Origin of the sequence: uncultured Dechloromonas sp., from assembly GCF_945957265.1 — a bacterium.
Lineage (GTDB): Bacteria > Pseudomonadota > Gammaproteobacteria > Burkholderiales > Rhodocyclaceae > Azonexus.
This window is the reverse complement of the sequence record NZ_CAMFKO010000007.1, coordinates 1-55,243: the sequence shown is the minus strand read 5'-3', so window position 1 is coordinate 55,243 and position 55,243 is coordinate 1. Positions and strand designations below refer to the sequence as shown.

The 55,243-nt window shown below is 66.9% G+C and carries 56 protein-coding genes and 3 riboswitches (1 of these 59 cut by a window edge); of the genes, 36 read left to right on the top strand and 20 right to left on the bottom strand.

The genetic code is table 11. The features are described from left to right. From Q0P59_RS05815 to Q0P59_RS05760, 12 genes are all read left to right on the top strand, one after another. On the top strand, positions 1-20 hold the final stretch of the coding sequence (locus tag Q0P59_RS05815) for an AI-2E family transporter (protein ID WP_295004523.1). It extends 1,036 nt beyond the left edge of the window; the window shows 20 of its 1,056 coding nt (coding positions 1,037-1,056); its start codon lies beyond the left edge, outside the window; it ends in the stop codon at positions 18-20. Beyond that, entirely contained in the window at positions 17-1,078 is a 1,062-nt protein-coding gene (ruvB, locus tag Q0P59_RS05810; RefSeq protein ID WP_295004521.1) for a Holliday junction branch migration DNA helicase RuvB, read from the top strand. The genes Q0P59_RS05815 and ruvB overlap by 4 nt, the downstream gene beginning before the upstream one ends. A gap of 128 nt (positions 1,079-1,206) precedes the next feature. Further along, a complete protein-coding gene (ybgC, locus tag Q0P59_RS05805; protein ID WP_295004519.1) occupies positions 1,207-1,629 on the top strand; it encodes a tol-pal system-associated acyl-CoA thioesterase in 423 nt (140 codons plus the stop codon). After that, positions 1,626-2,303, top strand: coding sequence for a protein TolQ (gene tolQ / locus Q0P59_RS05800; RefSeq protein ID WP_295004518.1), 678 nt, complete (start codon positions 1,626-1,628; stop codon positions 2,301-2,303). Before ybgC ends, tolQ begins: the two co-directional genes overlap by 4 nt. Positions 2,304-2,309: 6 nt before the next feature. Continuing rightward, a complete protein-coding gene (locus Q0P59_RS05795) occupies positions 2,310-2,714 on the top strand; it encodes an ExbD/TolR family protein (RefSeq protein ID WP_295004516.1) in 405 nt (134 codons plus the stop codon). 3 nt (positions 2,715-2,717) lie between these two features. Then, complete coding sequence (locus Q0P59_RS05790) at positions 2,718-3,527, top strand: energy transducer TonB (protein WP_295004514.1); 810 nt, start codon at positions 2,718-2,720, stop codon at positions 3,525-3,527. Between the two features lie 21 nt (positions 3,528-3,548). Next, entirely contained in the window at positions 3,549-4,829 is a 1,281-nt protein-coding gene (tolB, locus tag Q0P59_RS05785; protein ID WP_295004512.1) for a Tol-Pal system beta propeller repeat protein TolB, read from the top strand. Positions 4,830-4,847: 18 nt separating this feature from the next. Then, positions 4,848-5,399 carry a peptidoglycan-associated lipoprotein Pal gene (pal, locus tag Q0P59_RS05780; RefSeq protein ID WP_295004510.1) on the top strand — a complete coding sequence of 184 codons (552 nt, stop codon included), beginning with the start codon at positions 4,848-4,850 and terminating at the stop codon, positions 5,397-5,399. A 3-nt stretch (positions 5,400-5,402) separates the two neighbouring features. Then, on the top strand, positions 5,403-6,143 hold the full coding sequence (gene ybgF, locus Q0P59_RS05775) for a tol-pal system protein YbgF (protein ID WP_295004508.1): 741 nt from the start codon (positions 5,403-5,405) through the stop codon (positions 6,141-6,143). Continuing rightward, positions 6,144-6,782, top strand: coding sequence for a 7-carboxy-7-deazaguanine synthase QueE (gene queE, locus Q0P59_RS05770; protein WP_295004507.1), 639 nt, complete (start codon positions 6,144-6,146; stop codon positions 6,780-6,782). A gap of 17 nt (positions 6,783-6,799) precedes the next feature. Continuing rightward, positions 6,800-7,162: a PilZ domain-containing protein gene (locus Q0P59_RS05765; protein ID WP_295004505.1), complete on the top strand. Its 363-nt coding sequence runs from the start codon at positions 6,800-6,802 to the stop codon at positions 7,160-7,162. Between the two features lie 216 nt (positions 7,163-7,378). Further along, positions 7,379-9,586, top strand: coding sequence for an EAL domain-containing protein (locus Q0P59_RS05760; protein WP_295004503.1), 2,208 nt, complete (start codon positions 7,379-7,381; stop codon positions 9,584-9,586). A 3-nt stretch (positions 9,587-9,589) separates the two neighbouring features. Here Q0P59_RS05760 and Q0P59_RS05755 read toward each other — a convergent pair whose 3' ends face one another. The 4 genes from Q0P59_RS05755 to Q0P59_RS05740 are packed head-to-tail and all read right to left on the bottom strand — an operon-like array spanning position 9,590 to position 12,977. Continuing rightward, on the bottom strand, positions 9,590-10,300 hold the full coding sequence (locus Q0P59_RS05755) for an ABC transporter ATP-binding protein (RefSeq protein WP_295004501.1): 711 nt from the start codon (positions 10,298-10,300) through the stop codon (positions 9,590-9,592). Beyond that, positions 10,297-11,052, bottom strand: a complete 756-nt coding sequence (locus Q0P59_RS05750; RefSeq protein ID WP_295004499.1) for an ABC transporter ATP-binding protein — start codon at positions 11,050-11,052, stop codon at positions 10,297-10,299. The genes Q0P59_RS05755 and Q0P59_RS05750 overlap by 4 nt, the downstream gene beginning before the upstream one ends. Continuing rightward, positions 11,045-12,004 (bottom strand): branched-chain amino acid ABC transporter permease, encoded by a 960-nt coding sequence (locus Q0P59_RS05745; RefSeq protein WP_295004497.1) that lies wholly within the window; start codon positions 12,002-12,004, stop codon positions 11,045-11,047. Before Q0P59_RS05745 ends, Q0P59_RS05750 begins: the two co-directional genes overlap by 8 nt. Positions 12,005-12,062: 58 nt before the next feature. Next, the gene (locus Q0P59_RS05740; RefSeq protein ID WP_295004496.1) at positions 12,063-12,977 is read right to left on the bottom strand and encodes a branched-chain amino acid ABC transporter permease; all 915 of its coding nucleotides are present in this window, start codon (positions 12,975-12,977) and stop codon (positions 12,063-12,065) included. A 231-nt stretch (positions 12,978-13,208) separates the two neighbouring features. Between Q0P59_RS05740 and Q0P59_RS05735 the strand changes: the two genes are divergently transcribed. Both Q0P59_RS05735 and Q0P59_RS05730 read left to right on the top strand, forming a co-directional pair. Continuing rightward, entirely contained in the window at positions 13,209-15,221 is a 2,013-nt protein-coding gene (locus tag Q0P59_RS05735) for a TonB-dependent receptor (protein ID WP_295004494.1), read from the top strand. A 10-nt stretch (positions 15,222-15,231) separates the two neighbouring features. Beyond that, a complete protein-coding gene (locus Q0P59_RS05730; protein WP_295004492.1) occupies positions 15,232-15,759 on the top strand; it encodes a YfiR family protein in 528 nt (175 codons plus the stop codon). A 33-nt stretch (positions 15,760-15,792) separates the two neighbouring features. On the opposite strand, the gene Q0P59_RS05725 is transcribed toward Q0P59_RS05730, so the two are convergent. Continuing rightward, on the bottom strand, positions 15,793-16,956 hold the full coding sequence (locus Q0P59_RS05725) for an ABC transporter substrate-binding protein (protein WP_295004490.1): 1,164 nt from the start codon (positions 16,954-16,956) through the stop codon (positions 15,793-15,795). 102 nt (positions 16,957-17,058) lie between these two features. Here Q0P59_RS05725 and queC point away from each other — a divergent pair, with 102 nt between their 5' ends. Then, the gene (gene queC, locus Q0P59_RS05720; RefSeq protein ID WP_295004488.1) at positions 17,059-17,736 is read left to right on the top strand and encodes a 7-cyano-7-deazaguanine synthase QueC; all 678 of its coding nucleotides are present in this window, start codon (positions 17,059-17,061) and stop codon (positions 17,734-17,736) included. Between the two features lie 2 nt (positions 17,737-17,738). Continuing rightward, positions 17,739-18,839, top strand: a complete 1,101-nt coding sequence (locus Q0P59_RS05715; RefSeq protein WP_295004486.1) for a YeeE/YedE family protein — start codon at positions 17,739-17,741, stop codon at positions 18,837-18,839. Here the strand turns inward: Q0P59_RS05715 and Q0P59_RS05710 are convergent. From Q0P59_RS05710 to Q0P59_RS05655, 12 genes are all read right to left on the bottom strand, one after another. After that, on the bottom strand, positions 18,836-19,066 hold the full coding sequence (locus Q0P59_RS05710; protein ID WP_295004484.1) for a hypothetical protein: 231 nt from the start codon (positions 19,064-19,066) through the stop codon (positions 18,836-18,838). The two genes, Q0P59_RS05715 and Q0P59_RS05710, sit on opposite strands and share 4 nt — an antisense overlap. Before the next feature lie 142 nt (positions 19,067-19,208). Beyond that, complete coding sequence (locus Q0P59_RS05705) at positions 19,209-20,087, bottom strand: Tim44-like domain-containing protein (protein WP_295004482.1); 879 nt, start codon at positions 20,085-20,087, stop codon at positions 19,209-19,211. A 103-nt stretch (positions 20,088-20,190) separates the two neighbouring features. Continuing rightward, complete coding sequence (locus Q0P59_RS05700; protein ID WP_295004480.1) at positions 20,191-21,468, bottom strand: cobyrinate a,c-diamide synthase; 1,278 nt, start codon at positions 21,466-21,468, stop codon at positions 20,191-20,193. Positions 21,469-21,535: 67 nt separating this feature from the next. Further along, a complete protein-coding gene (locus Q0P59_RS05695; protein ID WP_295004478.1) occupies positions 21,536-23,638 on the bottom strand; it encodes a TonB-dependent receptor in 2,103 nt (700 codons plus the stop codon). 69 nt (positions 23,639-23,707) lie between these two features. Further along, a riboswitch (cobalamin riboswitch) is annotated at positions 23,708-23,915 on the bottom strand. A gap of 45 nt (positions 23,916-23,960) precedes the next feature. Beyond that, positions 23,961-24,281: a DUF2149 domain-containing protein gene (locus tag Q0P59_RS05690; RefSeq protein ID WP_295004476.1), complete on the bottom strand. Its 321-nt coding sequence runs from the start codon at positions 24,279-24,281 to the stop codon at positions 23,961-23,963. Further along, positions 24,278-24,721 carry a MotA/TolQ/ExbB proton channel family protein gene (locus Q0P59_RS05685; protein WP_295004474.1) on the bottom strand — a complete coding sequence of 148 codons (444 nt, stop codon included), beginning with the start codon at positions 24,719-24,721 and terminating at the stop codon, positions 24,278-24,280. The genes Q0P59_RS05690 and Q0P59_RS05685 overlap by 4 nt, the downstream gene beginning before the upstream one ends. Further along, complete coding sequence (locus Q0P59_RS05680; protein WP_295004472.1) at positions 24,714-29,066, bottom strand: cobaltochelatase subunit CobN; 4,353 nt, start codon at positions 29,064-29,066, stop codon at positions 24,714-24,716. Before Q0P59_RS05680 ends, Q0P59_RS05685 begins: the two co-directional genes overlap by 8 nt. Positions 29,067-29,073: 7 nt before the next feature. Next, complete coding sequence (gene cobO / locus Q0P59_RS05675) at positions 29,074-29,664, bottom strand: cob(I)yrinic acid a,c-diamide adenosyltransferase (RefSeq protein ID WP_295004470.1); 591 nt, start codon at positions 29,662-29,664, stop codon at positions 29,074-29,076. Positions 29,665-29,667: 3 nt separating this feature from the next. Further along, positions 29,668-30,441 (bottom strand): ABC transporter ATP-binding protein, encoded by a 774-nt coding sequence (locus Q0P59_RS05670; RefSeq protein ID WP_295004468.1) that lies wholly within the window; start codon positions 30,439-30,441, stop codon positions 29,668-29,670. Then, complete coding sequence (locus tag Q0P59_RS05665) at positions 30,438-31,415, bottom strand: iron ABC transporter permease (RefSeq protein WP_295004466.1); 978 nt, start codon at positions 31,413-31,415, stop codon at positions 30,438-30,440. The genes Q0P59_RS05670 and Q0P59_RS05665 overlap by 4 nt, the downstream gene beginning before the upstream one ends. After that, the gene (locus Q0P59_RS05660) at positions 31,416-33,383 is read right to left on the bottom strand and encodes a TonB-dependent receptor (protein ID WP_295004464.1); all 1,968 of its coding nucleotides are present in this window, start codon (positions 33,381-33,383) and stop codon (positions 31,416-31,418) included. Between the two features lie 99 nt (positions 33,384-33,482). After that, a riboswitch (cobalamin riboswitch) is annotated at positions 33,483-33,690 on the bottom strand. 40 nt (positions 33,691-33,730) lie between these two features. Continuing rightward, positions 33,731-35,890 (bottom strand): TonB-dependent receptor, encoded by a 2,160-nt coding sequence (locus Q0P59_RS05655; protein WP_295004462.1) that lies wholly within the window; start codon positions 35,888-35,890, stop codon positions 33,731-33,733. A 102-nt stretch (positions 35,891-35,992) separates the two neighbouring features. Beyond that, a riboswitch (cobalamin riboswitch) is annotated at positions 35,993-36,197 on the bottom strand. A gap of 115 nt (positions 36,198-36,312) precedes the next feature. On the opposite strand from Q0P59_RS05655, the gene Q0P59_RS05650 reads away from it, so the two are divergent. From Q0P59_RS05650 to Q0P59_RS05635, 4 genes are all read left to right on the top strand, one after another. After that, positions 36,313-36,510 carry a hypothetical protein gene (locus Q0P59_RS05650; protein ID WP_150428270.1) on the top strand — a complete coding sequence of 66 codons (198 nt, stop codon included), beginning with the start codon at positions 36,313-36,315 and terminating at the stop codon, positions 36,508-36,510. Position 36,511: 1 nt separating this feature from the next. Then, entirely contained in the window at positions 36,512-36,847 is a 336-nt protein-coding gene (locus Q0P59_RS05645; protein WP_150428269.1) for a cell division protein ZapA, read from the top strand. Between the two features lie 274 nt (positions 36,848-37,121). After that, on the top strand, positions 37,122-37,577 hold the full coding sequence (locus Q0P59_RS05640) for an EVE domain-containing protein (RefSeq protein WP_295004458.1): 456 nt from the start codon (positions 37,122-37,124) through the stop codon (positions 37,575-37,577). Continuing rightward, on the top strand, positions 37,574-38,380 hold the full coding sequence (locus tag Q0P59_RS05635) for a sulfite exporter TauE/SafE family protein (RefSeq protein ID WP_295004657.1): 807 nt from the start codon (positions 37,574-37,576) through the stop codon (positions 38,378-38,380). Before Q0P59_RS05640 ends, Q0P59_RS05635 begins: the two co-directional genes overlap by 4 nt. A gap of 21 nt (positions 38,381-38,401) precedes the next feature. Here the strand turns inward: Q0P59_RS05635 and Q0P59_RS05630 are convergent, their stop codons facing one another. Further along, on the bottom strand, positions 38,402-39,088 hold the full coding sequence (locus Q0P59_RS05630; RefSeq protein ID WP_295004456.1) for a GntR family transcriptional regulator: 687 nt from the start codon (positions 39,086-39,088) through the stop codon (positions 38,402-38,404). Positions 39,089-39,283: 195 nt separating this feature from the next. On the opposite strand from Q0P59_RS05630, the gene dctP reads away from it, so the two are divergent. The 11 genes from dctP to Q0P59_RS05575 are packed head-to-tail and all read left to right on the top strand — an operon-like array spanning position 39,284 to position 49,101. After that, complete coding sequence (gene dctP, locus Q0P59_RS05625; protein WP_295004454.1) at positions 39,284-40,309, top strand: TRAP transporter substrate-binding protein DctP; 1,026 nt, start codon at positions 39,284-39,286, stop codon at positions 40,307-40,309. Continuing rightward, positions 40,306-40,857 (top strand): TRAP transporter small permease, encoded by a 552-nt coding sequence (locus Q0P59_RS05620; RefSeq protein WP_295004453.1) that lies wholly within the window; start codon positions 40,306-40,308, stop codon positions 40,855-40,857. Before dctP ends, Q0P59_RS05620 begins: the two co-directional genes overlap by 4 nt. Position 40,858: 1 nt before the next feature. Next, positions 40,859-42,214 carry a TRAP transporter large permease gene (locus tag Q0P59_RS05615; RefSeq protein WP_295004451.1) on the top strand — a complete coding sequence of 452 codons (1,356 nt, stop codon included), beginning with the start codon at positions 40,859-40,861 and terminating at the stop codon, positions 42,212-42,214. 12 nt (positions 42,215-42,226) lie between these two features. Beyond that, on the top strand, positions 42,227-43,879 hold the full coding sequence (mdcA, locus tag Q0P59_RS05610) for a malonate decarboxylase subunit alpha (protein WP_295004449.1): 1,653 nt from the start codon (positions 42,227-42,229) through the stop codon (positions 43,877-43,879). Positions 43,880-43,884: 5 nt separating this feature from the next. Then, positions 43,885-44,199, top strand: coding sequence for a malonate decarboxylase acyl carrier protein (gene mdcC, locus Q0P59_RS05605; protein ID WP_295004447.1), 315 nt, complete (start codon positions 43,885-43,887; stop codon positions 44,197-44,199). After that, positions 44,196-45,089, top strand: coding sequence for a biotin-independent malonate decarboxylase subunit beta (locus Q0P59_RS05600; RefSeq protein ID WP_295004445.1), 894 nt, complete (start codon positions 44,196-44,198; stop codon positions 45,087-45,089). The genes mdcC and Q0P59_RS05600 overlap by 4 nt, the downstream gene beginning before the upstream one ends. After that, the gene (locus Q0P59_RS05595) at positions 45,086-45,793 is read left to right on the top strand and encodes a biotin-independent malonate decarboxylase subunit gamma (protein ID WP_295004443.1); all 708 of its coding nucleotides are present in this window, start codon (positions 45,086-45,088) and stop codon (positions 45,791-45,793) included. The genes Q0P59_RS05600 and Q0P59_RS05595 overlap by 4 nt, the downstream gene beginning before the upstream one ends. 2 nt (positions 45,794-45,795) lie before the next feature. After that, complete coding sequence (gene mdcG / locus Q0P59_RS05590) at positions 45,796-46,464, top strand: malonate decarboxylase holo-[acyl-carrier-protein] synthase (RefSeq protein WP_295004441.1); 669 nt, start codon at positions 45,796-45,798, stop codon at positions 46,462-46,464. Further along, positions 46,457-47,335: a triphosphoribosyl-dephospho-CoA synthase MdcB gene (mdcB, locus tag Q0P59_RS05585; protein WP_295004439.1), complete on the top strand. Its 879-nt coding sequence runs from the start codon at positions 46,457-46,459 to the stop codon at positions 47,333-47,335. Before mdcG ends, mdcB begins: the two co-directional genes overlap by 8 nt. A 2-nt stretch (positions 47,336-47,337) precedes the next feature. Further along, positions 47,338-48,249, top strand: a complete 912-nt coding sequence (gene mdcH, locus Q0P59_RS05580) for a malonate decarboxylase subunit epsilon (RefSeq protein ID WP_295004437.1) — start codon at positions 47,338-47,340, stop codon at positions 48,247-48,249. Between the two features lie 45 nt (positions 48,250-48,294). Next, positions 48,295-49,101 (top strand): sulfite exporter TauE/SafE family protein, encoded by an 807-nt coding sequence (locus Q0P59_RS05575; protein ID WP_295004655.1) that lies wholly within the window; start codon positions 48,295-48,297, stop codon positions 49,099-49,101. A gap of 12 nt (positions 49,102-49,113) precedes the next feature. Here the strand turns inward: Q0P59_RS05575 and Q0P59_RS05570 are convergent, their stop codons facing one another. Next, a complete protein-coding gene (locus Q0P59_RS05570) occupies positions 49,114-49,890 on the bottom strand; it encodes an enoyl-CoA hydratase-related protein (protein WP_295004435.1) in 777 nt (258 codons plus the stop codon). 118 nt (positions 49,891-50,008) lie between these two features. Here Q0P59_RS05570 and Q0P59_RS05565 point away from each other — a divergent pair, with 118 nt between their 5' ends. From Q0P59_RS05565 to Q0P59_RS05550, 4 genes are all read left to right on the top strand, one after another. Further along, entirely contained in the window at positions 50,009-50,329 is a 321-nt protein-coding gene (locus Q0P59_RS05565) for a DUF485 domain-containing protein (RefSeq protein WP_295004433.1), read from the top strand. After that, positions 50,329-52,002: a cation acetate symporter gene (locus Q0P59_RS05560; protein ID WP_295004431.1), complete on the top strand. Its 1,674-nt coding sequence runs from the start codon at positions 50,329-50,331 to the stop codon at positions 52,000-52,002. Before Q0P59_RS05565 ends, Q0P59_RS05560 begins: the two co-directional genes overlap by 1 nt. 122 nt (positions 52,003-52,124) lie before the next feature. Then, positions 52,125-52,643, top strand: coding sequence for a PAS domain-containing protein (locus Q0P59_RS05555; protein ID WP_295004429.1), 519 nt, complete (start codon positions 52,125-52,127; stop codon positions 52,641-52,643). Further along, complete coding sequence (locus Q0P59_RS05550) at positions 52,618-53,904, top strand: methyl-accepting chemotaxis protein (RefSeq protein ID WP_295004427.1); 1,287 nt, start codon at positions 52,618-52,620, stop codon at positions 53,902-53,904. The genes Q0P59_RS05555 and Q0P59_RS05550 overlap by 26 nt, the downstream gene beginning before the upstream one ends. 14 nt (positions 53,905-53,918) lie before the next feature. Here the strand turns inward: Q0P59_RS05550 and Q0P59_RS05545 are convergent, their stop codons facing one another. Then, positions 53,919-54,590 carry a GntR family transcriptional regulator gene (locus Q0P59_RS05545; protein ID WP_295004653.1) on the bottom strand — a complete coding sequence of 224 codons (672 nt, stop codon included), beginning with the start codon at positions 54,588-54,590 and terminating at the stop codon, positions 53,919-53,921. A 157-nt stretch (positions 54,591-54,747) separates the two neighbouring features. On the opposite strand from Q0P59_RS05545, the gene Q0P59_RS05540 reads away from it, so the two are divergent. Further along, positions 54,748-55,243 (top strand): methylmalonyl-CoA mutase family protein (locus Q0P59_RS05540; RefSeq protein ID WP_295004425.1); only part of this gene is annotated, 496 nt, incomplete at its 3' end.

Sequence of the window (55,243 nt, the reverse complement as noted above, 5' to 3'; positions counted from 1 at the left end):
GCGAGGAAACCCCGACATGATAGAAACCGACAAGCTGGTCGCCGGCGCGGACCGCATCATCGCGCCGCAAAGCAAATCGGCGCAGGAAGAAGCGCTGGAACGCGCCCTGCGCCCCAAGCGGCTGGCCGACTACACCGGCCAGCAGAAAATCCGCGAACAGCTGGAAATCTTCATCCAGGCGGCGCGCCAGCGCAGCGAATCGCTCGACCACGTGCTGCTCTTCGGCCCGCCCGGCCTGGGCAAGACCACGCTGGCCCACATCGTCGCCGCCGAAATGGGCGTCAACCTGCGCCAGACCTCCGGCCCGGTGCTCGAGCGCGCCGGCGACCTGGCCGCCATCCTGACCAACCTCGAACCGCACGACGTGCTGTTCATCGACGAAATCCACCGCCTCAGCCCGGTGGTCGAGGAAATCCTCTACCCGGCGCTGGAGGATTTCCAGATCGACATCATGATCGGCGAAGGCCCGGCCGCCCGCTCGGTCAAGCTCGACCTGCCGCCGTTCACGCTGGTCGGCGCCACGACGCGGGCCGGCATGCTGACCAACCCGCTGCGCGACCGCTTCGGCATCGTCGCCCGGCTGGAGTTCTACAACGCCCAGGAGCTGCAGAGCATCGTCGGCCGCTCGGCCTCGCTGCTGGGGGCGCCGATCGACCCCGAGGGCGCACTGGAAATCGCCAAGCGTTCGCGCGGCACGCCGCGCATCGCCAACCGCCTGCTGCGCCGGGTGCGCGACTACGCCGAGGTCAAGGCCGACGGCAACATCACGCGCGGCGTCGCCGACAAGGCGCTGCACATGCTCGACGTCGACCCGGCCGGCCTCGACCTGATGGACCGCAAGCTGCTCAGCGCGGTGATCGACAAGTTCGGCGGCGGCCCGGTCGGCGTCGACAACCTGGCAGCCGCCATCGGCGAAGCGCGCGACACCATCGAGGATGTGCTGGAACCCTACCTGATCCAGCAGGGCTACCTGCAGCGCACCCTGCGCGGGCGTATCGCGACGCCGGCGATCTATCGCCACCTCGGCCTCGCCGAGCCGGCCAGCGCCGTCGTCCGCGACCTGCTGGCGGACGAATAGCCCATGGCGGCCGATGGGCGCGGCAAGCGTCGAGCATCGGGATGTCGGCAATTTTCGGCAAACGGTGGCAATCGTCGCAGAAACAGACCGTTACAAAACATTGCTGCGATGCAAGGTAAAATCCCGGGATGAAATTCGAGCCCAGTCCCAACGCCTTCACCATGCCGGTGCGCGTGTATTACGAAGATACCGATGCGGGCGGGGTCGTCTACTACGCCAACTATCTGAAATTCTTCGAGCGCTGCCGCACCGAGTGGATGCGCTCGGCCGGCCACGACCAGCGCCAGCTGGCGCTCGACGCCGGCATCGGCTTCGTCGCCCGCAAGGCCGCTTGCGAATACCTCCGCCCTGCCCGTCTCGACGACCAGCTGACCGTCGGCCTCGAAGTCGAGAAGCTGACCCGCGTGCGCGTCGTCTTCCGCCAGCACGTCCGCCGCGGCGACGACGAACTGGTCACCGGCACCGTCGAGATCGCCTGTGTCGACATGGCAAGCATGAAACCCGCCCCGATTCCCGATTTTCTGTATTCCAAGCTGGAAGCGCTTAAATGAACGTCACCCAGGACCTGTCCATCCTCCACCTCATCCTGCAGGCCAGCGCGGTCGTGCAGATCGTCATGGCCCTGCTCGCCGGCGTCTCGCTGATGTCGTGGTACTACATCTTCATGAAGCTGTTCGCCGTCAAGCAGGCGCGCACGAAGACCGAGGCCTTCGAGCGCGACTTCTGGTCCGGCGGCGACCTCAACAACCTGTTCAACAGCGCGGTGAACGATCGCCACAACGCCGGCTCGATGGAACGCATCTTCGAAGCCGGCTTCCGTGAATTCACCAAGCTGCGCGGCCAGAAGAACCTCGACCCCAAGGACATCGTCGACGGCTCCCGCCGCGCCATGCGCGCCACCTACCAGCGCGAGATGGACGGCCTGGAAGCGCACCTCGCCTTCCTCGCCTCGGTCGGCTCGGTGTCGCCCTACATCGGCCTGTTCGGCACCGTCTGGGGCATCATGCACGCCTTCCGCGGCCTCTCCAACGTCGGCCAGGCGACGCTCGCCTCCGTCGCCCCGGGTATCGCCGAGGCGCTGGTCGCCACCGCCATCGGCCTGTTCGCCGCCATCCCGGCCGTGCTCGCCTACAACCGCTTCTCGCACGACATCGACCGCCTTGCGGTGCGCTACGAGTCGTTCATGGAAGAGTTCTCCAACATCATCCAGCGGCAGATGAGGTAAGGCGAAATGCGCCAACGCCGCCTGAAAAACGAAATCAACGTCGTGCCCTACATCGACGTGATGCTGGTGCTGCTCGTCATCTTCATGGTGGCGACGCCGATGATGACCACCGGCTCGGTCAACCTGCCGGAATCGGGCACGGCGCCGGGCAAGCCGGACAAGTACCTGAAGGTCGAGGTCAAGCCGGATGGCCATCTGTCGGTTTTCGACACCAACGGCAAGGAAACCAAGGTCGGCAGCCTGCGCGAACTGAAGAGCGTGCTCGGCCCGCTCAAGGGCGATGGCGAACAGGCGCCCGCCGTGCTCGTCGCAGGCGATGGCGATGCTCCCTACAAGAACGTGATCGAGGTCCTCGACGAGGTGAAGAAGCTGCACTTCGACAAGGTCGGTCTGGAAACGCGCAGCAAGTAAGCGATGATCCTCGAGCGGCCCGAAGAACCCGGAAAGAAATATGCGCTGGCACTGACCGTGCTGGTGCATCTGATGCTGGCCGTCGTCCTGTTTTTCGGCGTGCAATGGAAGCGCAGCAAGCCGGAGGTGTACGAGGTCGAGTTGTGGTCGCCGACGCCGCGCCCGGCGACCCAGGTCGCCCCGCCTCCGCCGCCGCCCCAACCGGAAGTGAAGCAGCAGCCGAAACCCGAGCCCAGGCCGGAGCCCAAGGTCGAACCCCCGCCGCCGAAAAAGCCGGACATCGTGGTCAAGGAAGAAAAAAAGAAGCCGGAACCGCCCAAGCCGGAGCCCAAGAAACCGGAACCGCCGAAACCCGAGCCGAAAAAGCCCGAGCCGCCGAAGCCTGAACCCAAGCCGCAGCCGAAATTCGATTTCAGCAAGGAGCTGGCCAGCGAAACCTCGCAGCTGAAGTCGTCGGCCAAGGCGCAGGCTTCCGCCCAGCAGATGGCCAACGCCGCGGCGGCCGAAGCCGAGCAGCGGGCTTCGTCGAACAAGCGCGGCAAGGCCGACTACGCCAACAAGATCCGCGGCAAGATCCGCGGCAATATCGTCCTGCCGCAGGCTATCCAGGGGAATCCGGAAGCCGTGTTCATGGTCGATCAGCTGCCGGGCGGCGAGGTGCTGGAAGTCCGCCTCAAGCGCTCGAGCGGCAACGCCTCGCTCGATGCCGCCATCGAGCGGGCGATCCGCAAGTCCTCGCCCCTGCCCAAGCCGGACGATCCTTCGCTGTTCGAGCGGACGCTGGAAATCAAATACCGCCCGTTTGAAGAGTAAAATCGCGCGAAACTTTTGAAAATGAACGCAATGTCCCGAATTTCCCGCCGAATTTTCCTTGCCTTCGCCCTGCTCGTCACGGGCCTGGCCCAGGCCCAGCTATCCATCGAGATCACCGGTGCCGGCGCCAACCGCATCCCGGTGGCCATCGTCGATTTTCCGGGCGATCCGGTGGCGTCGCGCGTCATCACCGCCACCGTGCGCAGCGACCTGGAGCGCAGCGGCCTGTTCAGGCTGGTCGATCACAACAGCCTGGCCTTCGACGAGAATGCGCCGATCAACCACGCCGACTGGAAGAGCAAGGGCGCCGACGCCCTGGCCGCCGGCAGCATCGCCCGCAGCGCCGATGGCCGCATGGAAGCGCGTTTCCGCCTCTACGACTCGCAGAAGGGCGTGTCGCTGGGCGGCGCCGCCTACGTGACCAGCAACACCCAGCTGCGCGCCGCCGGCCATCGCATCGCCGACTACATCTACGAGAAGCTGACCGGCGAAAAGGGGGTCTTCTCGACGCGCATCGCCTACGTCGTCAAGTCGCGCGGCCAGTTCCTGCTGCAGATCGCTGATTCCGACGGCCAGAATGCGGCGACGGCGCTGACCTCGAGCGAGCCGATCATCTCGCCCGTCTGGTCGCCGGATGGCGGCAAGCTGGCCTACGTGTCGTTCGAGAAGAAGAAGCCGGTCATCTACGTGCATTCCCTGTCTTCCGGCCAGCGCATCATTGTCGCCAACTTCAAGGGCTCCAACTCGGCGCCGGCCTGGTCGCCGGACGGCCGCAAGCTCGCAGTCGTACTCTCCAAGGACGGCAATTCCCAGATCTATACGGTCAATGCCGACGGCAGCGGCCTGCAGCGCGTCACCCAGTCCTCCGGCATCGATACCGAGCCGCGCTACTCGGCCGACGGCGGCAGCATCTTCTTCACTTCCGACCGCGGCGGCAGCCCGCAGGTCTACCAGGTCGGCGCCAATGGCGGCGACTCCCGCCGCGTCACCTTCGAGGGCAGCTACAACGTGTCGCCGCGCCCGTCGCCGGACGGCAAGAGCCTTGCCTTCATCACCCGTCGCGAAGGCCGTTTCCAGCTCGCCGCGATGGATCTGGCCAGCCGCCAGGTCCAGGTGCTGAGCGATTCGAACAAGGACGAATCCCCCAGTTTCGCTCCCAACAGCCGCATGATCCTGATCGCCACTGAAATTGGCGGTCGCGGCGTCCTATCGGCTGTGTCCAGCGATGGCAGGATCAAACAACGCCTCACGGTTGCCGCCGGCGATGTCCGCGAACCGGCCTGGGGCCCGTACTATCAATAATCCTCACCGGAGAACTTCGTGAAAAAACTGCTGATCCCTGCCCTCCTGTCGGCCCTGCTGGCCGCCTGCTCCACCACCCCGCTGCCGGAAGACGGCGCCGGCGCCCCGGTCGAATCGCGCACCGGCGGCTCCGCCTCCACCGGCATCACCCCGGTGACCGCCGGCGGCCTCGACGCCAGCGGCCTGCCGCGCGAGCTGACCGACCCGAAGAGCAAGCTGTCGCAGCGCAGCATCTACTTCGATCTCGACAGCTACGAGGTCAAGGACGAGTACAAGGATCTGGTCGCCGCCCACGCCAAGTACCTGACCGCCAACAAGGGCTTCAAGGTCCTGCTCCAGGGCAACACCGACGAGCGAGGCAGCCGCGAATACAACCTGTCGCTCGGCCAGAAGCGCGCCGAAGCCGTCAAGCGTTCGCTGACCCTGCTCGGCGTCAAGGACGACCAGATCGAATCGGTCAGCCTGGGCGAAGAGAAGCCGAAGAACCCGGGTCACGACGACGCCGCCTGGGCCGAGAACCGTCGCGCCGACATCCTCTACAAGGCCCCGGACGGCCGCGGCGAGTTCTAAGCCATGCGCCCGGTTCGAATCGCCCTCCTGATCGCCGCCCTGGGTGCCGCACAGGCCCAGGCCGGCGTCTTCGACGACGACGAAGCGCGTCGCCAGATCGCCGACCAACGGATCAAGACCGAGGCGCGATTCGACCAGCAGGCCAAGGCCCAGCTGGATCTGTCCGCGCAGATCCAGCGCCAGGCCGAAGAGATCGCCCGCCTGCGCGGGCAGATCGAAACGCTGAGCTACGAGCTGGAAACGGCCAAGAAACGCCAGCAGGATTTCTATCTCGACCTCGATACGCGTCTGCGCAAGTTCGAGACCCCCCCGGCGGCTGCCAACGGCACCGATCCGGCCGCCGCCGCGCCGGCCAAGCCGGCTGGCGATCCGACCAAGGAAAGCCAGGAGTACGAGTCCGCCCTGAACCAGTTCAAGGCCGCCAAGTACAAGGAAGCGGCAGCCGGCTTCGGCGCCTTCGTGCAGAAGTATCCGGACAGCCAGCTGGCGCCCAATGCGCAGTACTGGCTGGGCAACGCCTTCTATGCCCAGCGCGACTGCAAGCGCGCCATCGAGGCGCAAAGCGTGGTGACCACCAAGTACGCCGACAGCCCGAAGGCGCCCGACGCCTGGCTGGCGATGGCCACCTGCCAGCAGGAAATGGGCGGCGCCGGCGCCGCCAGGCGTTCGCTGGAAACCCTGGTCGCCAAATACCCGAGCGCACCGGCCGCCGAAGCGGCGCGCGAGCGATTGAAGAAGAAGTAATTGGCCCTCCGCATCACCGAAATTTTCTACTCGCTGCAGGGCGAGGCATCGCGCGTCGGCCTGCCGACCGTTTTCGTCCGCCTGACCGGTTGCCCGCTGCGCTGCACCTGGTGCGACACCACCTACAGCTTCACCGGCGGCGAGGCGGCGACCATCGAGTCTGTGCTCGCCGACGTGGCCAGGTACCCTGCCCGCCAGGTCTGCGTGACCGGCGGCGAGCCGCTGTCGCAGAAGGAATGCCTGCCCCTGCTGAGCGCCCTGTGCGACGCCGGTTACGACGTCTCGCTGGAAACCTCCGGCGCACTCGATGTGGCCGCCGTCGATCCGCGCGTGTCGCGCATCATGGACCTCAAGGCGCCAGGTTCCGGCGAGGTCGGGCGCAACCTGTGGAGCAACCTGGATTGCCTGAACGGCCGCGACGAGATCAAGATGGTCATCGCCTCGCGCGAGGACTACGAATGGGCGCGCGATGTCATTCGCCAGCGCCATCTCGACGGCCTGTGCCCGGTTCTGCTGTCGCCGGCTCAGGGCTTGCTCGAGGCGCAGTCGCTGGCCGACTGGATTCTTGCCGACGGCCTGAACGTCCGTTTCCAGCTGCAACTGCACAAGCTCCTTTGGGGTAACATGCAGGGAAAGTGAAACAGACGGAGGCAAGCTTGAACCACAATCGTCGCAGGTTTTCCCGCATTCCCTTTCACTGCGAAGCCCGGCTTTTCCTGCCGGACGGCGAGCATGTCGTCGAGGTGATCGACCTCTCGCTGCAAGGTGCCTTGATCGCGCCGACGGCGCCGATGTACGTCACCGTCGGTAGCCAGGGAACGCTGAAAATCCGTCTCGACGACCTCGGTTCCGGCATCCGCATGGATGTCGCCATCGTCCATCACATGGCCGGCTACTACGGCCTGCTGTGCCGCGAAATCGACCTCGACAGCGTGACGCACCTGCGTCGCCTGGTTGAACTGAATCTCGGCGACGAGCAACTCGCCGAGCGCGAATTCGCGCTGCTGACCAACGGCTGAGTGTCGCCGTCGGGGGCGACAGCTCCCGTGCGACGCGTTTCGGGGCTTGCTACCCGGCTGTCATTGTGTTCATAATCCCGCCATAATGTTGCCGCGCCCTCCGCTGCTGCGGGGTGCAGAGGCACTCGCTTGGGGAGGATGTATGGTTGCACGAAGTGCTTTATTTCGTGCGGCAAGTTCGCCGCCGGGAAGCCTTGTATCGGCCGGGCGGTGGCCATGACCTCCCCGCCGGTGTCCTCGTCGCCATGCGGCCTGAGCGGCTTATGGCACGGTCTGCAGCCCTCCCGGCTGTGCGCCTTCCAGCAAGCCATTTTCGAACATGCCGGCCGGGCGATCATCCTGACCGACCGGCAGGGGATGATCCTCTACTTCAATGCGGAAGCCCAGAAAATGCTGGGTTATACGTGGGAAGAGGTGGTCTGCCGGGAAACGCCCCTGATCTTTCACCTGGCCGAAGAAGTCGGCGAGCGCGCCAGGGGCTTGTCGCGCCCGCCTGGCGTCGCCGAACCCGAGGGCTTTTCCGTTTTCGTGGCCGGCCTCGGTCCGGAAAAGCCGGCCGTCGAAGCCGACTGGACCTATGTCCGGAAGGATGGGTCGAGTTTTCCCGTCAGCTTGTGCGTCAGTCTGCTGCGCGACGGCAGCGGCGAGATTCTGGGCTACCTCGGGATCGCCACCGACATTTCCGAGCGCCACCAGCAGGAGCAGAGCCTGCGCATCGCCGCCATTGCCTTCGCATCGCAGGCGGCGATCATGGTCACCGATGCCGAGCAGCGCATCCTGCAGGTCAACCAGGCCTTTTCGACGCTGACCGGCTATCCGGCCGCCGAGGCGATCGGCAGCACGCCGAGCATGCTGAAGTCCGGGCGGCAGGATGCCGCGTTCTACACCGACATGTGGCGGACGCTGGCCGAGACGGGGCACTGGCAGGGGGAAATCTGGAATCGCCGCAAGAACGGCGAGGTCTTTCCGGAATGGCTGACGATCAGCAGCGTGCGGGATGCGCAGGGCAAGGTGACGCATTTCGTGAGCACCTTTTCGGATATCAGCAACCTGAAGGTCGCCGAGTCGGAGATTCATCACCTGGCCTACTACGACCCGCTGACGGCCATGCCCAATCGCCGCATGCTGCTCAACCGGCTGGAAAAGTCGTGCCTGTCCAGCCGGCGCGACGGGCACTACGGGGCGCTGTTGATGATCGACCTCGATCATTTCAAGACCCTGAACGATACCCTCGGCCATGATGTCGGGGATCGCCTGCTGACCGAGGTGGCCGCTCGCCTGACGGCGTGCATACGCGAATGCGACACCGCGGCCCGCCTGGGCGGCGACGAGTTTGTGATCATGCTCGAAAACCTGGGGGGCGATGCCGGGGGAGCGGCCCTCCAGGCGGAAACCGTCGCCGAGAAGGTCCGTTTCGAGCTGGCGCGGCCCTATCTGCTGAGCGGCGACACCGAGTACTTCCGCTCGGCGAGCATCGGGATCAGCCTCTACCAGGGCTGCGAAAAGACGGTCGATGTGCTGCTCAAGCAGGCCGATATTGCTTTGTACAAGTCCAAGGATGCCGGACGCAACGCCATCCGCTTCTTCGATACCGCCATGCAGATCGCGCTCGACGAACGGGCCGCGCTCGAGTCGGGCCTGCGCCGCGCCCTGTCGCGCAACGAGTTCGCGCTTTACCTGCAGCCGCAGGTCAATGCCGCCAGCCGCCTGGTCGGCGTCGAAGTCCTGCTGCGCTGGCAACCCCCGGGGCAGGCCATGGTGTCGCCTGCCGATTTCATTCCGCTGGCCGAGGACACCGGCCTGATCGTGCCGATCGGCCTGTGGGTCCTCGATCAGGCCTGCGCCGAGCTGCGTCGCTGGGCGGACGATGCGGCGACGGCGAGCCTGACCATGGCGGTCAATGTCAGCGCCCGCCAGTTCCGCCAGGGCGATTTCGTCAGCCAGGTCGGCGACGCCCTGTCGCGGCACGGGGTCAATGCCGGCCTGCTCAAGCTGGAACTGACCGAGAGCCTGCTGCTCGACAAGGTCGAGGATGTCGTAGCCAAGATGCAGGCGCTGCGCCGCATGGGCGTTCGCTTCTCGCTCGACGATTTCGGCACCGGCTATGCCTCCCTGTCCTACCTGAAGCGCTTTCCCTTCGAGCAACTCAAGGTGGATCGTTCCTTCATCAGCGACATCATGCGCAATAGCGACGATGCGGGCATCGTGCGGGCCATCCTGGCGATGGGCAACACGCTGCGCCTCAACGTGGTGGCCGAGGGGGTCGAGGATACCGAGCAGCATGCCTACCTGGTCAGGCACGGCTGCGCCTTCTTCCAGGGCTACCTGTTCGGCAAGCCGATGTCCTGCGCCGAGTTTCGCCAGACCTTGGGCGGCTACCGGGAAAGCGTGCCGGTCAACCCGCTTGATGATTGGGTCATCTAGGCTTCAGATTCCCAGGTAGCGATGCCAGATGCCGTGGTCGGCGTCGAGGGCGGCCGAGCTGCCCTGCCAGACGACTTGTCCGCGTTCGACGATGGTGTGGCGGTCGGCCAGTTCGATCAGTTTCTCGACGTATTTGTCGACCACCAGCACGCTCTGCCCCTCGCCGCGCAGACGGGCAAGGCAGGCCCAGATTTCGTCGCGGATCAGCGGGGCCAGGCCTTCCGTGGCTTCGTCGAGGATCAGCAGGCGCGGATTGGTGACCAGGGCCCGGCCGATGGCCAGCATCTGCTGCTCGCCGCCGGAAAGCTGGTTGCCGAGGTTCTTCCTGCGTTCCAGCAGGCGCGGAAACAGCGCGTAGACGCGGGCCGGCGTCCATGGCTCCGGGCTGCCGCGGCGATTGGCGAAGAAGGCCACCAGGTGTTCGTCCACGGTCAGGTTGGGAAAGCACTGGCGGCCTTCCGGAACCAGGGCGATGCCGGCGCGGCCGATGCGGTCGGGGCGCCAGCCGGCGATTTCCTCGCCGGCGAAGCGGATGCTCCCGGCCTTGACCGCTTCCAGTCCGCAGATGGCGCGCAAGGTCGTCGTCTTGCCCATGCCGTTGCGGCCGAGCAGCGTGCTGGCCTCGCCCTGCGCCATGCTCAGGCCGATGCCGAACAGCACCTGGCTCGGCCCGTAGGCGACTTCCAGCCCGGAGACTTCGAGAAGGGCGTTCACAGGTGATCTCCCAGGTAGGCGCGGCGCACGGCGGCATCGTTCCGGACCTCGTCCGGCGTGCCGGTGCAGATCAGCTGGCCGTTGACCAGCACCGAGATGCGGTCGGCCAGCCGGAAAACGGCCGCCATGTCGTGCTCGACGAGCAGGATGGTGACGTGGCGGGCGAGATGCTCGATCAGCTCGACCATGCGTGCCGACTCCTCGGGGCCGGTGCCGGCCATCGGCTCGTCGAGGAGCAGGAGCCTGGGCCGGGTGGCCAGCGCCATGGCCAGCTCGAGCGCGCGCTGCTCGCCGTGCGACAGCATGCCGGCCGCCGCCCTGGCCTTGTCCTGCAGCCCCACCTGTTCGAGATAGCCGTGCGCTTCGTCGAAAAGGGCGGCTTCGGTGCCGACCGGCCGCCAGAAGCGGAAGCTGCTGCCGGCATCGCTGCGTCCCTGGACGGCCAGCGCCACGTTGTCCAGCGCGGAGAGGCCGGGAAAGATGTTGGTGATCTGGTAGGAGCGCGCCATGCCGGCGCGCACCCGGCGGTGCATCGACAACGCGGTCACGTCGTGTCCGGCGAAACGGATGCGGCCGCTGTCCGGCTGCAGGGCGCCGGAAACGTGGTGGATGAAGGTCGTCTTGCCGGCGCCGTTCGGTCCGATCAGGGCATGGACCTCGCCGGCGGTCACGTTGAAATTGACTTCCTTCAAGGCATCGACCGCGCCAAAGCGGCGCGACAGCCGGCACACCTCGAGCAATGCGTCAGCCATGGTCGTCGCTCCGCGCCTGCCCGAACAGGGCGGCGACGCCCCGCGGGGCGAACAGGACCACGGCGAGCAGCAGCAGGCCGAGGACGATGTGCCAGTGTTCGGTAAAACCGACCAGCGTCTCCTCCAGCACCAGCAGCACCACCGCACCGACCACGCCGCCGTACAGGTAGCCGACGCCGCCGATGATGACCATCACCAGCAGGGTGCCGGATTGCGTCCATTGCAGCAGGTTGGGGCTGGCCAGCCCGGTCAGGTTGGCGAGCAGCGCGCCGGCCAGCCCGGCGACCATGCCGCCGAGGACGAAGGCGACGAGGCGGAAGCGGAATACCGGGTAGCCGAGCGCTTCCATGCGCGTCTCGTTCTCGCGGATGGCCTGCAGCGCCCGGCCGAAGCGGGCATCGACGAGCCGGCCGAAGAGGGCCGTGGCGGCGGCCAGCGCACCGAGGGCGGCGTAGAACAGGGCGTCGTCGGCGGCCAGGGGAAGACCGCCCAGGGTCATCCGTCCGTTGAGCGGCAGCCCGTCGTCGCCGCCCCAGCTGCGCGCGGAGACGAACAGGTAATACGCCATCTGGGCGAAAGCCAGCGTGATCATGATGAAATAGACGCCCCGGGTGCGCAGGCTGACGGCCCCGACGACCAGGGCGAACAGCCCGGCAACGCCCATGGCGAGCGGAAAGGCGATCAGGGCTTCGTTGATTCCGGCCTGCTGGCAGATGGCGGCGACATAGGCGCCGGCCCCCAGGAAGGCGGCATGCCCGAGGGACACCATGCCGCCGAAGCCGAGCACCAGGTTGAGGCTGGAGGCGGCCAGCGCGAAGATCAGCACGCGCGTGGCGAAGCCGATGTAGAAGGTCTGGTCGAGCGCGGTGAGCACGCTCGGCAGGGCGAGCGCCGCGAGCAGCAAGGCCAGGGACAGCGGTTTCTGCCAGGGGGCGGGGCGGTAGAGGGCCATTCAGGCGATCCTCGGCGCGAAGGCCGTCTGGTTGCGGGGCGGGAGGGGACGCATCGTTTCAGGCCCGTGCCGGGAAGAGGCCTTGCGGCTTGAAGAAGAGGATGGCGGCCATGAGCAGGTAAATGAGGATGGAGGCCAGCGCCGGGCCGAGCGTCGACGCCGCGTCCGCCGGCAGCAGGGCACGCAGCAGGCTGGGCAGCAGCGCCCGGCCGAGCGTGTCGACGGTGCCGACGATCAGGCTGCCGACCAGCGCACCGCGGATCGAGCCGATGCCGCCGATGATGATGACCACGAAGGCGAGGATCAGCACGCTTTCGCCCATGCCGACCTGCACCGCGAGCAGCGGGCCGAGCAGCCCGCCGGCCAGCGCGCACAAGGCCGCGCCAAACACGAAGACAGCCGTGAACAGCGCCTGCACGTTGATGCCCAGCGCTTCGGTCATCTCGCGATTGGCGGCGCCGGCGCGCACCCACATGCCGACCCGGCTCCTGGCCACCAGCAGGTAGAGCAGGAGGGCGACCGCCATGCCGAAGGCGATGATGAGCAGGCGATAGGCCGGATAGAAGAAGCCGCCGATCTCGACCGGGCCGGCCAGCGCCTCGGGCGGATTGAGCAGCAGGGCGGCCGGCCCCCAGATGGCGCGGACGGCCTCGTTGGCGATGAGGATCAGGGCGAAGGTGGCGAGCACCTGCGACAGGTGGTCGCGCTGGTAGAGGCGGCGGAACAGCGTCAGTTCGAGCAGCAGGCCCAGTACCGCCGCGGCGGCGACCCCGGCGCCGAGTCCGATCCAGAACGAATCGGCGGCCTGGGTGGCGGCGGCGACGAAGTAGGCGCCCACCATGTACAGCGAACCGTGGGCCAGGTTGATGCAGTCCATGATGCCGAAGACCAGCGTCAGGCCGGCGGCGAGCAGGAACAGCATGAGGCCGAACTGCAGGCCGTTGAGCGTCTGTTCGAGGATGAGCTGGAGCATGCGGGCTGGGGGCGGGGTGGAGGGTGGAACGGGGTTGGGGCCGGGCGGTGGAGGTGCCGGTTCGCGGCCGGGATGGGGCGAGATTATCCGGCAAAAACGGCTCCGCCAAGCAAGCTTTGTGATCCGGGAGGCGGGGATTCGCGGCCGCCACGCCCCAGGGTAAATTGATAAAATGTCAAAATTGACATGGCTGTTGTTGTGTGTTTCCATGCGCGCTGCTTGGGGGGAGTCATGACGTTCGGCGCGCTGAAAACGATATCCGTGTGGATCGGCCTGCACTTGGTCGGCGGCCTGGCCTGCGCCGAAACCGCTCGCGACCTGTCGGATACGCCCTTCGAGCAGCTGGTGCAGCAGGAGGTCGTGCCCGCCTCGCGGCTCGCCCAGCAGATCAGCGATTCGCCGTCCGCCGTCGCCATCGTCACGGCCGACGACATCCGGGCCTACGGCTACCGCACGCTGGCCGACGTGATCAACGGCATGCGCGGCCTGTACACCACCTACGACTATCGCTACCAGTACATGGGCGGGCGCAGCTTCGGCGTGCCGGGCGACTACGCCGGCCGCATCATGCTGATGATCGACGGCCATGCGACGCAGGACAGCCTGTTCAACCAGGCCTACATCGACAATTCCGGCCTGATCGACCTCGACCTGGTCGAGCGGGTCGAATACGTCCCCGGCACCGGTTCGGTGACCTACGGCAGCAATGCGATGCTGGGCATCATCAACGTCGTCACGCGCCAGGGCGCTTCGTTCAACGGCGGGCAGGCGGCGGGCGAGGTGTTCAGCCACGGCGGCAGGAAGGAGCGGCTGACCTACGGCAAGCGCTTCGAAAACGGCGCCGATGTGCTGTTCTCGGTGTCGGCCCTCGACGTCAATGGCCGGAATCGCTATTTCCCGGCCTACGACACGCCATCGACCAACAACGGCGTCGCCGAGGCCCGGGACTGGGAGCGCAACCGGCGCCTGTTCGGCAAGTTCTCGTACGAGGGGCTGACCCTCGAGGCGGCTTATGTCGACCGCAACAAGGCGGTGCCGACCAATCCCAGCTACTACACCGCGTTCAATTCCTTGTTCGCCATCCGCGATGAAAACGCCTTCCTGAATGGCCGCTACGAAACCGACCTCGGCCTGAGCCTCTATTCATCGACGCGGTTTTATTATGGCCAGTACGTCTACGACGCTTTCCGGGAGTTTTCCGACGACAGCGACGGCGAAAAATACGGCCAGCGTCGTTTCGAGGGGAAATGGTGGGGGCTGGACCAGAAATTCGTCGGCAACTGGTTCAGGGATCACTCCCTCGTCTTCGGCGTCGAGTACCGCAACGATTTTCGCCAGAACTTCCACTGGCGCTACCTCTCGGCGGCGCACGAAACCGTGCGTACGGTGCAGGAAGACTATGCCCGGCGCACGATCAGCCTGTATCTGACCGACGAGATACGCCTCGACGACCAGTGGTCGCTCAATCTCGGCGCCCGCTACGACGACGCCAGCGACCTGGCGCCCAACTGGAGCCCGCGCCTGGCGGCCATCTACCGGCCTGCCGCGGAGACGACGTGGAAGGCTTCCTACAGCGAAGCCTTCCGCATGCCGAATGCCAACGATCGCTCGACCTACGGGGCGGCGGCGGCGCCGGAATACGTGGCGGCCAGCGAGCTGGTGCTCCAGCACGAATTCACGCCGCGCCTGCGCTTCACCGGCTCGCTGTACCGCTACAAGCGGAGCCGGCAGCTGGTGTACAACGCGGTGGCCGACGATTACCTGCCGGAAGGGTCGAGTACCAGCCGGGGGCTTGAGGTCGAGCTGGAGCGTTCGTGGGAAAGCGGCATCCGGGTGCGCGGCAGCATGGCCTGGCAGGATGCGAGCAACGTGCAGGGCGCGCAGCTCGCCAATTCGCCGCATGTGCTGGGCAAGTTCAACCTGAGCTTCCCGGTGCTGGCCGACCGGTGGCGCGTCGGTTTCGAGGGACAGTACCTGGGATCGCGCCTGGCCCTGGTCCAGGAGGAAATGGGCGGCAGCGTTCCCGACCAGAAGCGGCTGGGGGCGATGGCCCTGGCCAACCTGACCCTGTCCAGCCAGCGCACGTGGTACGGCTTCTCGGCGTCCTTCAGCATCCGCAACCTGTTCGACCGCCATTACGAGGCGGTTTCGCCTTTCGCCTGGCGCCCGGCCAGCGACATCCCGCAGGACACCCTGCGCATGGATGGCCGGACCTACTGGTTCCAGCTGCGCTGCGATTTCTGAGACGACGGGCATGCGGGCATTATTCCTCCTCGTCTCGCTCTGGCTGGCCGGGATCGTTCTCGCCGACTCCGGCGGGGAGCGCCCGGATTCAGTCGCCGAGGCCGACATGAAGGCGGCCTACATCTACAACTTCGGCGCCTTCACCGAGTGGCCGGAGTCGAACCGGATCAGCTTCAACATCTGCACCCTGGGCGACGACAGGGTCGGTCGCTCGCTGAAGCGTTACGAGGGCAAGCTGATCAACAACCGGCGGGTGGCCGTGGCGCGCCTGTCGTCTCTGGCGGCCATTGCCGATTGCCAGATCCTTTTCATCGGCGATGCCGAATTGCCCAAGCTCGGGCGCATCGCCCACGAGCTGGGCCAGCAAGCCGTCTTGACCGTGGCCGATGCGCCGGTCCTGCCGCAGGTCGGCATGGTCATCGCGCTGCAGGGGCAACGCCTCGCCTTCGAGGTCAACCTCGACTACTGCAAGCGCGCCAACCTGAAGCCACAATCGAACCTGCTGCGCCTGGCAAGGAGCGTCCGCAAGAGCGACTGACTGCCCCGCCCGAAACAACTGGTCGCCGGGGGCTTACTTCATCTTGCACTGGCCGACATAGGCATCGGCATGATTGGTGAAGATGGTGCCCATGGTCTTGTTGGTGACTCGGCCGCCGGCATCCTTGCCGATGGCGCGGAGATAGTAGTTCTGAACCGGGTAGTGGTTGGCGTTGAACTTGAAGTCGCCGCGTACCGACTTGAAGCGCTTGGCTTCCAGCGCCTTCTGCAGGGCCTTCTTGTCCTCGACATTGCCCTTCACGTCGCGCACCGCGCCATCCATCATCAGCGCGGCGTCGTAGCCCTGCGAGGCGTAGAGCGACGGCAGGCGGCCGTATTCCTTCTGGAAGTCGGCGACGAAGCGCTTGTTCTCGGGGTTGTCCATGTCGTGCGCCCAGTGCGACGAGTTGAACATGCCGAGCATCGAACCGCCGACCGCCTTGATCACGTCCTCGTCGGCCGAGAAGCCGGGGGCGAACAGCTGGGTGTCGCGCGACAGGCCGGCCGACACGAACTGCTTGACGAAGTTGATGCCCATGCCGCCCGGCAGGAAGAAGAACAGCGCATCCGGCTTCAGGCTGCGGATCTGCGCCAGTTCGGCGGCGTAGTCGAGCTGGCCGAGCTTGGTGTAGATCTCTTCGGAAACATGGCCCTTGTAGTAGCGCTTGAAGCCGGAAACCGCATCCTTGCCGCCCGGATAGTTCGGGGTGACGATCACGACGTTCTTGTAGCCCTTGTCCTGCACGATCTTGCCCACCGCCTCGTGCAGGTTGTCGTTCTGCCAGGCGACGTTGAAGAAGAAGGGATTGCACTGCTCGCCGGCGTATTGCGAGGGGCCGGCGTTGGCCGAGATGTAGAAGGTCTGGTTCTGGAAGACGGCCGGGCCGACGGCGAGCATGATGTTGGAGAAGACGATGCCGGTCATGAAATCGACCTTGTCCTTCTTCAGGAACTTGTCCGCCGCCTGCTTGGCGATGTCCGGGCTTTGCTGGTCGTCGGCGACCAGCACCTCGGCCGGCAGGTTGCCCAGCTTGCCGTTCAGGTGCTTGATGCCGAGCTGGAAACCGTCGCGGATATCGACGCCGAGGCCGGCACCGGGGCCGGAGAGGGTCGAGACGAAACCGACCTTGATCCGGTCGGCGGCGTGGGCGGAACCGGCCAGCAGCAGGGCAGCGGCAAGGGCAGTCAGGCGAGGCATCATCGGAATCTCCGGGCTGGTGGGCTAAAGCGGGAAATTGTAGCGCAGGAACAAGCAGATACCGTCGCGGTCCATAGTCATTTTCGGGTATATTCGCGCCCCATGATGAAGCCAGCTGTCGTACTCCTTTCCGGCGGTCTTGATTCCGCCACCTGTCTCGCCATCGCCCGCTCGCAGGGCTTTGACTGCTATTGCCTGTCCTTCGACTACGGCCAGCGCCACAACGCCGAACTGAAGGCGGCCGAACGGGTCGTCCAGGCGCTGGGCGCCCGGGAACACCGCGTCGTCAATTTCGGCATCGCCCAGTTCGGGGGCTCGGCGCTGACCGATACCTCGATCGCCGTGCCCACCGGGGGCGTGCAGCCGGGCATCCCGGTCACCTACGTGCCGGCCCGCAACACCATCATGCTGTCGCTGGCGCTCGCCTGGGCCGAAGTGCTGGGCAGCGACGACATCTTCGTCGGCGTCAATGCGGTCGATTACTCGGGCTACCCCGACTGCCGGCCGGAATACATCGCCGCCTTCGAAAAGATGGCCAACCTGGCCACCAAGTCCGGGGTCGAGGGCCACAGGCTGGCCATCCACGCGCCGCTGATCGACTTGTCGAAGGCCGAGATCATCCGGATGGGCTCCGCCCTGGGCGTCGATTACGGCCTGACCGTGTCGTGCTACCAGGCCGACCAGGAAGGCCGCGCCTGCGGCGCCTGCGACTCCTGCCGCCTGCGCGCCGAAGGCTTCGCGGCGGCCGGCGTGCCCGACCCCACACCGTACCGCGCCTGACCATGGCAGCCGTTTCGCCCAACACCGTCCTCTGGCTGGCTTTCGCCGTCGCCTTCGTGTTCGGCGCCATCGGGCAGAAAACCCATTTCTGCACCATGGGGGCGGTTTCCGACATCGTGAACATGGGCGACTGGAGCCGCATGCGCATGTGGCTGCTGGCCATCGGCGTCGCCATCCTGGGCGCCGGTTTCCTGCATGCGGGCGGCCAGATCGACCTCGGCAAGAGCATCTACCGGACGCCGACCTTCGCCTGGCTGTCCTACCTCGTCGGCGGCGCCTGCTTCGGTATCGGCATGGTGCTGGCTTCCGGCTGCGGCGGCAAGACGCTGATCCGCATCGGCGGCGGCAACCTGAAATCGCTGGTCGTTTTCGTCGTGCTCGGGCTGGTGGCCTACATGACCATGCGCGGCATCTTCGGCATCTTCCGCGTCAACGTGCTGGAAAAGGCCGCCATCACCCTGCCGGGCGGGCAGGATATTCCCGCCCTGCTGACGGCGGCCGGTGTCGAGGCGAAGACGGCCTTCTGGCTGGCCGTGCTCGGCATTGGCGGCGGCCTGACGGCTTTTTGCCTGCTCAAGCGCGATTTCTGGACCCTCGACAACCTGCTCGGCGGCCTGGGTGTCGGCCTGACGGTCGTCGCCGCCTGGTACGTCAGCGGCCACGTCGGCTACCTCGCCGAGCATCCGGAGACGCTGGAGGAAGCTTTCGTCGCCACCAACAGCGGACGCATGGAGGCGCTGAGCTTCGTCGCGCCGCAGGCCTATACGCTGGAGTTGCTGATGCTGTGGTCCGATACCAGCCGCACGGTGACCTTCGCCATCGCCACGGCGCTCGGCGTGATCGCCGGCTCCTTCGCCTGGAGCGTGCTGACGCGCAATTTCCGCTGGGAAGGCTTCGCCAGTGTCGAAGATACGGCCAGCCACCTGATCGGCGCCGCCTTGATGGGTTTCGGCGGCGTCGTCGCCATGGGCTGCACGGTCGGCCAGGGCATCAGCGGCTTCTCGACGCTGGCGCTGGGTTCCATGCTGACTTTCGGCGCCATCGTCGCGGCCGCCGCCGCGACGCTCAAGTTCCAGTACTGGCGCTTGATGCGCGAAGTCTAGCCGCTCGACCCGCGATCCTCCGCTTCCTTCAGCTTCCCGATCACCAGCGGAAAGGCGCCCGACCCGAACAGCGCGATGGCGGAGACGACGAAGGCCAGGCCGGCCATCGGGTCGTCGAGTACGGGATGGATCAGCCCCCCGAAGCCGGCCAGGCTGAAGGCGCTGGGAAACGCGCAGAGCACCCCCAGCGCGGTCAGGATGATGAAGGAGCGGGGATAGCGGCGCATGATCGGTGGCTGGCGTTGTCGTGACGCGGAATTCTACTCGACCGCTCGCCGGCGGACCGATCCGCCCGTCGGGAAGAAATCGCGGACGTAAAAAAACCGGCGGGTGTTGGCCGCCGGTTCGTTCGGGTAAGCGCCGTGGCGCTTACTGGACTTGCTGGATGCCGGACAGAACCCAGCCACGGGAGCCGTCGCGCGGCTTGGTCATGTGCCACATTTCGGCAAAGGCCTCGGCCGGTACGTGGTCGTCCTCGCGGATCAGGCCGGAGAAATGCACGGTCACGACGTAACGGTTGGCTTCTTCGGCGACATCGATCACCTCGGCGTTGAGCTGGACGACATCGGTCGTCTGCTTGGCGCCCTTGCGCTCGTCGATGGCCAGCTTGATCTCGGCGAACATTTCCGGCGCGGTGAATTCGCGGATGTCGTCGAGGTTGCCGGCGTCGTTGGCGGCCTGCAGGCGAATGAAGTTCACCTTGGCGTTGCGCACGAAGCCCTCGACATCGAAATCGGCCGGGATGCTGGCCATGCCCGCGGCGACGCCCGCAGCGACCGGAGCGGCGGCGGACCCGCCGGCCGGCGTGAAGTCAGGCTGCGCTGCCTTGGCACCGTAGGGGGCGCCGGCACCGGCGTACTGCATGCCCTGGTGACCCTGGGCCGCGGCCTTCTTGCGCATGAAGAAGCCGATCGCACCGATGACGACCATGGCGAGCAGGGCGATCATCATGAAGTTGGCCAGTTCTTCGCCGAAACCGAAGTGCGAAGCCAGCGCGGCGAGGCCGAGACCGGCGGCGAGGCCGGCGAGCGGGCCCATCCACGAGCGTTTCGGTTGCGCTGCGGGCGTCGGTGCGGCGGCCTGGCGCGGAGCCTGGGCCGGTGCGGCCTGGTGCGTGTTGCTCGGGGCGACCGACTGGCGCTGCATGCCGGACGAGCTGCCGCCGCCCAGGCGCTTGGCCTCGGCGTCGTTGATTTGCAAGGTGAAGCCGAGCACCAGCGCTGCGGCCATCATTACGAAGTTTTTCATCCTGTGTCTCCTGTCTGTGGGAATCGACCGGCGTAGTGTAACCGCTTAGTCGCTTTGAATTTAGCAGCGTATTCGGTTGTGACTCTTCGGTATTTTCGAAGGGTCAGCCGAGCAGGGCCGCTATCGCTTCCGGATTGGACGGGAAGTAGATATGGACATACGACGCGGTCAGCCGGTTCAGCCGGTAGACGGCCTCGCCGTCGCGCCCGTCGGCGGTGCGCGCCCGGGTCAGCTGGGCCAGCGGCGACTCGCTTTTCGAATAGTGGAAGGTGTGCCCGGACAGCGCGCCTTCCGGCAGATCGACGAATTGCGTGCCGAGGGCGGCCAGGCGCTTCTGCATCACCGAGCGGCCGGGCAGCAGGCCGCCGAAGCGATGGGCGGTACCGGCCTTGTCCACGACCTCCTCGAACAGGCTCATCATGCCGCCGCATTCGGCGAGCAGGGGCTTGCCGGCGTCGACGTGGGCGCGCAACTGCCGCCACAGCGCCGCATTGGCGCCGATGGCCGGGGCGTGCAGTTCCGGGTAGCCGCCCGGCAGCCAGACGGCGTCGCAGGCGGGCAGGGCGTCGCCGGCGACCGGCGAGAAGAAGCGCAGCTCGGCGCCCAGCTGCTGCAGCGTCTGCAGGTTGGCCGGGTAGATGAAGCCGTAGGCCGCGTCGCGGGCGATGGCGACGGTCTTGCCGGCGAGCAGCGGGGCGGTGGCCGGCGCATCGGCCTCGGGGAAGGCGACGGGGGCGGGCAGGTCGACGCTGGCGCTGGCCGCCAGGGCGTCGGCCAGCTTGTCGAGGCGCTCGCCGAGGTCGTCGATCTCGGCCGCCTGGAGCAGGCCGAGATGGCGCTCGGGCAGGCTGTCGTCGCTTTTCGGCAGGGCGCCGAACCAGCCCATGCCGGGCGGCAGGCTGTCTTGCAGCATGCCGGCGTGGCGCGGGCTGCCGACGCGGTTGGCGAGCACCCCGGCGAAGGGCAGGCCGGGACGGTAGCTGGCCAGGCCGTGGGCGACGGCGCCGAAGGTCTGCGCCATCTTGCCGGCGTCGATCAGGGCCATGACCGGAATGGCGAAGCGTTCGGCGATATCGGCGGCCGAGGGCTGGCCGTCGAACAGGCCCATGACGCCTTCGATCAGGATCAGGTCGGAATCGGCCGCGGCGCGGGCCAGGCGCCAGCGGGCATCGGCTTCGCCGCACATGCCGAGATCGAGGTTCTGGCAGGGGCGGCCGCTGGCGAAGGCATGGATCTGCGGGTCGAGGAAGTCAGGGCCGCACTTGAAGACGGTGACGCGCCGGCCTTGCCGGGCATGCAGGCGGGCCAGGGCGGCGGTGACGGTGGTCTTGCCCTGGCCGGAAGCGGGGGCGGCGATGAGGAGGGCGGGGCAGGCGGGCATGGTGGCGAGTCCGGGATGCGAGACGGGATGATAGACCCTCCCGGCGGGGAGGGTCGCGAGCGAACGATCAGAAGCTGGCGCGCAGGCCGACGCGGAAGGTGCGCGGTTCGAGCGGGTGGACCAGGCGGCCGTCGATGGCCGTGCCCGAGCCACAGCCGCCGGTGCCGGCCAGCGCTTCGTTACGCGAGCAGGCGCCGCCCCAGTATTCGATGTCGTTGGCCCGTTTGTCGAACAGGTTGAGGATGTCGAGCGTGAGCTGCAGCTGCGGCGTGATGCGGTAGCCGGCCTTCAGGTTGGCCATCCAGAAAGCGGCGGATTTGTGCTCGCCGGTTTCCTCCAGCGCGTAGGCGCCGAGGTAGCGCAGGCGCAGGCCGCCGAACCACGGGCCACCGTTGTCGGCGGCAACACCGAGCGAAGCGGTGAGCGGGATGGCGTTGGGGACGCGGCGCCCGCCGTTGTCGGCGTTGGCTTCCTTGAAGCGGGCCTGCGACCAGGCGACGTCGGCGTCGATGATCCAGCCGTCGGCCGGCGTGATGTAGTTGGACCATTCGATGCCGTGGCGGCGGGAGGCGCCCTTCGGCTCGGTGATCCCTTCGTCGCCGATGAAGACCAGCTCGGAGGCGAGGTCCATCTGCCAGAGCGACAGGTTGCTGTGCCAGCCCTTGAGCGGCGTGGTGCGCAGGCCGACTTCGCTGCCCTTGGCCTTGACGATCAGCGGCACCGCGTCGACCGCGCTGCCGTCCTGCGGATGGGTGCGCGCCGTGGCGCCGCGCGCGTCGTTGCTGTGGAAACCGCGGCCCCAGTTGGCGTAGAACTCGGTCGGCCCGAGCAGGTCGAAGGGGCCGAGGACGAGGCCCAGCTTCGGGCTGGTCTGCCCGGCCGAGGCGTTGCCGCCGTTGCTCATGTTGAACTGGCCGGCCAGCGGCGTGACGCGGGCGTCGATCTGGTCGCGGCGCAGGCCGAGCGTGCTGCGCAGCCAGCCGGTCCATTGCGTGCGCGCCTCGAGCAGCATGGCGAGCGCGGTTTCGCGGATGCGGTCCTCGCGTACCGTCTGCATCCGCTGACGGTTTTCAGTGGCGTAGAGACCGAGTGAAGAAACGCGGTCCTGGCGCAGCTGGGCGCCGACGCTGAGTTCGGTGTCCTTCCACTGCGGCCCGAGGAACCAGCTGTGCCGGGCCTGGCCGCCCCACAGCGTGCGCTCGTCGGCCTGTTCGTGCTGGTCGCCCTGGACGCTGTTGATGTAGCCGGACGGATTGGCGAAATAGTGCAGGCCGTAGTCGATGACGTAGAGGTTGAGCTTGCTGGCCCCGCTGTCGGTGGTACGCGCCCAGTCGCCGGACAGGCTGTAGCGGTGCGTCTTGCCGCCGTCGTTGCGGGATTGCGCGCCGTAGCGGCCGATTTCGCCGCTGCTGATGGCGCGTTCCGGCACGTGCTCGGTGGCCGTCCAGTCGGCCTTGTAGGCCATGCCGGTCAGGGAAAAGCCGTTGGCGGCGCTGCCCGAGGTCAGGCGCAGCACGGCGTTGGTCTTGTCGAGGTTTTGCGCCTGCTCCCAGGGGCCGTCGTAGCCGCCGACATCCACCGCGGCGATCAGGTTGATGTCGCCGACGGTCTGCCCGCCGGCGGCGAGCAGGCGGCGGAAATTGTGCTGGCCCATGCCGAGTTCGACGAAGCTGCGGTCCAGCCTGCGCAGGTAGTCGATGCGCGCCGAGCCGGTGGTGGTGAAATCGCCGTCTTCCACCGCGTAGACGCCCTTGCGGTACTTGAGGCCGCCGATCAGCTCGGGAATGATGAAATTGACGTCCATGTAGCCCTGGCCGTGGGCATGGCTGACCATGTTGGCCGGCATGCCCAGGACGTGGGTGGCGAAATCGCTGCCATGATCGAGGTTGAAGCCGCGCAGGAAATACTGGTTGGCCTTGCCGTCGCCGGAGTGCTGGGTGACGATCATGCCGGGCACCGCTTCCAGGACCTCGGCCGGGCGCAGCAGCGGCCGGTTGGCGAGTTGCTTGGCGGTGACCGTGCCTTCGGTGGCCGAATCGGCGACGCCGGTCAGGTCCTGCTTGCCGGAACTGACGGTGACTTCCTGCAGGGTCGGCATGCCGGCGGCGTGGAGGTTGCCGATGCTGGCCAGGGTGGCGAGCGCGGCGGGGAAGATGAGGCGGTGCTGCATGGTGATACTCCATCGAACGACCGCCCGCATTCCCGCAGACGGTCCGTTGCAATCGCTGCCGCACGGGGCGGACAGCACGAAGCGACAGGCCGGTCTCCGGGCTGGCAAGTCTTGACGCACCGCCTTCCCAAGTTTTCACTCAGTGGCCTGATGATGCATCCGCACTCGCTTACCGTTGCGGGGGCAGCCGGGGCATTGCGATCGCACGGATCGCGCACCCCGTTCCCGTTTCACCCGACGCCTTGCGGCGGCGGGCACCTGTTGCGTGTTTCCGGCTGACTGCTCGTGGCGTCCTGCCGCCGGAAGGGCAGGCGCTGAAGAATTACGGCTTGGCCGGCTCGATCAGCACGAGCTTGCCGGTCTTCGGGTCGCGGAAGACTTCGCCGACCCGGTCGTAGCCGCTGCCGGCTTGTTGCGCGCCGACGGCGGGGCGTTCGATTTCCTGGCCCTTCTCGACCGGCTGCGGCGCCTTGAGCGCAGCCTGGCTGCCGGCCGCCAGCGCGGCGAGCAGGCCGCAGGCGAAGACCAGCATGACATCGACCAGATTGACCAGGCTGGCGCGCGGGTCTTCGTCGCGGTCGTCGAAACGGGCGTCGAGCTTTGCGTAGAGGCGCAGGCGCTTTCTCGGCTGCAGCTCGCTCATAGCCCGTCCTCCATCGCTTCCAGGGCTTCCTCGTACCAGCGGCGGCGCAGCTTGCCGATGACCAGGCCGCCGATGCCGGCGACCAGGCCGAGCACGGTGGCGTCGAAGGCGACGGTGACGGCGCTGGCGAGCTGCGCCGGATCGCCCTTGCCGAGCGCGGCGAGGCCCGGCCCGAGCGGGATGATGGTGGCCATCAGGCCGAGCATGGGCGGGATGCGAGCGAGCAGGTCGGCGCGTTCCAGGCGGTGGCGGGCGACCTTCTGCAGGGCGCCGACATCGCCGCCGCCCTGCAGGCGGGCCAGGCCGCCGAAGCGTTCGCCGACGGCGATGCCGGCTTCGATGGTGGCGATGGCGCAGGCCAGGATCAGGGCGGCGAGCGCCGGGGTGAGCAGCCAGGTGACGGCATCGTGCAGCCAGGCGAAGGTGGTGGCGTCAGACATGGATTTCTCCGGAGGTGAGAGCGGGGCCTTGCCGGCCGCGCCACAGCCCGAGCCCGAACAGGGCGAAGGCGGCGGCGAGCAGGGCGAGGATGGGCAGGGTGCGTTGAGCCGTGCTGGCCGTATCGGCCAGCGTTTGCAGCTCGTAGTAGCGGGGCGGCGGCGCCGTTTCGGTTGCCGGCGGGGCTTGCGGGGCGGCGGCCGGGGCGTTGGCGGAGGCTTGCGGGTGCGCGGTGGGCTGGCCGGCTGGCGCGGCGGCAACCAGTTCGCCGCGCGCCTTGGCCAGCGTGACGCCCAGGGCCTGCGCGTCGGCCGCGTCGAGCTGCGGCGCCAGCCATTGCCACATCGGGTGGTTGGGGGCGGTGTGGCCGCTGCCCGGCAGGCCGTTTTTGGCGACCAGGCGGGCCAGTTCGCCGCCCATCTTCCTGATCGTCGCGGCGTCGGTCTGCCAGAAGCCCTTTTCGGCGGCGACCATGAAGATGGCCAGCATGTGCGCCTTGACGTGGGCGTTGTGGCCCTGGCCGAGGAATTGCGGCAGGCCGAGCTTGTGGGCGTCGTCGAAATACACCGACTTGACCTCGTCCCAGGCCCAGTTCTTGACCAGGTCGGGGCGGGTGACCTGCCAGCCCCACAGGTTTTCGAGGAATTCCTGGCCCATCGTCCGGGCGCCGGCATAGCCGTGGCCCATCAGCGGCTTGAGCCAGGCCGGATTCAGGAAGCGGCCGCGCAGTTCGCCGAGCAGGGCGCTGGTTAGCGGTTCGACATCGGCGCGGCCGGGTTCGGCATGCTGCAGGATCAGCGCCTCCGGCGGCCGGCCGGTGCGCCCCTCGATGGCCAGCGACAGGCCGCCGAGGTAGTCGAAGGCGTCGTTGTTGTCGAGCAGGCCGTAGAGGTTGCTGGCCCGGCCGTGGTAGGTGCGCTGGATGCCGTCGAGGGCGGTGTCGAAGGCGGCGTGGGCGGCCTCGCCGCTGTCGTCGAGGCCGTAGGCGTGGCCCATGCGGTTGCGGTAGGCGCGGCCGATCTCGTCGCGTTCGCGCCAGGCGCCGGAGCGTTCGGTCAGGCGATTGACGCCGGCCCCGTAGGCGCCCGGGGCGTCGCCGAAGATGCGCTGGGCGGCGGCGCGACCGGCCTCTTTGGTCGGCAGGCCGGACTGTTCGAGGGCGGCGAGGCGGGCCAGCCATTCGCGGGCGACGCGGTTGTTTTCCGGCGCTTCCCGGCCGCGGCTGGCGGTCGGCACGGCGGCCAGCGCCGCGTCCAGGGCGTCCTTCAGCTCGGGGCGCCGTTCGGCCAGCCCGGCGGCGGAAGCGGCCAGGGCCAGGCGCCCGGCGCGGTCGATCAGGTTGATCAGGTTGGGGTAGAGGTCGCGGAACAGGCCGGAGGTGGTGATGACCACGTCGCGCCGCACGGCGTCCGGCTTGAGGCGGACGTCGGTGACGATGCCGCGGGCGTTCCACACCGGCTCGGCGCCCATCAGGGCGAGCGCGAAGCCGACCATGACGCCTTCGTCGCGCACGGCATCGGAGGCCCACAGGATGATGCCCTCGGAGCCTCGTTCGTTGCGACTTCTTGCCAATGCCTTGGCGGCCAGGTCGCTGCCCAGCTTGTAGCCGAGGTGGGTGGGCAGGATGTCGCCATCGACGGCGTGGAAGTTGCGGCCGGTGGGCAGCGATTCGGGCGAGCGCAGCGGGTCGTTGCCCTTGCCCGGCGGGATGTAGCGGCCGTCCAGCCCGGCCAGCAGGCCCTGCATTTCGAGGCGCGGCGAATCCTTGAGCTTGTGCGCGGTGAGCGGGTCGTCGATGCCGCCCTGCTTCATCGAAGCCAGCATCAGGTCGAGCGATTCCTGGCTCCAGTCGCGGCCGAAGACGTGCAGGCCGTAGGGCATGAACTTTTCCTGCAGCTTGGTCAGGTAGTGGCCGACCTCGTGCGCCAGCAGGTCGTCGTCGGCCGCCTCGAAGCCGATGCCGCGAACCTGCAGCACGTCGGCCATCGAGGCTTCCAGTTCGGCCTTCAGGTTCAGCTCGACGACCTTCTCGCGCATGGTGCGGGCGGCCTGCATCTTCAGCGATTCGGACGACGCCGCCTCGTAGCTCTCGACGATCTGGCGCAGCACCAGCAGCTGGTCGTAGAGCGGCGTCGCGGCGAGCGGCGGGGTCAGGTGGTCGACCATCACGGCCAGGCCGCGGCGCTTGGCCTGGGTGCCCTCGCCGACACCATCGACGATGTAGGGGTAGATGCCGGGCAGGTCGGCGGCGATCAGGCTCGGGTAGTCGTCGGCGGCGAGGCCGACCGCCTTGCCGGGCAGGAATTCGTAGGTCGAGTGGCGGCCGACATGGACCACGGCGTCGGCCCTGAAGCGGTCGCGCAGCCAGTGGTAGAAAGCCAGGTACTGGTGCGGCGGCGTGACGCTGGTGTTGGCGTGCAGCAGTTCCTCGTCGACTTCCCAGCCGCGCGGTGGCTGCGGGCCGATGAACACGTTGCCGAAACGCAGGCCGGGGACGAGCAGCTTGCCGTCATCGACCATCACCTTGCCGGGCGCTTCGCCCCAGCCCTGCATGCCCTCGATGCCATAGCCGGTCAGGCGGCGGGCCAGCGGCGCGAGGCTGGCGCAGCGTTTGGTTGGCGTGTCGGCGAGGCAGGCCTGGTAGCCTTTCTCCAGCGCCTGCAGGTCGCGGATCGCCCGCGCGCGCTGCGGATGGTCGGCACCTTCGACCAGGTGGTGCAGTTCCTTGAGCACCGCATCGACCCGTTTGCGGCCGACGGCGCGTTCGTTGCCGGCTTCCGCTTCGAGCGCCTCGGCGTGCAGGCGGCCGAGCGGGCCGCGGGTCATCTCGCCCTGGATGCGGGGGGGCAGGGTGGCAAACCAGCGCGCGTAGTCGGCCGCCGTCACGTGCGCCACCGAGCGGCCCAGTTCGCGCAGCGCGGCGCGATCCTCGGGCAGGTTCACGCCGTGCGCCATGATGTGGTCGAGCAGGGCTTCCGGCGTCGCCGGCAGCTCGCCGACGTTATAGCCGGCGGCCTTCAGGGCATGCAGCATGTCGAACAGCGTGTTGGGTACGTCGAGGTTGTCGGCGCCGATGTTCTGCCGGCCGGGCGGGTGGTTGTAGTAGACGATGGCCAGGCGCTTGTCGGCGTTGGCCTTGCTGCGCAGGACCTGCCAGCGGGCGCTGCGCGCGGCGAGGCGGTCGATCTCGGCGGCGAGCATCACCGGCGGCCGGGTCTCGATGCCGGTCAGGCGGTCGGCCTGCGCCTTGCCCAGCGCGGAAACGACGATGGGCTGGCCGATGCCCTGCAGCTCGGGCAGCGCGACGCGGTATTGCACCGAGTCGGCCGGCAGGCCATCCGGCGACAGGCGCCATTGCGCGGCGCTCCGCTCGGTCAGGCGGATGGCCTTGAAGACCGGGACGTCGAGCTGGCGGAAGGCCTCGGTCACGGCTTCGCGGCCTTCGGCGGCGCCGACGACGAAATCCTGCAGCACGACCAGGGCGGATGGCCGGGCCGGCGCAATCAGCTCCGGCAGACGTTCCAGCGCCTGGCGCGAGGCGCCGCCCCAGCGGGTCAGCACCTGCACGCAGGGCTGGCCGGTTTGTTCGACGGCGCGGCACAGCGCGGCGGGCGCGCGGCCATCCATGTTGGCGAGGTCGAGGACGACGACGGCCGGGCCGCTCTTCAGTCCGAGGCGGGCCGCCTGGCCCCAGGCCCGTTCATCGCTCAGCTCTTCGTTGCCGACGCGCAGGCGCAGGGTCGGCTCCGGCTTCGGTTGGCCGAGCGGCAGGCCGGGCTTGAGCAGGTGGGCGAGCAGCTGCGCCGTGTTGTCGGTGCCGCCGGATTGCCAGATGCGGCGGGCGGCCAGCCAGTGGCGGGCGGTCGGCTCGGCCGCGGCGGCGGCCAGGGCGGCCTCCGGCGGGTTCTCGAGCGCCAGCTGGCGCAGGGTTTCGGCCGGGAAGCGGGCGAGCGTTCCGGCGTCGTCGCGGCTCATCAGGCTCAAGCCGGCTTCGCCGTTCATGGCCAGGATGGCGGTCTGCGGCCGGGCGTGGCGGGCCAGGGCATCCTTCAGGCGGCGCGCCGGATCGCCGAAGACCGAGACGGCCAGCACGCTGTCGGCTCGCCCCAGCCATTGTGCGACCTGCTTGTCGCTGGCGGCCATCAGCTGCGCCGGGGTGCGCAGTTCGATGCGGTCCTGCGGGTGGGTGGCGAGGTGGCGGTGGGCGGCTTCGATGGCGGTCGGCGCGGCGCGTTCGGTGACGATGCCGAGCAGCGTGGCCGCCGACGCGCTGGCCGCGCCCAGGGCGCAGGCCAGGACAAGGGCGTATCGCCCGAGGCGCGTCGGGCGGGAGCCGGCGTGGCGCATGAGCCTCTTACCAGTCGAGGCCGGGCATGGCTTTGACGCCGGCGGCGAAGGCATGCTTTTCGTTGCCGATATCGCTCACCGTGTCGGCCGCATCGCGCAGGGCCTGCGGGGCGGTGCGGCCGGTGATGATGACGTGTTGCATCGGCGGCCGCGCTAGCAGCTTGGCGATCACCGTGTCGAGATCGAGCCAGCCGTACTTGAAGGCGTAGGTCATTTCGTCGAGCACGACGAGGCCGATGTCCGGGTTGCTCAAATGGCCGCAGGCGACGGCCCAGGCGGCCTGCGCCGCCTTGGCGTCGCGTTCCTTGTCCTGGGTTTCCCAGGTGAAGCCCTCGCCGCCGACATGCCAGGCGACATTCGTCTGCTGACGGAAGAAGGCCTGTTCGCCGGTGTCGCCGCGCCCCTTCACGAACTGGACGACGCCCACCTCGAGGCCGTGGCCGAGGGCGCGGGCGACGACGCCGAAGGCCGCGCTCGACTTGCCCTTGCCGTTGCCGGTGTTGATCAGCAGGACGCCGCGTTCCTGCTGGGCCGAGGCGATCTTGTTGTCGATCACGGCCTTCTTTTTCTGCATGCGTTGTTCGTGGGTGACGGTCATTTTCTATTCCGGAATGAAACAGCGGTGGCCGCGGTCTTCGATCTGCCGCAGGCCGTAGCCGTAGAGTTCGGACAGCGTTGCCGCTGTCAGGATGTCGTCGACCGGCCCGAGGCGGGTTTGCCCGTCGCCATGGACGAGCAGCGCCCGGTCGCAGAAACGGTGGGCCAGCGCCGGGTCGTGCAGGACCATGATGACGCCCGCGCCGTCGTTGCGCGCGGCGCCGGCGAACAGGTCGAGGACCGCCATCTGGTGGTTGAGGTCGAGGTGCGAGAGCGGCTCGTCGAGCAGGTAGAGCGGGGCGGCCTGCGTCAGCAGGGTGGCGATGGCCAGCCGCTGGCGTTCGCCGCCGGAGAGGGTATGGATCTGCCGGGTTTCCATGCCGTCGAGCCCCACCGCCTTCAGCGCGTCGCGCGCCAGTTCGGCGTCGCCGGTCGACTCCCAGTCCCAGCGGCCGAGGTGGGGGTGGCGACCGGTCAAGGCCGTTTCCAGCACGGTCGAACCGAAGGGGTCGCTCTGGAATTGTCCCAGCCAGGCGCGGCGCAAGGCGGCCTGCCGGGGGGGGAGCGAGGCCAGCGCTTCGCCTTGGAGCAGGACGCTGCCGCCAGCCGGCTTGCGCAGGCCGGCCAGGGTGGATAGCAGGGTCGACTTGCCGGCGCCGTTGCGGCCGAGGATCGCCAGGCTTTCGCCGCTGGCCACGCCGAGGTCGAGGGCGTCGATGATCGCCTTGTCGCCGATGGTGACGCGCAGTTGCCGGGTTTCGATCAGCGGCAGGCTCATTTCGGCTGCCTCGACAGCAGGAACAGGAAGACCGGCACGCCGATCAGGGCGGTCAGCACGCCGACCGGCAACTGCTGGGGGGCGATGATGGTGCGCGCCAGCGTGTCGGCGAGCACCAGCAGCGAGCCGCCGGCCAGCACCGAGGCCGGCAGCAGCAGGCGCTGGTCGTTGCCGGTGGCCAGCCGGACCAGGTGCGGCACGACCAGCCCGACGAAACCGATGGAGCCGGCCGTCGTCACCGAGGCCGCCGTCGCCAGCGAGGCGAGCAGGTAGATCGCATAGCGCAGCCGATCGACCGCCACGCCGAGAGCCTGGGCCTGCATCATGCCGCGCGACAGCAGGTTCAGCTCGCGGGCGAAAGGCATGGCCAGCGCCAGCGCCACGCCGAGCGCCAGCAAGGCCGGCCACCATCGGCTGCTCTGGCCGAGGTCGCCCATCAGCCAGAACAGCATGCCGCGCAGCTTGTGCTCCTCGGCGATGGCCAGCATCAGCGCGACCAGCGCACCGCAGCCGGCGGCGACGATGACGCCGGTGAGCAGAAGGCGGGTCTGCGTCCAGCTGCCGTCGCCATGGGCCAGCCCGAAGACGACGAACATCGCCCCGAGCGCGCCGACGAAAGCCAGCCCGTCGATGCCGATGACCGGCAGGCCGATCAGGATGGCGAACATCGCCCCCGCGCCGGCGCCGCCGGAAATGCCCAGCACGTAGGGGTCGGCCAGCGGATTGCGCAGCAGCACCTGCATCAGCGCGCCGGCCAGCGCCAGCAGGCCGCCGCAGGCAAAGCCGGCGATGGCGCGCGGCAGGCGCAGCTGCAGCACGACTTCGCCGCCGCCGCCTTCGTGCCCGAGCAGTGCCGCGAAGACATCGCCGTAGGAAACCTTGAAGCTGCCGACCGTCAACGCGAACCCGAAGCTCGCCGCGGTGAGCAGGACGAGGCAGCAAAGAATCAGGATGGCGCGCTGGCGGGTGGGCATTTACTTGAAGTCGTAGCGGACGTTGACGAAGAAGCTGCGCTGGTCGCCCGGGTAGTAGAAATAATCGCTGCGTGCCGTCGAATAGAGGGCGTAGGGGGCGTAGCGCTTGTTGGTGGCGTTGAGGACGCGCGCCGACAGCGTGACCGGCCCGGTCTTCCAGTCGGCCAGCAGGTCGACGGTGGTGTAGCCCGAGAGTATCTGGCGGTTGTTGGCGTAGTCGCCGCTGAAGCGACGGTCGCCGACGTAGTTGGTCGACACGCCGTAGCTGCCGATCGAGCCGCCATCCCAGTTGATCAGCAGGGAGGCCTTGTTGCCAGGGACCATCGGCACCGCCTTGCCCTCGTAGCGGCCTGCGCGGAACTCGGCCTGGGCGTAGGTGTAGGCCAGTCGGGATTTCAGCGTCGGGGTGATGCGCCAGGTCATCTCCGCTTCCAGGCCGCGCCGCCGGGTCGGATCGAAGTTGACGTTGGCCCCCTTGGCGCCGTCGTAGCCAATCTCGTCCTCGAGGTCGATCTGGTAGAGCGAAGCCTGCGCGGAGACCGGCCCGCGGACGAAGCTGCCGCCCACCTCGCCGATCGTGCCGTGCTGAGGCTTGAGGTCGCCGGCAAATACGGTGTTGCCGGTCAGCGCGTCATAGCCGAACAATTCGTCGGTATTGGCGAAGCGGTAGGTCGTGCCCAGCTTTCCATAGGTGCGCCAGCCGTCGCCGTTATAGGCCAGGCTGGCATCCCAGGCGCTGCGCGAGCGTTCGCTGCGACCGCTCATCGCCGCCATGAAATAGGCCGGATAGGCCTCCTGGTCGGCGCGCTGCTTCATTCTCTGGGTTCTGGCGCCCAGGGTTAGTGCCAGGCGGTCGGTCAGGCTGGTCGTGTTCTGCAGGTAGGCCGCCGTGCTGTCTTGCTCGGAGCGGTTGTTGGCGTACGACGAATAGGTGTTGGTCACGGTGCCGGCGTAGTGGTCGGCGCCGAGGATGGTCTCGCTTTTCATCCGGCCCAGCCCGTGCGCCCAGCGCAGGCGCGGGGTCAGCGACACCATGTCGCGCTGGCGGTCGGAGACGCTGCCAAAGGAAAAGTTCTCGAAATGCTGGTCGGCGTGCTCGATCGACACCTCGGCCTCGAAACGCAGGCTGTCGGCGAACTGCAGGGCGACGCCGGGGCGGATGCGGTAGCCATCCTTGCGCTGGGTGTCGAGCGGGTTGCGCGCTTGTCGGGGATCGGTCCGGTAAACCCGCTCGGCGATCGAGCCGGGAGCGCCGGCGCTTTCGCTGTAGAAGGCAAAGTCGGTGAATGCGTCACCCAGGGCAAAGGCCCAGCCCAGGCGGCCGGCCAGGGATTTCTGGTCGGCCTGGCTGTTCTTGCGCCAACCGTCGGTATCGGCGTAATGGGCTTTCAGGTTGGCATAGGCTTGGCGACCGCCGACGGATAGTTCGCCGTCGACGGTGTGCGTGTTGAAACTGCCGAAACCCAGGGCGGCCGAGGCGGCATTGCGCGCCGATTTGTCGGTGACGATGTTGATCACGCCGCCGGTTGCCCGGTCGCCATAGAGAACTGTGCCGGCGCCGCGCATGATTTCGATGCGTTCGATATTCGACAGCGGGATGATCGACCAGTCGATGGCGCTCATGTCGATCGGGTTCATGCGCTGGCCGTCGATCAGGATCAGCGTGTTGCTGGCCGACGTGTCGCCGAAGCCGCGCAGGTCCACCGTGGCATCGATGCCCATGCTGCCGTAGAGCGGGGTGACCATGATGCCGGCGCTGCTCTTCAGCAGGTCGGGAATGCTGCGGGCCGCCGAGTTGCGGATGTCTTCCCGGGAAATGATGCTGATGTTGCCGGCTGCGGCCGGTAGCTTCTCGGCAAAACGCGTCGCGGTGACGACCACGGTGTCCAGTTGCGCTTGGGCCTGCGCAAGGGCCGCGGACAGCGCGAGGGCAGGCAGGGCCGCCAGGGGCTTGAAGCGTGGATTCATGTTCTTCCTTTCCCGGCAGGCGTCCCCGCTACCGGAATACGTTGAGGAAAAGTGCCGGCGCCTGGCGGCTCGCAGGGAGCCGTCATGGCGCCAGGTGGCACTTCCGTTGGCGTTTCAGGCCGGTATCCGGGCTTGCAAGTCTTGACGCATCGCCTTCCCAGGATGTCTCCCAGTGGCCTCGTGATACGTCCGCACTTGCTTACCGTTGCGGGGGCAGCAGCGGAATGGTCTTTTCGGAGACGCACCGCTTTCCCGTTTAACTGCGCTTGGAGAGTCCGTGCGCAGCACCTGTAACGCCTGCCATTTTACATGGCGTAATGCTTGAATAACAGTGAGATAGCTCCGGGTTAATACTTGTAGGTCAGCGACGCGAACCAGGCGCGGCCGGGTGCAGCGTAGTACGAGAAATACTCCCGGTCGAGCAGGTTGCTGACGGCCAGCGAGGCAGTCAGTTCCTTGTTGAAGCGGTAGCTCAGCTTGCTGTCGACGACGAAATAGGCGTCATAGGCCTTGTACACGCCAACGGCGGCATCGGCATTGGCGTCGTCCGAGTATTGCTTGCTGGCGTAGCGGCCGCTGCTCGACAGCAGCCAGTTGCCGTGGCGCCTTTCGAAGCCGATGCTGGCCTGTTTTTCCGGCAGGCCGGTCAGGCGCTTGCCGACCGACGATGGCGAGGCGTTGTTTTCCAGCATCTCGCTGTGCGTATAGGTGAAATTGGCGAACACCCGGTTGTCGGCATCGAAATGATGCGTCACGCTGAACGTGATGCCATCGGTCCGGGCCTTGCCGGCGTTGATGCGCAGGCGGACATCCTTGCCGCCGGGGCCGGGCTTGCGCGGGCCGAGGTAGATCAGGTTGTCGATCTCGTTGTAGAAATAGGTGGCGCGGATTTCGCCGCCATGCCAGGCGCGCCAGTCGCCGCCGAGCTCCCAGGACTTGACGGTTTCCGGCTCCAGCGCCGGGTTGGCGCTGATGTTGTAGGTGGTCAGTGTGGAGCTGCGATACAGGTCGTACACTGTTGGCGCATGGAAGGCCTTGCCGGCCGAGGTGCGCAGCGTGAAGGCGTCGGTGACGCGCCACGAGGCCCCCAGCTTCGGGCTCCATGCCGAGGCGGTTCGCTCGGCATGGCTGTAGATGCCCGAGGGGTCGCTGCTCTGGCCGTTGGCGTTGAGCCAGTGGTCGTAACGCAGGCCCCCCTGCAGCGTGAGATTGGGCGCCAGCAGCCAGTTGTCCTGGAGGTAGGCACCATTCAGGTACATCTTGCCGGAGGCCGACGAATAGAGGGCAGTCTTCGATTCGGGGTTGCCCCAGTTGCTGAGCGTGTAGTCCTTGGTGTCCGCCGAGTCCTGACGGTAGGCGTAGCCGACGGTCAGGTCGTGGGCGCCGAGCGAGGCATTCCAGTAGGTGTCGAGGGTCGTCGACTCCGACGGACTGTCGCTGATGCGGCCCGGGCCGCCGAAGGCCGTTCCGGTGGTGGCGATGATGAAGGAATTGGCCGTCACGTCGGTGTGGCTGGCCAGCACGTTCAGGCGGCCGATTCCCAGCTTGCTGTCGAAGCCGGCGTGGAATATCTGGCGGCTGTAGTCGCTGTCGCCACCGGCAAACGAGACGCTGTAGACGGGCGTACCGGTTGCATTGCTGCGCACGAAGGATTGCGGTGCGCCATAGCCGTAGTGGTAGTCCTGCAGCAGCCAGCCGGCGCGCCAGGTGAAATCGGTGTCGACCCGTTGCTCGAGCTTGAGCGAGGCGCCGTGCTCCTTCCAGGTGTTGTCGCCTTTCTGCCCGAGCAGGAAGGTTCCCGCGCCCATTTCGCTGCTGGTCGGGATGGCGCCGTTCGAATTGGCCGGGCGACTGCCGGTGACCCATTCGCTGCGATAACCGTTGGTTTGTCCCCAGTTGCCGGTGAAGCGGATCGCCAGCCCGTTGTCCAGCCGGGTTCCGGCATGGATGTAGGCTTTCTGGACATCGGCTGCCGCCTTGCCCGACTCGAAGGCATCGCCATAGCCGACGTTGAAGCCGAACTCGGTGCGGGTCGGCATGCGGGTCACGAAGTTGACTACGCCGCCCATCGCATTGCCGCCGTACAGGGAAGACATCGGCCCGAAGAGTATTTCGGTCTGGCGAATCGAGTCGGTCGGTATGCCGCCGAGCAGGACGCTGCCGGCGTAGCCATCGGTCATGGCCACGCCGTCGAGCAGGACGAGCGCGCGGCGGTCGCTGGGAATGCCGCGCAGCGCGAAGCCCGGCGCCGTTTGCAGCGGGCCCTTGCCGGTCGATACGAATACCCCTGCCGTGGTGTTGAGGATGTCGGTCAGGCGATCGGTTTGCCTGGCCTCGATTTCCTTGGCGCCGATGACCACGGTTTCGCCGGTCGCGTGTTCGAGCAGTTGCGCGCTGCGATTCGCCGTGACGACAAGCGTGTCGAGCGTTTGTTGGGCGGAGGCAACGGAGGCCTGTCCGAAGGCCGTGATCAGGCCGAGCGCGATGGGTCGCAAATGGATATTCATGGTTTTCCCCTCCAGGCACGCGTCCCCGCATGCCGGAATGCATCAAAAGAAGGTGCGCGAGCGGGATTGGCCAGAAAATCCGGCGCCACCACCCCGTGGCACTTCGACATTTTTGTCCCAGGCCGGTATCCGGGCTGGCAAGTCTTGACGTATCGCCTTCCCGGGTTTTCCCAGTGGCCTTGTGATACGCCCGCACTTGCTTACCGTTGCGGGGGCAGCAGCGGAATGGTCTTTTTGAGACGCACCGCTTTCCCGTTTAACCGCGCTTGGAGATTCCGCGCGCAGCACCTGACACGGCGCGCATTCTACATTCAACTCCGTTGCGGCGCATCAGCCGTTTCGCGGCAAACTTCTATAAACCACTTTGAGAATAAAGGCTTAGTCCTTGACCATGCGGCGTTTTAGACTCTATAGTTCGCGCCATGAACGTCGAACTAGATACCCTTGAAGCCAAGATCGAGCAGGTTGTCGCCCTGGTTCACCAGTTGCGTGCCGAGAATGAGGTTTTGAGAAACCAGATGGTCGCCGCCGAGGCCGAGCGGCTGCATTTGCGTCAGACCATGACCGCCGCGCGCGAGCGTCTCGAAGGTCTGATGGACAAGATTCCCGAGGATGCCTGAGATGAGTCTGGAGCCGAATTTCCTCGACGTGAAGATCATGGGGCGCGAATACCGTGTCGCCTGCGGCCCGGAAGAGCGCGATGCGCTGCTCGCCGCGGTCGATCTGGTCGACGGCAAGATGCGCGAGATCGCCCAGCGCACCAAGAACACCATCGCCGAACGCGTTGCCGTGATGGCTGCGCTCAACATCGCTCACGAGCACCTGTCGGGTGCCGGAACGGGTGAGCAAAAAGAGTTCGTGGAAGCGGTTGATACTTCCGAAACGAAGCGTAGAATCGGCGACATGGGAGCGCGGCTGGATGCCGTGCTGGCACCCCAGCAGCGGCTGGACATCTGATCCGGACGTTGTTGGCGCACCCGCCTAGTGTTCCCTGCGGTGTTTGTTAAGGCCATACATTCCTTGAACCAATGCTGATTGGCATCGGTTGCGGACCGTTGAAACCGCTGTTGTGCGCGCTCTTTACGAGTGTGCCTGATGCGGGAGGAAAGCAGCCACTCTGAACCCAGGTTCAGGATGCCGGCCTGACGGCACTCGCGGGGGCCTGTATTTGCAGTAAAAGCAACGGGTGGCAGATGCGTCTGCCACCCGTTTCCATTTTGGAGTGCGTGCGATGCAGTACTGGTTGATGAAGTCGGAGCCCGACGAGGTTTCAATCGACGATCTGCAACGGCTGGGCAGCGTTCCCTGGTTCGGCGTGCGTAACTACCAGGCGCGCAATTTCATGCGTGACGCGATGAACGTCGGCGATCTGGCCTTCTTCTATCATTCCGGCTGCGCCGAGCCGGGTATTGCCGGCCTCTGCGAGGTCTGTTCGGCGCCGTATCCGGATGCCACGCAGTTCGACCCCGCCAGTCCCTACCACGATCCGAAATCCGCTGCGGACAATCCTCGCTGGCTGCTCCGGGATGTCCGTTTCGTGCGCCAGACCCGCTATCTGCCGCTGAGCGAACTGCGTGCGCACGCGGAACTTGCTAACATGCGCCTCCTTGCCCGCGGCAACCGGCTGTCGATCACGCCGGTGACGGTCGACGAATGGGCCTTCATCAACCGCCTCTTGGCAGAATAATCATGACGATCTGGTGGCTTACCTACCCCCTGCTGGGTATCTTTGGCGGTTTCGTCGCCGGCTTGTTCGGTGTCGGCGGCGGGCTGACGCTGGTGCCTTTCCTCTACATGCTGTTCGTCGCCCAGGGGTTTCCGGCGGACCATGTGATGCACCTGGCCCTCGGCACCTCGATGGCGACCATCGTCTTCACGTCGATTTCGAGCATGCGGGCGCACCACGGCCATGGCGCGGTGCGCTGGGATATCGTGCGCAGCATGGCGCCCGGCCTGGTGCTGGGCACCTTCGGCGGCTCGCTGTGCGTCGGCCTGGTGCCGACCGGGCCGATGACGGCGATCTTCGTGGTCATCGTCTATTACGCCTCCATGCAGATGATGCTCGATTTCAAGCCCAAGGCGCATCGCCAGATGCCGGGGGATGCCGGGCGTTTCGTCGCCGGCGGCATCATCGGCGTCATTTCCAGCCTGGTGGCGGCCGGCGGCGGCTTCCTGTCGGTGCCCTTCATGCTGTTCTGCAATGTCGCCGTCCATCAGGCGGTCGGTACCTCGGCCGCACTCGGTTTTCCCATCGCCGTGGCCGGCGCCATCGGCTACATGGTTTCTGGCTGGAACGATACCGGCCTGCCGCAGTACGCCTTCGGCTATATCTATTTGCCGGCCTTCTTCGGCATCGTGGTGATGAGCATCACCATGGCGCCGTTCGGCGCCCGGCTGGCGCATCGCCTGCCGGTCAAGAAGCTGAAGCGGATGTTCGGCGCCTTCCTGGCGCTGCTCGCCACCAAGATGCTGTTCAGCCTGATCGGCTGAATAGGGCCGGATAACGCCGGCTCAGCTGCCGGCGTTGAAGTCGCGCAGGGTGGCGACGAGGTCGGCGAAGCGTTCGCCCTGCACGGTGACGTGCGAGCGCAACAGGGAGGCGGCCAGGTCGCTGTCGCCCTTGATGATGGCGTCGACAATGGCCTGGTGCTCGTTGAACGAGGTGCTCATCCGGTTGCGCACGCGCAGCTGCAGGCGGCGATAGGGGCGCAGGCGGCGGTGCAGGGCGCTGGCCTGTTCGGCGAGGAAGCCGTTGTGGCTGGCTTCGTAGATGCGCTGATGGAAAACCTCGTTCAACTGGTAATAGACATCCGGCTGACTCGCATCGCGGGCGGCTTCGCAGGCCTTGTGGGCTTCCTGTAGCCCCAGCTGTTCGGCCGGGGTGATCCGGCGGGCCGCCAGGCGGCCGCACATGGCCTCCATCTCGGCCATCAATTCAAACATTTCGCAGATCCGGTCGGCGCCGACTTCCGGCACCGTCGCGCCGCGCCGCGGCCTGATCTCGATCAGGCCGGCCGAGGCGAGCTGGATCAGCGCTTCCCGGACCGGGGTGCGCGACACCCCGAAGGTCGTCGCCAGTTCCTGCTCGTCGAGGCGGGTGCCGGGGGGGTAAACCCCGGTGACGATGCGTTCTTCTATTTGTTCGCCGAGTCGTTCGGACTGGCGGGTTCCTGGTTGAAGTTCGACGGGGCTGTTCATGGCGGAGGTGTCCTGCATCGGTTGTTGATTGAATTATACGAAAATAGTTGACGAGTATTCAATCATTCCATATCTTGTATACACAACGGTGATATTTGAACACAAACGATACGAGTCCTGTATTCCAGTTGAATGGATAAACAGACCAGCGAGGATCACCGACGACTGAAGCTTATCCATCTGGAGGAGATAACCATGAACGAGACTCGGCGCAATATCCTGAAGGGCCTGGCCGCAACGCCGGCCCTTGCCCTTTCCCCCAACCTGCTCTGGGCGCAAGCCGCCGCCGAGCTGAAGATTTCCCATCAGTTCCCGGGCGGCAGCGCCACCGAGGGCGATTTCCGCGACCGCCTGTGCCGTCGCTTTTCGGCCGAGATCGCCAAGCGCAGCAACGGCGCGCTGAAAGGCACCGTCTATCCGGGCTCCTCGCTGATGAAGACCAACGCCCAGTTCAGCGCGGTCAGGAAGGGCGCGCTCGACATGACCCTGGTGCCGCTGTCCTACGCCGGCGGCGAAGTGCCGGAAACCAACATCGGCCTGATGCCGGGCGTCGTCACCTCGTATGAGCAGGCGGTGAGCTGGAAGAAGGCCGAGGTCGGCAAGGCGCTGGCCAACATCCTGGCCGACAAGGGCGTGCTGATCGTGTCGTGGATCTGGCAGGCCGGCGGCGTCGCCAGCCGCAGCAAGCCGATCATCGAGCCGGAAGACGCCAAGGGGCTGAAGGTGCGCGGTGGCAGCCGCGAAATGGACATGGTGCTGAAGGCCGCCGGTTCCACCGTGCTGACCCTGCCTTCCAACGAAATCTACGCCGCGATGCAGACCGGCGCGCTGGATGCGGCGATGACCTCGTCGACCAGCCTGATCTCCTTCCGTCTGGAGGAAGTCGGTAAGGCGCTGACCACCGGGCGCGGCAAGACCTATTGGTTCATGTTCGAGCCGCTGCTGATTTCGCGCGCCGTCTTCGAGCGCATGCCCAAGGCGCAGCAGGATCTGATCATGGCCGTCGGCGCCGAGATGGAAGCCTTCGCGCTCGAAGGCGCCAAGGCCGACGACCAGGCGGTCGCCGCGGTGTACCAGAAGGCCGGCGGCAAGGCCTACGACATGACCGACGCGACGGTGAAGAAGTGGCAGGCCATCGCCCGCGACACGGCCTGGAAGGACTTTGCCGGCAAGAACGAAAGCTGCGCCCGCATCCTGAAGCTGGCGGAGGCGACGCTGTGAGCCACGGCTTCGAACTGGAGGGCGCCGTCAAGGCGCCGGAGATTCCGGTCGGCGGGCTTCTGGCCGCCATCGACCGGGTGTTGCAGTGGGTGCACACGGCGATCATGTTCCTGTCGTCGGGCGCCTTGCTGGCCGCTTCGCTGATCCTGTGCAGCAGCGTCTTCCTGCGCTATTTCCTGAAGGTGCCGACCGACTGGCAGGACGAGATGTCGGTCTTCCTGCTCGTCGGCGCCACCTTCATGTGCGCCGGCTACGTGCAGTCGCAGCGCGGCCATATCGGCATCGAGGCGCTGGCCGGCATCCTGCCGCCCCTGGTCAATCGGCTGCGCCTGGTGTTCTGCGACCTGGTCTCCTTCGCCTTCTGCGCCTTCTTCTCGTGGAAATCCATGCTGATGCTGCACGAAGCCTGGGTCGACGGCCAGACCACCTCCTCCGCCTGGGCGCCGCCCCTGTGGATTCCCTACGGCTTCATGACCACCGGCATGATCCTGCTGTCGCTGCAGATCCTGCTCCAGCTGGTCGCCGGCATCGTTCGCAAGGAGAACTGAGATGGCCGAATCCACCATCGGTATTCTGTACGGGCTGGGCACCCTGGTCGTGATGTTCTCCGGCATCCCGATCGCCTTCGCCCTCGGCACCATCGCCGTGCTCTTCATGTTGATGTTCATGCCCGCCGCCGCCACCGACACGATCACCCAGAACGTGTTCGAGGAAATGGCCAACATCACCCTGCTGTCCATCCCGCTGTTCATTCTCAAGGGTGCAGCCATCGGCCGCTCGCGGGCCGGCGCCGACCTCTACCTGGCGATCCACGCCTGGATGCACAAGATTCCCGGCGGCCTGGGCATCGCCAACGTCTTCGCCTGCGCCCTGTTCGCGGCGATGGCCGGCTCCAGCCCGGCGACCTGTTCCGCCATCGGCGGCGCCGGCATCCCGGAAATGCGCTCGCGCGGCTACTCGCCGGGCTTCGCGGCCGGCATCATCGCCGCCGGCGGTACGCTCGGCATCCTGCTGCCGCCGTCGATCACGATGATTCTCTTCGCCGTCGCCGCCGAGCAGTCGCTGGGCCGCCTCTTCCTCGCCGGCATCGGGCCGGGGCTGATGCTGGTCTTCCTCTTCGCCGGCTACGCCGTCGTCCGCTTCAAGCAGGAATACAGCCAGGCGCTCGACGTGTGGCATTCGGGCGGCGCCAAGTCGGCCTACCTCGACGAAATGCGCATGAGCCGCGCCGACAAGACGCGCATGCTGCCGCGCGTCATTCCCTTCCTGGTCCTGCTCATCGGCGTCATGGCGGCGCTCTACGGCGGCTATGCGACGCCGTCGGAAACCGCCGGCCTCGGCGGCATCCTGGCCCTGGTGCTGATCGCCGGCATCTACGGCGTGTGGCGCCCGGCGCAGCTGAAGCCCATCCTCAACAGCACGCTGAAGGAATCGACCATGTTGATGTTCATCATCGGCATGTCGCTGCTCTACTCCTACGTGATGAGCTACCTGCACATCAGCCAGGGGGCGGCCGAATGGATCGTCGGCATGCACCTGTCGAAGTGGCTGCTGCTCGCCGCCATCCTGGTCTTCGTCGTCGTCCTCGGCTTCTTCCTGCCGCCGGTGTCGATCATTCTGATGACCGCGCCGATCATCCTGCCGCCGCTCAAGGCCGCCGGCTTCGACCTGATCTGGTTCGGCATCGTGATGACCGTGGTCATGGAGATGGGCCTGATCCACCCGCCGGTCGGCCTCAACATCTTCGTCATCAAGAACGTCGCGCCGGACATCCCGCTCAAGGACATCGTCTGGGGGGTCATGCCCTTCGTCGGCCTGATGTTCCTCGCCGTGATCCTGCTCTGCCTGTTCCCGGGCATCGCCACCTGGCTGCCGGACCTGGTCATGGGCCCGGCCACCAGCTAAAGGGCGACCATCATGAACGCACCGCATCCCCGCAACTGGGACAGCCTGCGCCAGAGCCGCGGCCGCCGCCTGGAAAGGGCGGCCGCCGTCGGCCTCGGCAAGGCGGTTCCCGCCGAACGCATCGTCGATCTGCTCGAAGCCGTCATCCAGCCGGGCGACCGCGTCTGCCTGGAAGGCAACAACCAGAAGCAGGCCGACTTTCTCTCCGAATCGCTGGCCGATTGCGATCCGGCCCGCATCAACGACCTCGGCATGGTCCAGTCAGTCCTGGCTCTTCCCAGCCATGTGGACCTTTTCGAGCGCGGCCTGGCAAGCCGCCTCGACTTTTCCTTCAGCGGCCCGCAGGGCGCCCGGCTGGCCAAGCTGGTCCAGCAGCAGCGCATCGAGATCGGCGCCATCCACACCTATCTCGAGCTGTTCGGCCGCTACTTCCTCGATCTGACGCCGAACGTGGCGCTGATCGCCGCGCAGGCGGCCGATGCCGAGGGCAACCTCTACCTCGGGCCGAATACCGAGGACACGCCGGCCATCGTCGAGGCCACCGCCTTCAAGGGCGGCATCGTCATCGCCCAGGTCAACGAGCGCCTCGACAAGCTGCCGCGCGTCGACGTGCCGGCCGACTGGGTCGATTTCACGGTCCTGGCGCCCAAGCCGAACTACATCGAGCCGCTGTTCACCCGCGATCCGGCGCAGATCACCGAGGTCCAGGTGCTGATGGCGATGATGGCGATCAAGGGCATCTACGCCGAGTACGGCGTCACCCGGCTGAACCACGGCATCGGCTTCGACACGGCGGCGATCGAGCTGCTGCTGCCGACCTACGCCGCCGAACTCGGCCTCAAGGGCAAGATCTGCACGCACTGGGCGCTGAACCCGCACCCGACGCTGATCCCGGCCATCGAATCCGGCTTCGTCCAGTCGGTGCACAGCTTCGGCTCGGAAGTCGGCATGGAAGCCTACGTCGCCGCCCGTTCCGACGTCTTCTTCACCGGCGCCGACGGCAGCATGCGTTCCAACCGGGCGTTTTCGCAGACCGCAGGTCTCTACGCCTGCGACATGTTCATCGGCTCGACGCTGCAGATGGATTTGGCCGGCAACAGTTCGACCGCCACGCTGGGCCGCATCACCGGCTTCGGCGGCGCGCCGAACATGGGCTCCGACCCGCACGGCCGCCGCCACGCCAGCCCGGCCTGGCTCAAGGCCGGGCGCGAGGCGGCCGGGCCGAACGCCATCCGCGGCCGCAAGCTGGTGGTGCAGATGGTCGAATCCTTCCGCGAGCACATGGCGCCGGTCTTCGTCGAGGAACTCGACGCCTGGCAGCTGCAGAAAGTCATGGGCGCCGATCTGCCGCCGATCATGATCTACGGCGACGACGTCAGCCACATCGTCACCGAGGAAGGCATCGCCAACCTGCTGCTCTGCCGCACGCCGGAAGAGCGCGAGCAGGCCATCCGCGGCGTCGCCGGCTTCACGCCGGTCGGCCTGGCCCGCGACCAGGCGATGGTCGAGAACCTGCGCGACCGCGGCATCGTCCGCCGCGCCGAAGATCTCGGCATCGACCCCCGCATGGCCAGCCGCGACCTGCTCGCCGCCCGCTCCGTCAAGGATCTGGTGCGCTGGTCGGGCGGCCTGTACAACCCGCCTTCCCGCTTCCGCAACTGGTGACCGCCATGGAAACACTCGAATACCGTTTTGCGTCGGCGCCGGCCGCAGCAGCCGAAACGCCCGCCCTGTGCGGCGTGGTCGGCTCCGGCAACCTGGAAATCCTGGTCACGCCGGGTGCCGAGGCGCAAAGTTGCGCGATCTCGGTCAAGACCTCGGCGCGCGGCTTCGGCGACATCTGGCAGGCCGTGCTTGCCGCCTTCGCCGCCAGCCATGCCGCCGGCGGCACCCGGATCGCCATCAACGACATGGGGGCGACCCCGGCCGTGGTCAGCCTGCGCCTCGGCCAGGCTCTGGCCGACTATCAGGGAGGTGGGCAATGAGCATTCCGCGCCACAGTTACTTCGAGGCGACGGCGCGCCGTCGCCTGGCCGGCCTGCTCGACGCCGGCAGCTTCCGCGAAATCCTGCCGCCGGCCGAGTCGACGCCCAGCCCGCACCTGGCCAGCCTCGACCTGCCAGGCGCCTTCGACGATGGCGTGATCGTCGGCAGTGGCCGGCTGGCCGGCAAGCCGGTGCTGGTCATCTCCCAGGAAGGGCAGTTCATGGGCGGCGCCGTCGGCGAAATCCACGGCGCCAAGATCGTCGGCCTGCTGCGCCGTGCCGTGGCCGAAAAGCCGGCCGCCGTGCTCTTCCTCATCGACTCCGGTGGGGTGCGCCTGCACGAGGCCAATGCCGGGCTGATCGCCATTTCGGAGATCATGCGCGCCGTGCTCGCCACCCGCGCCGCCGGCGTGCCGGTGCTGGCGCTGGTCGGCGGCAGTTGCGGCGCCTTCGGCGGCATGGGCATCGTCGCCAAGCTGTGCTCGGCCATCCTGATTTCCGAGGAAGGTCGCCTCGCGCTGTCCGGGCCGGAGGTCATCGAAACCGTCGCCGGCGTCGAGGAATTCGACGCCAAGGACCGCGCGCTCGTCTGGCGCGTCACCGGCGGCAAGCACCGCTACCTGATGGGCGATTGCGCCGCGCTGGTCGAGGACGACATCGCCAGCTTCGCCGCAGCGGCCGGCGCCTGGCTGGCCGGGCAGCAGGAAGCGGGGCCGTCGCTGGCCGCGCTGCGCGCCACGCAGACGCAACTTGAAAACCGCGTCGCCGCCTATGCGGCCTATCGCGACGGCTTGCAGGTGTGGGCGGCGCTCGGGGTGCAGAACCCGGAAAGCGTCCCGCTGCTCGACCGCGACAGCCTGGTCGCCATCAAGGAAGGATTGCCGACATGAGTCTCACGCCTCTTCTCGATACGCTGTTCCCGCAGGGGCATCGCGTGCAGGTCGCCGGCCAGGTGATCACCGGCGAAGCGACGACGGCCGAAGGCGCCGTCGCCGTGCTCGGCACCACCGACGCGGCCGCCATCGACCACCGGATGGCGCTGGCCCTGGCCGGTTTCGTGCTCGACACCGTCGAGCGCTACCCGGGCCGCCCGCTGGTCTTCCTGGTCGATACCAGCGGCCAGGCCCTGTCGCGCAGCCAGGAATTGCTGTGCCTCAACGGTTCGCTGGCCCACCTCGCACAGTGCGTCGACCTGGCGCGCCGGCAGGGCCATCGCTCGCTCAGCCTGGTCACCGCCAATGCAGTCAGCGGCGGCTTCCTGTCCTTCGGGCTGATGGCCGACCGCGCCTACGCGCTGGCCGAGGCGCAAGTGCGGGTCATGGACCTGCGCGCCATGGCGCGGGTGACCAAGATCGACCACGAGCGCCTGCTCAGGCTGGCCGAGGTCTCGCCCATCTTCGCGCCGGGGGCCGAGAGCTACCGCCGCATGGGTGCCATCGAAGCCATCTGGGCCGAACCGGATGCCGGCTTGCTGAGCGCCGCGCTGGCCGAAGCCGACGCCAGCGACCGGCGCATGGCGGAAGGGCGGTCCCGCGGCGGCCGGCAACTGGCCGAGGTGGTGGCGCACACCGTCGAAATGGCCGTGGCGGCCTGAGCATGCGCCGCCACGACCGGGTTTTCCTGGTGCCCGGGGCGTCCTTCCGCCCGGCCTGCGCCGAACTCGAAGCGGGCGTGCAGGCCGCCGTCCGGCAGTGGATCGACGCCGGGCGGCCCCTGGTGGCGGCCCGTCAGGCATCGGGGCAAGCGGGCGTCCTGCTCGGGCTGACCCTGCCGACGGCGCAGGGGCGCCACCGCGTCGGGCTGCGGGTGGCGCGGCAGGATGTCGCCGCCACGCGCGCACCCCTGTCGGTGGCGCAATGCCTGTCGCGTTTGCCGGCGACCGAGGCCGAGGCCTTGTCGCACCTCGCCGCAAGCTTGGCCAAGCTCGGCATCGAAGCCGGCGTTTACGGCTCCCTGGCCTGGGAGGTCATCGCCGATGCCGCCTATCGCCATGCCGAATCCGATATCGACCTGATTTGCGATGTAAACAGCCTGTCCCAGCTTTGCGTGACCCTGGCCGCCCTGCGCCAGTGCGCCGCCAGCCTGGGCGGCAGGCTGGATGGCGAAATCCGCCTGCCGAACGGCGATGCCGTGGCCTGGAAGGAACTGGACCGGCAGATCGATTCGCCGCAGGCCGGCGTGCTGGTCAAGGGGGCGCAGGCCGTCGGCTTGCTGACCGTACAGGACTTCTTGGCTGGCTTGGTCGAGGAGCGCCGCCGTGCCTGAGCTGCGTCGCTTATCGGTCGATTCCCGGCGCGCCGGGTGCGTCGATCCGGATGCCGCCGCCATCGGCCGGCTGGCCATCCGCAGCCTGTACCGCGAGGTCGCCCTGCCGATCAAGCCCGGCCTGGTCGGGCCGCAGGGCTCGGGCAGCCATGAGGACATGGACTACCGGACTTTCGTGCGCAGCCTGCAATCGCTGCGCGGCTATTTCCCGGCGATTGCCGCAGCCGGGGCGGGCCGCCCGGGCTTCGCACCGCTCAAGACCCTGGGCATCGTCGCCGAAAACGCCATGCTGGCGGCGACCGGCGGCATCAACACGCATCGCGGCGCCATTTTCAATCTCGGCCTGCTGTGCGCGGCGGCCGGCTGGCTGCTCTCTGCCGGCGAAAAACCCCTGCCCGACACGGTCTGCGCGCTCGTCGGCCGGGCGTGGGGGCCGGCCATCCTCGCCGGCGACGCACCGGCTGCGCCGGTCAGCCACGGGCAATGGGTGGCCCGGCGCCATGGCGCCGGTGGCGCGCGCCACGAGGCAGCGCGCGGCTTTCCGGCGGCGACCGGGGTCGGCTTGCCGGCCTATCGGCATGCCCTGGAGCTGACCGGCGATGGCGAAGCGGCAGCCACCCAGGCCCTGTTCGCGCTGATGGCGGAACTGGAAGATACCAACCTGCTGTGGCGCGGCGGCCGGGAAGGGCTGGACTGGGCGCGGCAGGCCGCGGCCGGATTCCTGGCGGCCGGCGGCGTGGGCGCCGCCGACTGGCGGGCGCGGGCGGCGGATATCGACCGCCAATTCACCGCCCGTCGCCTCAGCCCGGGCGGCAGCGCCGACCTGCTCGGCGTCACGCTCTTCCTCGCCGACCTCGGCCGGGCGGGCTGAGCATGCGTCTCGCCCTGCTCTTCAGCGGCCAGGGGAACCAGCGCCCCGAGCACTGGCGGCAGGTCAGCCGGGAACGCGCACGCTGGCCGGACGATTTGCCGGCGATCATCCCCGGTATCGACGATCCGGAAGCCGGCAACGATATGGAAATGCTGTCCCGCAACGTCGTCGCCCAGCCCTTGATCTTCGCCCAGCAGATGGCTGTCTGGGCGGATTTGCGCGAACTCGTGCCGCGCCCGGTCGCGGTGGCCGGCTATTCGCTGGGCGAAATGGCCGCCTGCTGCGCTGCCGGGGTGTTTTCGCCCGAGACCGGTCTGCGCCTGTGCCGCCAGCGCGCCGTGGCGATGGATGCCGCTGTGCGGGGTGAATACGCGATGCTCGCCGTGCTCGGCCTCGACGATGCCGCGCTCGAGGCGATGGCGGCGCAACTGGGCGTCGCGCTGGCCATTCGCAATGCGCCGCGCCACGCGGTCGTCGCCGGTCCGCGACCGGCCATCGAGCGGGCGGCCGAACGCTTCGCGGCGGCGGGCGCCTCGCGGCTGGTGTCGCTGGCGGTGCGCACGCCCTCGCATACGCCCTGGCTGGACGCGGCGGCCGAGGCCTTCCGGCAGCAGCTGGCGGCCTTGCCCGACAGGCGCCTGATGCTGCCCGTCCTCAGCGCCATCGACGGCCAGCCGTCGCGCAGCGCGCAGGCGGCGCTCGATGCGCTGGCCCGGCAAATCCGTTCGCCGCTCGACTGGGCGGCCTGCCTGCATGGCATCCGCGAACTGCAGCCCGACGTCGTGCTGGAGATCGGTCCCGGCAATGCCCTGAGCAAATTGTTCGCCGAGTTGGCGCCGGAGATACCGGTGCGCGCCAGCGACGATTTCCGCTCGTCGGCCGGGATAGTCGACTGGCTGCGGCGTTACGCCTGATAAGATTCAGGGTTTCCTGATATAGATTCGACGGTTCCCCGCGTGATTCCTATCGATGTCGTTCTGGCCTACCTGGCGACCGGTGCCGTGGCCGGCTTTTTCGCCGGCCTGCTCGGGGTCGGCGGCGGGGTCGTCGTCGTGCCGGTGCTGACGATCATCTTCGGCGCCCAGGGTTTCCCGGCGCGCGAGGTGCTGCACCTGGCGCTCGGCACGTCGATGGCGACCATCCTGTTCACCTCGCTGTCCAGCCTGCGCGCCCATCATGCCCACGGGGCGGTGCTGTGGCCGGTGATGCGCCGGCTGACTCCGGGCATCCTGCTCGGCACCCTGTTCGGCGCCCAGCTGGCGGCCAGGATTTCCTCGCAGGCGCTGTCGATCTTCTTCGTCGCCTTCATGATCATGGTCGCTGTCCAGATGATCGCCAACCTGCGCCCGCAGCCGACGCGCAGCCTGCCGGGCCGGGGCGGCCTGGGCCTGGCCGGCGGGGTGATCGGCACCGTCGCCAGCCTGGCCGCGATGGGCGGCGGGGCGCTGACCGTGCCCTACCTGATCTGGTGCAACGTGCGCCCGCACCAGGCGATCGGCACCTCGGCGGCGGTCGGCCTGCCGATCGCGCTCGGCGGCACCCTCGGCTATCTGTGGAACGGCTGGGGGCATCCCGAACTGCCGGCCGGCAGCCTCGGCTTCCTCTACCTGCCGGCGCTGGGCATCATCCTGGTCGCCAGCGTGCTGGCCGCGCCGCTGGGAGCTCGGCTGGCCCACCGCCTGCCGGTCAAGGTGCTCAAGCGCGTCTTCGCCGGCCTGCTGCTGATCCTCTCCGCCAAGATGTTGTGGAGCCTGTACGGCACCTAGCCGGCCCGGCGGTCAGCGCGCCTTGAATACCGGCTTGCGCTTTTCCAGGAAGGCGGCCAGCCCTTCCTTGTAGTCCTCGGTTTGCAGGAAGGCGAAAGACTCGGCCTTTTCTGCGTCGGTCAGCGGCCGGCCGTCGAGCAGGCGGCGTATCCACTGCTTGTGCCAGCCGGCGACCAGCGGGGCGCCGGCGCAGATGCGGCGGGCGGTGGCGTAGGCTTCGCCGACCACGTCGCTGTCGGCGACAACCCGCGTCAGCAGGCCTTTTTCATAGGCTTCCGGGGCCTGCATGATGCGCCCTTCGAGAAGGATTTCCTTGACCACGGTCGGCCCGAGCAGGCGGAGCAGGCCTTCCATTTCTCCCGGATACATCGAAAAACCCAGGCGGTTGATCGGCGCCCCGAAGCGGGCGCTCTCGCCGGCGATGCGGAAGTCGCAGACGCCGGCGATCTCCAGCCCGCCGCCGATGCAGGCGCCGCTGATCAGCGCCACCGTCGGGTGCGGGCAGTCGGCAATGGCGTTGAGGGCCTTGGCGACCTCGCCGTGATAGTCGAGGGCCTGCGCCAGGGTGGCGCGCCCGGTGACGAATTCCTCGAGGTCGCCGCCGGCGGCAAAGGCCTGGTCGCCGGCGCCGCGCAGGATGATGCAGCGGATTCCGGCGTCGGCGCTGAGGCGCCCGACCTGTTCGGAAAGCTGCTGCCACATGGCCCGGTTGATGGCGTTCAGCTTGTCGGGATTGTTCAGTGTCAGGGTCGCGATTTCGCCCTGAACGTCGAGGTCGATCTTACTCATGTGCTTGCTTTCTTTCGGTTTAATACGAAATAGGGGGGCCGGGTTTATGTCTGCCGAGTCTTCTATAAGATATAATTATTGATGCAATTTGTACTAATTATTAATAAGGGAGATAGCGATGAGCAGCGCGATGTATGAGCGGATGCGGGCAAATCCGAAGTTCCAGGACCTGGTTGCCCGTCGGGGGCGGTTTGCGTGGACCCTGGCTTTCATTGTCCTGGCCATGTTCTATGGCTTCGTGATGGTTGTTGCCTTCAATCCGTTGTCCTTGGGGCAGCCGATTGCCGAAGGGTCGAAGGTGACGGTGGGGATCGCCGTCGAACTCTTCATGTTCATTTTCTTCTGGGTGCTGACCGCAGTGTACGTCAAGCGCGCGAATAGCGAATTCGACGCCTTGACGCAGGAGATCGTCAAGGAAGCCTGGAAGGAGAACAAATAATGAACCGCTTGACTCGAATCGCTGCCGCCGCCGGCCTCGTTGCCGCCGCGGCCACCGCCTTCGCCGGCGGCCCGCTGGAAGGCATCACCGAAAAGCAGGCCACCAACTGGCACGCCATCATCATGTTCTGCATCTTCGTCGCGATGACGATGGGCATTACCTACTGGGCCGCCTCGCGCACCAAGTCGACGTCCGACTTCTACACCGCCGGCGGCGGCATCACCGGCTTCCAGAACGGCCTGGCCATCGCCGGCGACTACATGTCGGCGGCCACCCTGCTCGGTCTGACCGCCATGGTCTATACCCAGGGCTATGACGGCTATATCTACATGCTGTGCTTCTTCGCCGGCTGGCCGATCATCCTCTTCCTGATGGCCGAACGCCTGCGCAACCTGGGCAAGTTCACCTTCTCCGACATCACCGCCTATCGCCTCGACCAGGGCAAGGTGCGCACGATGGCCGCGATTTCGTCGCTGACCGTCGTCTGCTTCTACCTGATCGCCCAGATGGTCGGCGCCGGCCAGTTGATCAAGCTGCTCTTCGGCCTGGACTACAACACGGCGATCTTCGCCGTCGGCATCCTGATGATGGTGTACGTCACCTTCGGCGGCATGGTCGCCACCACCTGGGTGCAGATCATCAAGGCCTGCATGCTGCTGTCGGGCGGCACGCTGGTGATGTTCCTGGCGATGAGCCAGTTCGACTTCTCCTTCACCAAGCTGCTGGAAAGGGCAACCGCGGTCCACAAGTTGGGCGACAAGCTGATGTATCCGGGCGCCCTGCTCAAGGACCCGGTCACCGCCATTTCGCTGGGCCTCGGCCTGATGTTCGGCACCGCCGGCCTGCCGCACATCCTGATGCGTTTCTTCACCGTGACCGATGCCAAGGAAGCCCGCAAGTCGGTGCTCTACGCCTCCGGTTTCGTTGCCTACTTCTTCAACGTCATCTTCCTGATGGGCCTCGCCGGTATCCTGATCGTCGGCCAGAACCCCGAGTTCTTCGAAGGCGGCACGGTTGGCGGCAAGCTGATTGGCGGTGGCAACATGGTCGCCATGCACCTGGCCAAGGCGGTCGGCGGCAACATGCTGCTGGGCTTCCTGGCGGCCGTGGCCTTCGCCACCATCCTGGCCGTCGTGTCCGGCCTGGCACTGGCCGGCGCCTCGGCGATCTCGCACGACATCTATGCCCGCGTGATCATGAAGGGTCAGGCATCCGAAGCGACCGAGATCCGCGTCTCCAAGATCGCCACCATCTGCCTCGGTGCCGTCGCCATCGTGCTCGGCATCCTGTTCGAGAAGCAGAACATCGCCTTCATGGTCGGCCTGGCCTTCGGCGTGGCGGCTGCCGCCAACTTCCCGGTGCTCATCCTGTCCATGTACTGGAAGGGCCTGACGACACGCGGCGCCCTGTTCGGCGGTTACGGCGGCCTGGTTTCCGCCGTGCTGTTCGTGCTGTTCTCGAAGTCGGTGTGGGTCGACGTGCTGGGCAACAAGGCTGCACTGTTCCCCTACACTCAGCCGGCACTGTTCGCGATGCCGATTGCCTTCCTGCTCGCCTACATCTTCTCGAAGACCGATTCCAGCGTGCGCGCGGGACAGGAAATCGAGGCCTTCGAAGACCAGTATGTCCGCGCCCAGACCGGTTTCGGCGCGGCTTCGGCCAGCAACCACTAAACCGTTCAGGTTTCGCCAAAACCCCGGCAGCGCAGGCTGCCGGGGTTTTTTTACGCCCGGCTTCCGACGACATGTTGAAAAACTACGATTTATAGTAAATTCGCAAGAATCGGAGGGGCGCAATGAAGAGAGCCATTCAACCAAGCAACGTCGAACGCAAGATGCGGGAAAACGATTTCATCGTTTCCAAAACCAACCCCAAGGGCATCATCACCTATGGAAACCCGATATTCATCGAGTTTTCCGGGTATTCCGAGGCAGAACTGCTCGGTTCGCAGCACAACATCATCCGGCATCCCGACATGCCACGCGCGGCCTTCAAGCTGGCCTGGGACACCATACAGTCCGGCAAGGAGTTCTTCGCCTACGTCAAGAACATGTCCAAGGATGGCGGTTTCTACTGGGTATTCACCCACATCACGCCGGATGTCGACGCCAACGGCCAGATCGTGGGCTATACCTCGGTGCGCCGCTGTCCGTCGGCCGAGGCGGTCGCCAAGATCGAGCCGGTCTATCGGGCCATGCTGGCCGCGGAAAAGGCAGCCGGGGCGCGTTCGGCCATCGAGGCCGGTACGGCGGTCCTGGTCGACATCATGAAACAGACCGGAATGAGCTATGAAGAACTGGTTTTCTCCCTTTAAGCGCAAGCTGCTGCTCGCCTTCCTGCTGGTGCTGGCCGGAGGAATGGCTTTTGTATCGGCGTCGGCGGTGATCGGGGCCGCGCTCGCCGCCCTGCTGGTCCTGCTGTGGCCGGGGGCGGAATCGCGGGCCGATCTCGCCAAGGTCGACGACCTGTTGCGCAAGATGGGTAGCGGCCAGCTGGTTGCCCGCCTGCCGCATCGCCTCGACGATCCCATGCTGGAGGCGATCCGGGTGAACCTGAACGCCGTGCTCGATCAGACCGAGACGGCGTTTCGCGAAATCCTCGGCGCGATGCAGGCTTCGTCGAGCGGAAATACCGTCCGTCGCCTGCAATTGCCCGGATTGCACGGCACCTTCCGCAGCGTTCTCGAGCAGATGCAACAACTGCTCGATCATCTCGAGGAGGCGCAGGAGTCCATTGCCCGCGAAGCCCTGCTGTCGCGGATTTTCCTGCGTTCGGAGCGCGGCTTGTCGCTGGCGATCGAGCACGTCGATCAGGCCCTGCGCGAAGTGGGCGGAAATTCACGCAGCTCGCGAACCCTGGCCGCCAGTTTCGGGGAGTCGGCCAGCGGCATGTCGGCGGCGGCCCAGCGCATGTCGGAAGCCATGGGCGAGGCGCAGCAGGCGGCGGAAGGGGGCGCCGGGGCGCTCGACGACCTGAATGCAAAAACGGCCGATATCCAGCTGCTGACGACCCGGATCGACGGCATTGCCAAGCAGACCAATCTGCTGGCCCTGAACGCGGCCATCGAAGCGGCGCGGGCCGGCGAGGCGGGCAGGGGCTTCGCGGTGGTCGCCGACGAGGTGCGCAAGCTGGCCGACCAGGCCCAGCATTCGGCAGAGGAAATATCGGCAGCCATCGCGGCGATCATGCTGTCGATGCAATCGGCAACGACGGAAATCGGCGCGCTGAAGGCCTCGGTGTCCGAAGCGCGGCAGACCGCGTTCGAATTCAGCAGCGAACTGGCCAGTTCGGCGTCGTCGGCCAACCAGGTCTGCGAGCTGGTGACGACGATCGAGGCGGGCGCCAGCGCCATGGAATCGTCGATGGGGCTGGTGGCGACGGCGCAGCGAGCGAGGGCTGACGCCACGTCGATCCTGCACGGTCAGGAGGTGAACGTCGCGTCGCTGTCGGAGATGGAGCAGGAGGCCGTCAAGATTGCCCGCTCGCGCCGCTGGGTCAAGGGCAGCCAGGACCGCGAGGCGCTGGTGGCAATCTACGACAGGTTGTTCGCCGGCATCGAAAGCCGGATGCGTTGATCCGCAGGGCCCGATCAGGCGGCCTTCGGCGTCTTTGCATCCATCCTGGCCAGCGCTTCGCGACCGGACAGCAGGTGATCGTGCATCAGCTTCTCCGCCTTGGTCGCGTCGCTGGCGGCCACGGCGGCCATGATCAGGCGGTGCTCGTCGAGCGACTGCTGCAGGCGCCCTTCGAGCGACAGCGAATGGAGGCGGGATAGCTTCAGCACCTTGCGCAGGTCCTGGATGACCGACAGCAGCCAGCGGTTGCCGGACAATTCCTGGATGCGCTTGTGGAATTCCTGGTTGGCCTCGAAAAAGGCATCGATACGGCCGTCGCGGGCGGCGCTTTCAAGACGGGCATGGATGTCCTGCAAGGCCGCGATGTCGCCCGACTTGGCATTGCGGACCGCCTCGGCGGCGCAACGCCCTTCCAGCATCGCCATCAGCGGGAAGATGTCGTCGAGGTCCTGCCGGGAAATCTCGGTGACGTAGCAGCCGCGGCGGGGGCGAAGCTCGACGAGGCCTTCGGAGGCGAGAACCTTGAGCGCCTCGCGCAAGGGCGTACGCGAAATACCGTACTGTTCGGCGAGTTTCTGCTCGTCTATCCAGGTGCCCGGGGTCAGTTCGTGGGCAAAAATGCGTTGGCGAAGGCGTTCGGCAACTTCCTGGTAGAGCGCGGTGGGTGCGATGCGGGTCATTGTGATGTGGTCTCGGTGGAGAAATCGGTGCATTGCCGACTTGCTTCCATAATTATGGATACAGTATTATGTGTCACTTGGTATGTCAAGCGAAGTTCAAAAGCGTAGAATTTTGAATTCTGCATCATCGGCCGAAAAAAATCGAATCAGCTAGGGGTGTCTCATGTCAGAAAAGTTCTTTGATTCCAACAACCTGGATGCCTGGGAAAAGGCAGCCGCCAAGCAGTCACCGGGTGGCGACGTTAACAACCTGGTCTGGAATACCCCCGAAGGACTGGTTGTAAAGGCCCTGTATACCAAGAAGGACGTTGAGAACCTCGAGTTCGCCGATACCCTGCCCGGTGTCGCGCCCTTCCTGCGCGGCCCGCAGCCGACCATGTATGCCGTCAAGCCGTGGACCATCCGCCAGTACGCCGGCTTCTCCACCGCCGAGGCCTCCAACGCCTTCTACCGCAAGGCGCTCGCCGCCGGCGGCCAGGGCGTGTCGGTCGCCTTCGACCTGGCGACGCACCGCGGCTACGACTCGGACAATGCCCGCGTCACCGGCGACGTCGGCAAGGCCGGCGTGGCGATCGACTCCGTCGAAGACATGAAGATCCTGTTCGACGGCATCCCGCTCGACAAGATTTCCGTGTCGATGACCATGAACGGCGCCGTGC

Coding starts and splice junctions, on each gene's coding strand:
- Q0P59_RS05685 (WP_295004474.1), bottom strand. CDS start 24,721: ATGTCTGACGCCACCACCTTCGCCTGGCTGCACGATGCCGTCACCTGG.
- Q0P59_RS05555 (WP_295004429.1), top strand. CDS start 52,125: ATGAAGAGAGCCATTCAACCAAGCAACGTCGAACGCAAGATGCGGGAA.
- Q0P59_RS05705 (WP_295004482.1), bottom strand. CDS start 20,087: ATGAAAAACTTCGTAATGATGGCCGCAGCGCTGGTGCTCGGCTTCACC.
- Q0P59_RS05730 (WP_295004492.1), top strand. CDS start 15,232: ATGCGGGCATTATTCCTCCTCGTCTCGCTCTGGCTGGCCGGGATCGTT.
- Q0P59_RS05595 (WP_295004443.1), top strand. CDS start 45,086: ATGAGTCTCACGCCTCTTCTCGATACGCTGTTCCCGCAGGGGCATCGC.
- Q0P59_RS05645 (WP_150428269.1), top strand. CDS start 36,512: ATGAGTCTGGAGCCGAATTTCCTCGACGTGAAGATCATGGGGCGCGAA.
- mdcC (WP_295004447.1), top strand. CDS start 43,885: ATGGAAACACTCGAATACCGTTTTGCGTCGGCGCCGGCCGCAGCAGCC.
- Q0P59_RS05565 (WP_295004433.1), top strand. CDS start 50,009: ATGAGCAGCGCGATGTATGAGCGGATGCGGGCAAATCCGAAGTTCCAG.
- Q0P59_RS05680 (WP_295004472.1), bottom strand. CDS start 29,066: ATGCGCCACGCCGGCTCCCGCCCGACGCGCCTCGGGCGATACGCCCTT.
- Q0P59_RS05670 (WP_295004468.1), bottom strand. CDS start 30,441: ATGAGCCTGCCGCTGATCGAAACCCGGCAACTGCGCGTCACCATCGGC.
- mdcH (WP_295004437.1), top strand. CDS start 47,338: ATGCGTCTCGCCCTGCTCTTCAGCGGCCAGGGGAACCAGCGCCCCGAG.
- Q0P59_RS05715 (WP_295004486.1), top strand. CDS start 17,739: ATGGCAGCCGTTTCGCCCAACACCGTCCTCTGGCTGGCTTTCGCCGTC.
- ybgF (WP_295004508.1), top strand. CDS start 5,403: ATGCGCCCGGTTCGAATCGCCCTCCTGATCGCCGCCCTGGGTGCCGCA.
- Q0P59_RS05655 (WP_295004462.1), bottom strand. CDS start 35,890: ATGAATATCCATTTGCGACCCATCGCGCTCGGCCTGATCACGGCCTTC.
- ybgC (WP_295004519.1), top strand. CDS start 1,207: ATGAAATTCGAGCCCAGTCCCAACGCCTTCACCATGCCGGTGCGCGTG.
- Q0P59_RS05710 (WP_295004484.1), bottom strand. CDS start 19,066: ATGCGCCGCTATCCCCGCTCCTTCATCATCCTGACCGCGCTGGGGGTG.
- mdcG (WP_295004441.1), top strand. CDS start 45,796: ATGCGCCGCCACGACCGGGTTTTCCTGGTGCCCGGGGCGTCCTTCCGC.
- Q0P59_RS05560 (WP_295004431.1), top strand. CDS start 50,329: ATGAACCGCTTGACTCGAATCGCTGCCGCCGCCGGCCTCGTTGCCGCC.
- Q0P59_RS05695 (WP_295004478.1), bottom strand. CDS start 23,638: ATGCAGCACCGCCTCATCTTCCCCGCCGCGCTCGCCACCCTGGCCAGC.
- Q0P59_RS05795 (WP_295004516.1), top strand. CDS start 2,310: ATGCGCCAACGCCGCCTGAAAAACGAAATCAACGTCGTGCCCTACATC.
- Q0P59_RS05750 (WP_295004499.1), bottom strand. CDS start 11,052: ATGGCTGACGCATTGCTCGAGGTGTGCCGGCTGTCGCGCCGCTTTGGC.
- Q0P59_RS05790 (WP_295004514.1), top strand. CDS start 2,718: ATGATCCTCGAGCGGCCCGAAGAACCCGGAAAGAAATATGCGCTGGCA.
- Q0P59_RS05735 (WP_295004494.1), top strand. CDS start 13,209: ATGACGTTCGGCGCGCTGAAAACGATATCCGTGTGGATCGGCCTGCAC.
- Q0P59_RS05630 (WP_295004456.1), bottom strand. CDS start 39,088: ATGAACAGCCCCGTCGAACTTCAACCAGGAACCCGCCAGTCCGAACGA.
- Q0P59_RS05725 (WP_295004490.1), bottom strand. CDS start 16,956: ATGCCTCGCCTGACTGCCCTTGCCGCTGCCCTGCTGCTGGCCGGTTCC.
- Q0P59_RS05660 (WP_295004464.1), bottom strand. CDS start 33,383: ATGAATCCACGCTTCAAGCCCCTGGCGGCCCTGCCTGCCCTCGCGCTG.
- Q0P59_RS05690 (WP_295004476.1), bottom strand. CDS start 24,281: ATGAGCGAGCTGCAGCCGAGAAAGCGCCTGCGCCTCTACGCAAAGCTC.
- Q0P59_RS05740 (WP_295004496.1), bottom strand. CDS start 12,977: ATGCTCCAGCTCATCCTCGAACAGACGCTCAACGGCCTGCAGTTCGGC.
- dctP (WP_295004454.1), top strand. CDS start 39,284: ATGAACGAGACTCGGCGCAATATCCTGAAGGGCCTGGCCGCAACGCCG.
- Q0P59_RS05570 (WP_295004435.1), bottom strand. CDS start 49,890: ATGAGTAAGATCGACCTCGACGTTCAGGGCGAAATCGCGACCCTGACA.
- Q0P59_RS05640 (WP_295004458.1), top strand. CDS start 37,122: ATGCAGTACTGGTTGATGAAGTCGGAGCCCGACGAGGTTTCAATCGAC.
- tolQ (WP_295004518.1), top strand. CDS start 1,626: ATGAACGTCACCCAGGACCTGTCCATCCTCCACCTCATCCTGCAGGCC.
- Q0P59_RS05615 (WP_295004451.1), top strand. CDS start 40,859: ATGGCCGAATCCACCATCGGTATTCTGTACGGGCTGGGCACCCTGGTC.
- Q0P59_RS05650 (WP_150428270.1), top strand. CDS start 36,313: ATGAACGTCGAACTAGATACCCTTGAAGCCAAGATCGAGCAGGTTGTC.
- Q0P59_RS05760 (WP_295004503.1), top strand. CDS start 7,379: ATGACCTCCCCGCCGGTGTCCTCGTCGCCATGCGGCCTGAGCGGCTTA.
- cobO (WP_295004470.1), bottom strand. CDS start 29,664: ATGACCGTCACCCACGAACAACGCATGCAGAAAAAGAAGGCCGTGATC.
- mdcA (WP_295004449.1), top strand. CDS start 42,227: ATGAACGCACCGCATCCCCGCAACTGGGACAGCCTGCGCCAGAGCCGC.
- Q0P59_RS05745 (WP_295004497.1), bottom strand. CDS start 12,004: ATGGCCCTCTACCGCCCCGCCCCCTGGCAGAAACCGCTGTCCCTGGCC.
- tolB (WP_295004512.1), top strand. CDS start 3,549: ATGAACGCAATGTCCCGAATTTCCCGCCGAATTTTCCTTGCCTTCGCC.
- Q0P59_RS05600 (WP_295004445.1), top strand. CDS start 44,196: ATGAGCATTCCGCGCCACAGTTACTTCGAGGCGACGGCGCGCCGTCGC.
- Q0P59_RS05665 (WP_295004466.1), bottom strand. CDS start 31,415: ATGCCCACCCGCCAGCGCGCCATCCTGATTCTTTGCTGCCTCGTCCTG.
- Q0P59_RS05700 (WP_295004480.1), bottom strand. CDS start 21,468: ATGCCCGCCTGCCCCGCCCTCCTCATCGCCGCCCCCGCTTCCGGCCAG.
- queC (WP_295004488.1), top strand. CDS start 17,059: ATGATGAAGCCAGCTGTCGTACTCCTTTCCGGCGGTCTTGATTCCGCC.
- Q0P59_RS05550 (WP_295004427.1), top strand. CDS start 52,618: ATGAAGAACTGGTTTTCTCCCTTTAAGCGCAAGCTGCTGCTCGCCTTC.
- ruvB (WP_295004521.1), top strand. CDS start 17: ATGATAGAAACCGACAAGCTGGTCGCCGGCGCGGACCGCATCATCGCG.